At 63.6% G+C, this 56,070-nt stretch carries 57 protein-coding genes (1 of these 57 cut by a window edge); 14 read left to right on the forward strand and 43 right to left on the reverse strand.

Going from position 1 to position 56,070, the window contains the following annotated elements:
- The 4 genes from QCE58_RS28995 to acnA form a co-directional block, all read left to right on the forward strand.
- A partial coding sequence (locus QCE58_RS28995; protein WP_309780518.1) for a citrate/2-methylcitrate synthase occupies positions 1-250 on the forward strand: 250 nt, incomplete at its 5' end.
- A gap of 89 nt (positions 251-339) precedes the next feature.
- Positions 340-852 carry a hypothetical protein gene (locus QCE58_RS29000; RefSeq protein ID WP_008354065.1) on the forward strand — a complete coding sequence of 171 codons (513 nt, stop codon included), beginning with the start codon at positions 340-342 and terminating at the stop codon, positions 850-852.
- 32 nt (positions 853-884) lie between these two features.
- Complete coding sequence (locus QCE58_RS29005; protein ID WP_175982957.1) at positions 885-2,336, forward strand: bifunctional 2-methylcitrate dehydratase/aconitate hydratase; 1,452 nt, start codon at positions 885-887, stop codon at positions 2,334-2,336.
- Between the two features lie 39 nt (positions 2,337-2,375).
- Positions 2,376-5,081 (forward strand): aconitate hydratase AcnA, encoded by a 2,706-nt coding sequence (gene acnA, locus QCE58_RS29010; RefSeq protein ID WP_008354067.1) that lies wholly within the window; start codon positions 2,376-2,378, stop codon positions 5,079-5,081.
- A 96-nt stretch (positions 5,082-5,177) separates the two neighbouring features.
- On the opposite strand, the gene QCE58_RS29015 is transcribed toward acnA, so the two are convergent.
- Positions 5,178-5,501: a DUF2917 domain-containing protein gene (locus QCE58_RS29015; RefSeq protein WP_008354068.1), complete on the reverse strand. Its 324-nt coding sequence runs from the start codon at positions 5,499-5,501 to the stop codon at positions 5,178-5,180.
- Between the two features lie 301 nt (positions 5,502-5,802).
- Here QCE58_RS29015 and QCE58_RS29020 point away from each other — a divergent pair, with 301 nt between their 5' ends.
- Positions 5,803-7,227, forward strand: a complete 1,425-nt coding sequence (locus QCE58_RS29020) for a PLP-dependent aminotransferase family protein (RefSeq protein ID WP_175982956.1) — start codon at positions 5,803-5,805, stop codon at positions 7,225-7,227.
- Here QCE58_RS29020 and QCE58_RS29025 read toward each other — a convergent pair.
- Together QCE58_RS29025 and QCE58_RS29030 are read right to left on the reverse strand one after the other, a co-directional pair.
- Complete coding sequence (locus QCE58_RS29025; protein ID WP_250521493.1) at positions 7,224-8,054, reverse strand: NAD(P)-dependent oxidoreductase; 831 nt, start codon at positions 8,052-8,054, stop codon at positions 7,224-7,226. The genes QCE58_RS29020 and QCE58_RS29025 overlap by 4 nt on opposite strands.
- 127 nt (positions 8,055-8,181) lie before the next feature.
- Positions 8,182-9,633, reverse strand: a complete 1,452-nt coding sequence (locus QCE58_RS29030; protein WP_008354071.1) for an NAD-dependent succinate-semialdehyde dehydrogenase — start codon at positions 9,631-9,633, stop codon at positions 8,182-8,184.
- 153 nt (positions 9,634-9,786) lie between these two features.
- Between QCE58_RS29030 and QCE58_RS29035 the strand changes: the two genes are divergently transcribed.
- Positions 9,787-10,203, forward strand: a complete 417-nt coding sequence (locus QCE58_RS29035; RefSeq protein WP_008354073.1) for a MarR family winged helix-turn-helix transcriptional regulator — start codon at positions 9,787-9,789, stop codon at positions 10,201-10,203.
- 58 nt (positions 10,204-10,261) lie between these two features.
- Here QCE58_RS29035 and QCE58_RS29040 read toward each other — a convergent pair whose 3' ends face one another.
- The 3 genes from QCE58_RS29040 to QCE58_RS29050 are packed head-to-tail and all read right to left on the reverse strand — an operon-like array spanning position 10,262 to position 12,267.
- On the reverse strand, positions 10,262-10,873 hold the full coding sequence (locus QCE58_RS29040) for a hypothetical protein (RefSeq protein ID WP_008354074.1): 612 nt from the start codon (positions 10,871-10,873) through the stop codon (positions 10,262-10,264).
- Between the two features lie 32 nt (positions 10,874-10,905).
- Complete coding sequence (locus tag QCE58_RS29045; protein ID WP_250440360.1) at positions 10,906-11,679, reverse strand: molybdopterin-dependent oxidoreductase; 774 nt, start codon at positions 11,677-11,679, stop codon at positions 10,906-10,908.
- Positions 11,680-11,682: 3 nt separating this feature from the next.
- Positions 11,683-12,267 carry a cytochrome b/b6 domain-containing protein gene (locus QCE58_RS29050; RefSeq protein ID WP_409014178.1) on the reverse strand — a complete coding sequence of 195 codons (585 nt, stop codon included), beginning with the start codon at positions 12,265-12,267 and terminating at the stop codon, positions 11,683-11,685.
- 154 nt (positions 12,268-12,421) lie between these two features.
- Between QCE58_RS29050 and QCE58_RS29055 the strand changes: the two genes are divergently transcribed.
- The gene (locus QCE58_RS29055) at positions 12,422-13,093 is read left to right on the forward strand and encodes a heavy metal response regulator transcription factor (RefSeq protein WP_175982952.1); all 672 of its coding nucleotides are present in this window, start codon (positions 12,422-12,424) and stop codon (positions 13,091-13,093) included.
- Positions 13,090-14,511 (forward strand): heavy metal sensor histidine kinase, encoded by a 1,422-nt coding sequence (locus QCE58_RS29060; protein WP_250521491.1) that lies wholly within the window; start codon positions 13,090-13,092, stop codon positions 14,509-14,511. Before QCE58_RS29055 ends, QCE58_RS29060 begins: the two co-directional genes overlap by 4 nt.
- Here QCE58_RS29060 and QCE58_RS29065 read toward each other — a convergent pair.
- The 21 genes from QCE58_RS29065 to QCE58_RS29165 all read right to left on the reverse strand — a co-directional run bounded on the left by QCE58_RS29065 (position 14,462) and on the right by QCE58_RS29165 (position 34,864).
- Entirely contained in the window at positions 14,462-15,388 is a 927-nt protein-coding gene (locus tag QCE58_RS29065) for a LysR substrate-binding domain-containing protein (protein ID WP_008354080.1), read from the reverse strand. The two genes, QCE58_RS29060 and QCE58_RS29065, sit on opposite strands and share 50 nt — an antisense overlap.
- A gap of 84 nt (positions 15,389-15,472) precedes the next feature.
- Entirely contained in the window at positions 15,473-16,735 is a 1,263-nt protein-coding gene (locus QCE58_RS29070) for a cytosine permease (RefSeq protein ID WP_309780520.1), read from the reverse strand.
- 29 nt (positions 16,736-16,764) lie between these two features.
- Entirely contained in the window at positions 16,765-17,157 is a 393-nt protein-coding gene (locus QCE58_RS29075; RefSeq protein ID WP_008354082.1) for a hypothetical protein, read from the reverse strand.
- Positions 17,158-17,197: 40 nt separating this feature from the next.
- A complete protein-coding gene (gene arcC / locus QCE58_RS29080) occupies positions 17,198-18,160 on the reverse strand; it encodes a carbamate kinase (protein WP_033536053.1) in 963 nt (320 codons plus the stop codon).
- Positions 18,157-19,584 (reverse strand): DUF1116 domain-containing protein, encoded by a 1,428-nt coding sequence (locus tag QCE58_RS29085; protein ID WP_250502706.1) that lies wholly within the window; start codon positions 19,582-19,584, stop codon positions 18,157-18,159. The genes arcC and QCE58_RS29085 overlap by 4 nt, the downstream gene beginning before the upstream one ends.
- Positions 19,585-19,599: 15 nt before the next feature.
- Positions 19,600-21,150, reverse strand: coding sequence for an acyl-CoA synthetase FdrA (fdrA, locus tag QCE58_RS29090; protein WP_250521490.1), 1,551 nt, complete (start codon positions 21,148-21,150; stop codon positions 19,600-19,602).
- A 60-nt stretch (positions 21,151-21,210) separates the two neighbouring features.
- Positions 21,211-22,125, reverse strand: coding sequence for a DUF2877 domain-containing protein (locus tag QCE58_RS29095; protein WP_250521489.1), 915 nt, complete (start codon positions 22,123-22,125; stop codon positions 21,211-21,213).
- An 18-nt stretch (positions 22,126-22,143) separates the two neighbouring features.
- Positions 22,144-22,812: a cysteine hydrolase gene (locus QCE58_RS29100; protein ID WP_250436340.1), complete on the reverse strand. Its 669-nt coding sequence runs from the start codon at positions 22,810-22,812 to the stop codon at positions 22,144-22,146.
- Positions 22,813-23,193: 381 nt separating this feature from the next.
- A complete protein-coding gene (locus QCE58_RS29105) occupies positions 23,194-24,996 on the reverse strand; it encodes an FAD-dependent oxidoreductase (protein WP_008354089.1) in 1,803 nt (600 codons plus the stop codon).
- Positions 24,993-26,105 (reverse strand): DedA family protein/thiosulfate sulfurtransferase GlpE, encoded by a 1,113-nt coding sequence (locus QCE58_RS29110; RefSeq protein WP_250521488.1) that lies wholly within the window; start codon positions 26,103-26,105, stop codon positions 24,993-24,995. Before QCE58_RS29110 ends, QCE58_RS29105 begins: the two co-directional genes overlap by 4 nt.
- Before the next feature lie 266 nt (positions 26,106-26,371).
- Positions 26,372-27,337 (reverse strand): D-erythronate dehydrogenase, encoded by a 966-nt coding sequence (gene denD / locus QCE58_RS29115; protein ID WP_008354091.1) that lies wholly within the window; start codon positions 27,335-27,337, stop codon positions 26,372-26,374.
- A 16-nt stretch (positions 27,338-27,353) separates the two neighbouring features.
- A complete protein-coding gene (otnI, locus tag QCE58_RS29120; protein ID WP_250521487.1) occupies positions 27,354-28,142 on the reverse strand; it encodes a 2-oxo-tetronate isomerase in 789 nt (262 codons plus the stop codon).
- Between the two features lie 335 nt (positions 28,143-28,477).
- Positions 28,478-29,119, reverse strand: coding sequence for an aldolase (locus QCE58_RS29125; RefSeq protein ID WP_008354093.1), 642 nt, complete (start codon positions 29,117-29,119; stop codon positions 28,478-28,480).
- Positions 29,119-30,396 (reverse strand): 3-oxo-tetronate kinase, encoded by a 1,278-nt coding sequence (gene otnK, locus QCE58_RS29130; RefSeq protein ID WP_250521486.1) that lies wholly within the window; start codon positions 30,394-30,396, stop codon positions 29,119-29,121. Before otnK ends, QCE58_RS29125 begins: the two co-directional genes overlap by 1 nt.
- Positions 30,393-31,289 (reverse strand): L-threonate dehydrogenase, encoded by an 897-nt coding sequence (gene ltnD, locus QCE58_RS29135; RefSeq protein ID WP_250521485.1) that lies wholly within the window; start codon positions 31,287-31,289, stop codon positions 30,393-30,395. The genes otnK and ltnD overlap by 4 nt, the downstream gene beginning before the upstream one ends.
- Before the next feature lie 10 nt (positions 31,290-31,299).
- Complete coding sequence (locus tag QCE58_RS29140; RefSeq protein ID WP_008354096.1) at positions 31,300-32,004, reverse strand: FadR/GntR family transcriptional regulator; 705 nt, start codon at positions 32,002-32,004, stop codon at positions 31,300-31,302.
- An 87-nt stretch (positions 32,005-32,091) separates the two neighbouring features.
- The gene (locus tag QCE58_RS29145; RefSeq protein ID WP_008354098.1) at positions 32,092-32,430 is read right to left on the reverse strand and encodes a thioredoxin family protein; all 339 of its coding nucleotides are present in this window, start codon (positions 32,428-32,430) and stop codon (positions 32,092-32,094) included.
- 55 nt (positions 32,431-32,485) lie between these two features.
- Entirely contained in the window at positions 32,486-33,013 is a 528-nt protein-coding gene (locus QCE58_RS29150; RefSeq protein WP_175982943.1) for a chromate transporter, read from the reverse strand.
- Positions 33,010-33,561 carry a chromate transporter gene (locus tag QCE58_RS29155; RefSeq protein ID WP_033536666.1) on the reverse strand — a complete coding sequence of 184 codons (552 nt, stop codon included), beginning with the start codon at positions 33,559-33,561 and terminating at the stop codon, positions 33,010-33,012. Before QCE58_RS29155 ends, QCE58_RS29150 begins: the two co-directional genes overlap by 4 nt.
- Positions 33,562-33,566: 5 nt before the next feature.
- Positions 33,567-34,493 (reverse strand): 2-dehydropantoate 2-reductase, encoded by a 927-nt coding sequence (gene panE / locus QCE58_RS29160; RefSeq protein WP_008354101.1) that lies wholly within the window; start codon positions 34,491-34,493, stop codon positions 33,567-33,569.
- Between the two features lie 29 nt (positions 34,494-34,522).
- Positions 34,523-34,864: a hypothetical protein gene (locus QCE58_RS29165; RefSeq protein ID WP_250521494.1), complete on the reverse strand. Its 342-nt coding sequence runs from the start codon at positions 34,862-34,864 to the stop codon at positions 34,523-34,525.
- A 286-nt stretch (positions 34,865-35,150) separates the two neighbouring features.
- Here QCE58_RS29165 and gndA point away from each other — a divergent pair, with 286 nt between their 5' ends.
- Positions 35,151-36,557: an NADP-dependent phosphogluconate dehydrogenase gene (gndA, locus tag QCE58_RS29170; protein WP_008354103.1), complete on the forward strand. Its 1,407-nt coding sequence runs from the start codon at positions 35,151-35,153 to the stop codon at positions 36,555-36,557.
- Positions 36,558-36,702: 145 nt separating this feature from the next.
- On the opposite strand, the gene QCE58_RS29175 is transcribed toward gndA, so the two are convergent.
- Genes QCE58_RS29175 through QCE58_RS29200 form a run of 6 tightly spaced genes read right to left on the reverse strand, consistent with a single transcriptional unit; the run spans position 36,703 to position 43,434 of the window.
- Positions 36,703-37,827 carry a Gfo/Idh/MocA family protein gene (locus tag QCE58_RS29175; RefSeq protein ID WP_175982941.1) on the reverse strand — a complete coding sequence of 375 codons (1,125 nt, stop codon included), beginning with the start codon at positions 37,825-37,827 and terminating at the stop codon, positions 36,703-36,705.
- Complete coding sequence (locus QCE58_RS29180) at positions 37,824-38,891, reverse strand: sugar phosphate isomerase/epimerase (RefSeq protein WP_250521484.1); 1,068 nt, start codon at positions 38,889-38,891, stop codon at positions 37,824-37,826. The genes QCE58_RS29175 and QCE58_RS29180 overlap by 4 nt, the downstream gene beginning before the upstream one ends.
- Before the next feature lie 45 nt (positions 38,892-38,936).
- Positions 38,937-39,902, reverse strand: coding sequence for a substrate-binding domain-containing protein (locus QCE58_RS29185; RefSeq protein ID WP_008354107.1), 966 nt, complete (start codon positions 39,900-39,902; stop codon positions 38,937-38,939).
- A 25-nt stretch (positions 39,903-39,927) separates the two neighbouring features.
- Positions 39,928-40,944 (reverse strand): ABC transporter permease, encoded by a 1,017-nt coding sequence (locus tag QCE58_RS29190; protein WP_008354108.1) that lies wholly within the window; start codon positions 40,942-40,944, stop codon positions 39,928-39,930.
- On the reverse strand, positions 40,925-42,412 hold the full coding sequence (locus QCE58_RS29195) for a sugar ABC transporter ATP-binding protein (protein WP_175982939.1): 1,488 nt from the start codon (positions 42,410-42,412) through the stop codon (positions 40,925-40,927). The genes QCE58_RS29190 and QCE58_RS29195 overlap by 20 nt, the downstream gene beginning before the upstream one ends.
- 2 nt (positions 42,413-42,414) lie before the next feature.
- Positions 42,415-43,434 carry a LacI family DNA-binding transcriptional regulator gene (locus QCE58_RS29200; protein WP_175982938.1) on the reverse strand — a complete coding sequence of 340 codons (1,020 nt, stop codon included), beginning with the start codon at positions 43,432-43,434 and terminating at the stop codon, positions 42,415-42,417.
- 193 nt (positions 43,435-43,627) lie between these two features.
- Here QCE58_RS29200 and QCE58_RS29205 point away from each other — a divergent pair, with 193 nt between their 5' ends.
- On the forward strand, positions 43,628-44,044 hold the full coding sequence (locus QCE58_RS29205; RefSeq protein WP_250440342.1) for a YciI family protein: 417 nt from the start codon (positions 43,628-43,630) through the stop codon (positions 44,042-44,044).
- A 9-nt stretch (positions 44,045-44,053) separates the two neighbouring features.
- Here QCE58_RS29205 and QCE58_RS29210 read toward each other — a convergent pair whose 3' ends face one another.
- The 4 genes from QCE58_RS29210 to QCE58_RS29225 form a co-directional block, all read right to left on the reverse strand.
- A complete protein-coding gene (locus QCE58_RS29210) occupies positions 44,054-45,229 on the reverse strand; it encodes a thiolase family protein (RefSeq protein WP_250521483.1) in 1,176 nt (391 codons plus the stop codon).
- 33 nt (positions 45,230-45,262) lie between these two features.
- Positions 45,263-45,970 carry an SDR family oxidoreductase gene (locus QCE58_RS29215; RefSeq protein WP_033536683.1) on the reverse strand — a complete coding sequence of 236 codons (708 nt, stop codon included), beginning with the start codon at positions 45,968-45,970 and terminating at the stop codon, positions 45,263-45,265.
- An 81-nt stretch (positions 45,971-46,051) separates the two neighbouring features.
- The gene (locus tag QCE58_RS29220; protein WP_033536665.1) at positions 46,052-46,480 is read right to left on the reverse strand and encodes a MarR family winged helix-turn-helix transcriptional regulator; all 429 of its coding nucleotides are present in this window, start codon (positions 46,478-46,480) and stop codon (positions 46,052-46,054) included.
- Between the two features lie 32 nt (positions 46,481-46,512).
- The gene (locus QCE58_RS29225) at positions 46,513-46,797 is read right to left on the reverse strand and encodes a hypothetical protein (RefSeq protein WP_144403747.1); all 285 of its coding nucleotides are present in this window, start codon (positions 46,795-46,797) and stop codon (positions 46,513-46,515) included.
- Here QCE58_RS29225 and QCE58_RS29230 point away from each other — a divergent pair.
- On the forward strand, positions 46,770-47,924 hold the full coding sequence (locus QCE58_RS29230; RefSeq protein WP_008354116.1) for a branched-chain amino acid ABC transporter substrate-binding protein: 1,155 nt from the start codon (positions 46,770-46,772) through the stop codon (positions 47,922-47,924). The genes QCE58_RS29225 and QCE58_RS29230 overlap by 28 nt on opposite strands.
- Positions 47,925-47,960: 36 nt before the next feature.
- Here the strand turns inward: QCE58_RS29230 and QCE58_RS29235 are convergent, their stop codons facing one another.
- From QCE58_RS29235 to QCE58_RS29255, 5 genes are all read right to left on the reverse strand, one after another.
- Positions 47,961-48,419: a hypothetical protein gene (locus tag QCE58_RS29235; RefSeq protein WP_051079078.1), complete on the reverse strand. Its 459-nt coding sequence runs from the start codon at positions 48,417-48,419 to the stop codon at positions 47,961-47,963.
- Between the two features lie 21 nt (positions 48,420-48,440).
- Positions 48,441-48,656 (reverse strand): hypothetical protein, encoded by a 216-nt coding sequence (locus QCE58_RS29240; RefSeq protein ID WP_008354118.1) that lies wholly within the window; start codon positions 48,654-48,656, stop codon positions 48,441-48,443.
- A gap of 215 nt (positions 48,657-48,871) precedes the next feature.
- Complete coding sequence (locus QCE58_RS29245) at positions 48,872-49,543, reverse strand: response regulator (RefSeq protein ID WP_008354119.1); 672 nt, start codon at positions 49,541-49,543, stop codon at positions 48,872-48,874.
- Entirely contained in the window at positions 49,540-51,024 is a 1,485-nt protein-coding gene (locus tag QCE58_RS29250) for a sensor histidine kinase (RefSeq protein ID WP_250521482.1), read from the reverse strand. The genes QCE58_RS29245 and QCE58_RS29250 overlap by 4 nt, the downstream gene beginning before the upstream one ends.
- A 254-nt stretch (positions 51,025-51,278) precedes the next feature.
- Positions 51,279-52,190, reverse strand: coding sequence for a LysR substrate-binding domain-containing protein (locus QCE58_RS29255; protein ID WP_034473137.1), 912 nt, complete (start codon positions 52,188-52,190; stop codon positions 51,279-51,281).
- Between the two features lie 130 nt (positions 52,191-52,320).
- Between QCE58_RS29255 and QCE58_RS29260 the strand changes: the two genes are divergently transcribed.
- From QCE58_RS29260 to QCE58_RS29270, 3 genes are all read left to right on the forward strand, one after another.
- Positions 52,321-53,475 (forward strand): methionine aminotransferase, encoded by a 1,155-nt coding sequence (locus QCE58_RS29260; protein ID WP_008354122.1) that lies wholly within the window; start codon positions 52,321-52,323, stop codon positions 53,473-53,475.
- A gap of 22 nt (positions 53,476-53,497) precedes the next feature.
- On the forward strand, positions 53,498-54,280 hold the full coding sequence (locus tag QCE58_RS29265) for an ABC transporter substrate-binding protein (RefSeq protein WP_008354124.1): 783 nt from the start codon (positions 53,498-53,500) through the stop codon (positions 54,278-54,280).
- A gap of 94 nt (positions 54,281-54,374) precedes the next feature.
- On the forward strand, positions 54,375-55,964 hold the full coding sequence (locus tag QCE58_RS29270; protein WP_008354125.1) for a DHA2 family efflux MFS transporter permease subunit: 1,590 nt from the start codon (positions 54,375-54,377) through the stop codon (positions 55,962-55,964).
- A gap of 21 nt (positions 55,965-55,985) precedes the next feature.
- Here the strand turns inward: QCE58_RS29270 and QCE58_RS29275 are convergent, their stop codons facing one another.
- A protein-coding gene (locus QCE58_RS29275) for a DUF29 domain-containing protein (protein ID WP_175982964.1) crosses the window boundary here: on the reverse strand, positions 55,986-56,070 show its 3' end. The gene runs 353 nt beyond the window's last position; only the last 85 of its 438 coding nucleotides appear in the window; its start codon lies beyond the right edge, outside the window; its stop codon occupies positions 55,986-55,988.

Below are 56,070 nucleotides of genomic sequence, written 5' to 3' on the forward strand. Positions count from 1 at the left end.
CGAGCGCCTCGAATCGGTGATGTGGGACGCGAAGAAGATGTTCCCGAACCTCGACTGGTTCAGCGCGGTTTCATATCACATGATGGGCGTGCCGACCGCAATGTTCACGCCGCTCTTCGTGATCTCGCGCACGTCGGGATGGAGTGCGCACATCATCGAGCAACGCATCGACAACAAGATCATCCGGCCGAGCGCGAATTACACCGGTCCGGAGAATTTGAAGTTCGTCCCGATAAATAAGCGAAAATAGCGGACTGCGCGATCGGATTTCACGATGAGGAAATCCACCCCGCGCGGCAAACGCCATCCAACCCCAATGTTTTTGAAAGGTTTTTTTCGATGAACAAACTTCTGATCGCTGCAATCGCCGGCACGCTGGCTACGACGAGCGTCTTCGTCAGCGCCGACGCCTTCGCTGCGACCGCGACCGATGCAAGCAAGGCCAAAACCACGGCCAAGCGTCCCGCTCCGGCGCGCCGCCTGATCAAGCGCAGTCCCAAGGCCGAAGCGGCCGCGGCGGCCAAGGTTGATCCGATTCCCGAAGGTGCAGTGAAGTGGTCGTGCAAGGACGGCAACGCTTTCTACCTGAAAGGCGACATGAAGCGTGACGCAATCGTCACCGTGAACTGGGCCAAGAAGGATTACAAGCTGCCGCGTCAGGACACGACGACCGGTGCGGATCGTTTCCACGATTCGGCATCGGGCATGGATCTCGTCGTGATCCCGACCAAAGCAATGCTGTTCTCGGACAAGGACTCGTCGCGCCTCGCCGACGAGTGCATGACGCCCGAAATGGCAGCGGGCGGCGCAGCGCCGACCCAATCGAACGCGCTGATCAAGAACGCGGAGTAAGTTAGCTCGGCACTTAAATCAGGAATCCCTCGATGTCCGCACCGATTTCCAATGTCCGGCCCGAGCCGGACAAGGTACTCGTCGAAATAGTCGACTACGTGCTCGACTACAGTGTCGACAGCACGCTTGCGCTCGAAACGGCGCGCAACTGCCTGATCGACACGCTCGGCTGCGGACTCGAAGCCCTTTCGTACCCCGCCTGCACCAAGCTGCTGGGACCGATCGTGCCGGGCACGATCGTCCCCAACGGTGCGAAGGTGCCAGGCACCCGGTTTCAACTCGACCCCGTTCAGGCCGCCTTCAACATTGGCGCAATGATCCGCTGGCTCGATTTCAACGATACGTGGCTCGCCGCCGAATGGGGTCATCCGTCGGATAACCTCGGCGGCATCCTCGCCACGGCGGACTGGCTTTCGCGCAACGCGATCGCGTCAGGCAAGAAGCCGCTCGTCATGAAAGACGTTTTGATCGCGATGGTCAAGGCGCACGAAATTCAAGGCTGCATCGCGCTCGAGAATTCGTTCAACAAGGTCGGTCTCGATCACGTTTTGCTCGTCAAAGTGGCCTCCACCGCGGTCGTCGGGCAGATGATCGGCCTCACGCGCGACGAACTCGTCAACGCGGTGTCGCTCGCCTTCGTCGATGGTCACGCGTTGCGCACGTATCGCCACGCGCCGAACACGGGCTCGCGCAAGTCGTGGGCAGCGGGCGATGCAACCTCGCGCGCCGTGCGCCTCGCGCTGATCGCGAAGACCGGCGAGATGGGTTATCCGTCGGTTTTGACCGCTGAAACATGGGGCTTTTACGACGTGCTCTTCAAGGGCAACGCGTTCGCGTTCCAGCGTCCGTACGGCTCGTATGTGATGGAGAACGTGCTGTTCAAAATTTCGTTTCCCGCGGAATTCCATGCGCAAACGGCCGTCGAAGCGGCAATGACGCTGCACGGCGAGCTCGAGCAAGCCGGCAAATCCGTCGATGACATCCGCAAGATCACGATTCGCACGCACGAAGCCGCGCTGCGCATCATCGACAAGAAGGGGCCGCTCGACAACCCCGCGGACCGCGATCACTGCATTCAGTACATGGTCGCGGTGCCGCTGATTCACGGCCGCCTCACCGCGGCCGATTACGAAGATTCCGTCGCGCAGGACCCGCGCATCGACGTGCTGCGCGCGAAGATGGAATGCGTGGAAGACCCGCAGTTCACGAAGGACTATTTCGATCCGGACAAGCGCTCGATCCCGAATGCATTGACCGTCGAATTCAACGACGGATCGAAGCTCGCCGAAGTCGAAGTGGACTATCCGATCGGTCACAAGCGTCGTCGCGCGGACGGCATACCGCTGCTCGTCGAGAAGTTCAGGACGAATCTGGCGCGCCGTTTCCCGCAGAAGCAGCAGCAAGCGATCCTCGCGGTATCGCTCGATCAGGCAACGCTCGAAGCGATGCCGGTCAATGAATATGTCGATCTGTACGTGATTTAAGCAGCGCAATTTCCTCGTCTTAGTCCAAGGAAAATAACCATGGCCCACAATCTCCACAACACGCTCAAGGAATTCGACAGCGGTTCCGGCAAAGGCAAGTTCTACTCGCTGCCGCAACTCGGCGACGCGCTGAAGGTCAAGATTCAGCGTCTGCCGGTTTCGATTCGTCTGGTGCTCGAATCGGTGCTGCGCAACTACGATGGCAAGAAGATTTCCGAAGAACACATCGAACAGCTTGCGAACTGGAAGCCGAATGCCGCTCGCGTCGATGAAATTCCGTTCGTCGTCGCGCGTGTCGTGCTGCAGGACTTCACCGGCGTGCCGCTGCTCGCCGACATCGCCGCGATGCGCGGCGTCGCGAAGCGCGCGGGCAAGGATCCGAAAGCGATCGAGCCGCTCGTACCGGTGGATCTCGTCGTCGATCACTCGGTGCAGATCGATCACTTCCGCGAGCCGAACGCGCTCGATCTGAACATGAAGCTGGAATTTCAGCGCAACAACGAGCGCTACCAGTTCATGAAGTGGGGCATGCAGGCGTTCGACACGTTCAAGGTCGTGCCGCCCGGCATCGGTATCGTGCACCAGGTGAACCTCGAATACCTCGCGCGCGGCGTGCATCAGAAGGACGGCGTCTACTATCCGGACACGCTCGTCGGCACCGACTCGCACACGACGATGATCAACGGCATCGGCGTGGTCGGCTGGGGCGTGGGCGGCATCGAAGCGGAAGCGGGCATGCTCGGCCAGCCGGTGTATTTCCTGACGCCGGACGTCGTCGGCGTGGAGCTGAAGGGCAAGCTGCGCGAAGGCTGCACGGCGACCGACCTCGTGCTGACCATCACCGAAATGCTGCGCAAGGAGAAGGTCGTCGGCAAGTTCGTCGAGTTCTTCGGCGAAGGCACGGCGTCGATCGGCGTGCCGGATCGCGCGACCATCGGCAACATGGCGCCCGAGTACGGCGCGACCATGGGCTTCTTCCCCGTCGATGAAAAGACCATCGACTACTTCAAGGGCACGGGCCGCACCGACGCCGAAATCGCCGCGTTCGAGCAGTATTTCAAGGCGCAGAAGCTGTGGGGCGTGCCGAAGGCCGGCGAAATCGACTACACCAAGACGCTCACGCTCGATCTGGGCACGGTCGCGCCGTCGCTGGCTGGTCCGAAGCGTCCGCAAGACCGCATCGAAATCGGCAATGTGAAGAGCACGTTCATCGACCTGTTCTCGAAGCCGGTGGGCGAAAACGGCTTCAACAAGAAGGCCGCCGAGCTCGAAGCGAACTACACGACGGCCGACGGCGTGAATCTCAAGAACGGCGACGTGCTGATCGCCGCGATCACGTCGTGCACGAACACGTCGAACCCGAGCGTGCTGCTCGCCGCCGGCTTGCTGGCGAAGAAGGCCGTCGAAGCGGGTCTGACGGTCGCGCCGCACATCAAGACGTCGCTCGCGCCGGGATCGCGCATCGTCACCGAATATCTGACGAAGACGGGCCTCCTGCCCTATCTCGACAAGCTCGGCTTCACGCTCGCCGCGTACGGTTGCACGACGTGTATCGGCAATGCGGGCGATCTGACGCCCGAACTGAACGATGCCATCACGAAGAACGACGTCGTCGCGGCAGCCGTGCTGTCGGGCAACCGCAACTTCGAGGCGCGCATTCACCCGAACATCCGCGCGAACTTCCTGGCCTCGCCGCCGCTCGTCGTCGCCTACGCGATCGCTGGCAACATCACGCGCGATCTGATGACCGAGCCGGTCGGCAAGGGCACGGACGGCCGCGACATCTATCTCGGCGACATCTGGCCGACGAGCGACGAAGTTCATGCGCTGCTCAAGTTCGCGCTCGACGCGAAGGCGTTCCGCGAGAACTACTCTCAGCTCACGAAGGAAGGCGACCTGTGGAGCAAGATCGCGGGCGAAAGCGGCCAGGTCTATGACTGGCCGAAGTCGACGTACATCGCCGAGCCGCCGTTCTTTGGCAGCGAATTCTCGATGAAGCCAGCCGATTCGATTCCCGCGGTCAAGGGCGCGCGCGCGCTCGGCATCTTCGGCGATTCCGTGACGACCGACCACATCAGCCCGGCGGGTTCGATCAAGGAAACCTCGCCGGCCGGCGTGTGGCTGAAGGCGAACGGCGTGCAGAAGGCCGACTTCAACAGCTACGGCTCGCGTCGCGGCAATCACGACGTGATGATGCGCGGCACCTTCGCGAACGTCCGCATCAAGAATTTGATGATCCCGGCGAAGGCCGACGGCACGCGCGTCGAGGGCGGCCTGACGATTCATCAGCCGAGCGGCGAGCAACTGTCCATCTACGACGCAGCGATGAAGTACATCGCCGCCAATACGCCGACCATCGTGTTCGCGGGCGAAGAGTACGGCACGGGTTCGTCGCGCGACTGGGCGGCGAAAGGCACGCAACTGCTCGGCGTAAAGGCCGTGGTCGCGCGCAGCTTCGAGCGTATCCATCGCTCGAACCTCGTCGGCATGGGCGTGCTGCCGCTGCAGTTCAAGGGCTCGGACAGCGTGCAGTCGCTGAACATCACCGGCGAAGAGACGTACGACATCGAAGGTCTCGGCGACGACTTCAAGCCGCAGCAGGAAGTCACGCTCGTGATCCATCGCAAGGACGGCAAGGACGATCGCGTGCAGGTGCTGCTGCGTATCGATACGCCGATCGAAGTCGACTACTACAAGCACGGCGGAATTCTGCCGTTCGTGCTGCGCTCGCTGCTCGCGGCGTAAAAGGCTCAAGCAGTTTTGCAGGTGACCGCGCTCGAAAGAGCGCGGGAACATTGGACCCGGCCACGGCCGGGTTTTTTTTCGCCCTTCTTTGGCTCCCTACGCTTTGGAGATCGCGATGCGCGGCCACGTCGTCCGGCGGGCGAACAACGCGCGCACCATCTCCCTCAGGCGACGCGCGCCCGCCCGCGTCGAATCGGACGACATCGAGAACCAGCTGGCGTCCGTCGTCCCGCTGACCCAGATCGTCGTGTAAGGCTTCAGTTCGACGGACGCGCCCGCGTCCAGCCAGTAATCGTCGGCGCCGCCTTCGATGGTCAGCCAGATTTGCCCGCGCGTCACGCGCAGCGTTTGGGGCCGATCGATCACCCAGCGCGTAGGCGCATCGCGCCCGTCGAGTTCGAATGTCCGGATTTCACGCATGATGCCGCTCCTTCAGATCGCGTAACTGATAGGCCGCCCGACAGAGATGCAAGAGCAGCCGTTGATCCTATTATTCGACCGATTGCGAACAGCTTGAATGAACACTTGTGAACAGTTTGACCGAAACTGTTAAGCCAAATTGACCGAACAGTTCGCATCGATCTGACACTTTAAAAACACTCTAGCTAGCCATTCGGCCAGTCTTGACGCGGGTTTTCGGATGCGTTCGAATGGCAAGACGACACTGGCGAACAGCGAACTCGAACTGTTCACAGCAAATCACTGAACAGTTTCAGACATCATGAATGCACTTCCGCTTCACATCGACAGCGGCACCGGCGTGCCGCTGACCGAACAGATCGTCAGTCAGATCGAAGCGATGATCCGCTCGCGCCGCGTGCTCGCGGGCGCGAAGCTGCCGTCGATTCGTCAGCTTGCCGCCGAGCAGCGCATCAGCCGCTTTCCGGTGATCGAGGCTTACGACCGTCTCGCGTCGCGCGGGCTCATTCAGCCGAAGCACGGCTCCGGGTTCTATGTGGCGAATCACGTCGATGAACGCGACAGCAACGCGGGCAATTGCGATCCGCGTCTGGCCGAAGAGGAATCGAACCAGATCCTCCAGCAGTTCAACTATCCCGGCGAGACGCTGAAGTTGTCGAGCGGCTTCATTCCCGAGGCATGGCGCGATGTGGACGGCCTGACGCAGGCGATCCGTCAGGCGTCGCGCACCGACGTATCGAGCGTGATCGATTACGCGATTCCCCACGGCGACACCGATTTGCGTCAGCAAGTCACGATGCGGATCAACGCGCTCGGCATCGACGCCGATCTTCCCAACGTGATGATCACGAACGGCGCGAGCCAGGCGCTCGATCTCGTCGTGCGCTACATGCTGAAGCCGGGCGATACGGTCTTCGTCGAGGATCCCGGTTACTACAATCTCTTCGGGCTCCTGAAGCTGCAGGGCGTGCGGCTCGTCGGCGTGCCGCGGCTCGCGAACGGACCCGATATCGACGTCGCGGAAGAACTGCTGAAGCAGCATCAGCCGAAGCTCTTCTTCATCAACACCGTGTTCCAGAATCCGACTGCGACGAACGTCGCGCCGCAAGTCGCGTTCAAGCTGCTGCAACTCGCGACCCAGCACGGCTTTTCCATCGTCGAGGACGATATCTACGCCGACTTCCAGGCCGTGCCGACGCAACGGCTGGCATCGCTCGATCAGCTCGATCGCGTGATCTATGTGGGCGGCTTGTCGAAGACCTTGTCGTCGTCGCTGCGCATCGGCTATCTCGCGGCGAATCGCGAGCTCGTGAAGAATCTCGTCGACGTAAAGGTGCTGACGAGCCTCGGCGGCACGCGCTTCGCCGAAAGCGTCGCGGCGGGCCTGCTGGAGCGCGGCACGTATCGCAAGTATCTGGAGCGCTTGCGCAAGCGCGTGCGCGATTCGCTGTCGAGCGCGGTGCAAACGCTCGAAGGCTATGGATGGGACGTGTTCGACGAGCCGAGCGGCGGCAACTTCGTATGGGCGAAAGTGCCCGGCATCGACGATTCATCCGTGCTCGTCGACGAAGCCGTGAAGTTCGGCGTCACGCTCGCGCCGGGCAGCTATTACCGCCCGAACGGCGAGGCGTGTGCGTGGGTGCGCATCAATTCGGCCTATGCGGGCGACCGGCGCGCGGCGCGCTTCTTCGAGTACATGACGGAAACCGCGGCCGCGCGCGCTTAAGGACGTTCGCTGAAGAAACGTTCGAGCGCGTCCGTCGCGTCCTTGTCTTTCGCAAGCCGCGCGTAAAGTCCGGCCGCGCCTTCGTAGATGCGATGCTCCGCGAACTCGTCGCCGACGAACTCCGCGATCTCTTCCATCTCCGCGACCCAGCGATAGGCCTTCGGCGGCATGCGCGGCACATTGCCCGCGAGCCACGCGGCAAGCGCGGGCTGGCTCGCCGCGAGTTCGCTGAGAAGCGCATCGCCCGCGCCGTTGCGCATCGCGGCGAGCGCCATCGCCGAGCCGAGCGCCGTCAGCCCTTTCGTGATGCCCGCATACGACATCTTGAGCGCGGATGCGGCGCCGTTCGGGCCGTCGAGCACGCGCACGACGAGACCGTGATCGGCGAGTAGCTGAGTGCGCTTTGCATGCGGTCCCGACATGTAGAACTTCGGCGCCGATGGCTGACCGATGATCGATGCATCGACGAACGGCGTGCGCGTCGGTTCGAGCGCGCGCTCGATCTGGCCGACGGTAGCGGGATTGATCGCATTGCAGTCGATGTAGACGGGCTGCGCGCTCGCGCGTTCGAACAGAGGAGCGAGGCGCTGCGCGGTATCGACAGCGACCGAGGGCGGCACGATCGACAGAATGAAGTCGCACGCCACGAGATCGTCGAGGCTTGCATCTTCCATGCTGGCTTCGCGCGCACGCGCTGCGCTCGCCGCGCTGCGTCCTTCGAGCGATGTCAGCACGCGCGCACCGCCTTGCGTCAAGGTACGGCCAATGGCCGATCCCATGCTGCCTGCGCCGAGAATTGCGATCGTCGGTTGTTTCGATTGCGTCACTTGCTGGCTCCTTTAGCTTTGTTCGATGACGATTCATACCGCGCTCATTCGTCATCCGAACTATCGGATCATCAAGGAAAGCGGCCCGTCGAAGGGCCGCCGTCCAACTAACCTACCGACTCGCGAATCAACGATGCTCCGTCACGAACTTCGTGACGAGATACGCTTCCATCGCTTCGCTGCCGCCTTCCGAGCCGTAGCCCGAATCCTTGACCCCGCCGAACGGCGTCTCCGGCAATGCGAGGCCGTGGTGATTGATCGAGAGCATGCCGCTTTCGATATCGTCCGACACCGCCGCTGACGTCGCCGCAGAGCTCGTGTAAGCGTAAGCGGCAAGCCCATAAGGCAGGCGATTGGCCTCGGCGATCACTTCGTCATACGACTTGAACGATGCGATCGGCGCGATCGGGCCAAACGGCTCTTCGGTCATGATGCGCGCGGAGAGCGGCACATCGGTCAGCACGGTCGGCGCGAAGAAGTAGCCTTCGCGGCCGATGCGCTCGCCGCCCGTCAACACCTTCGCGCCGTGCTCGCGCGCATCGGCGACGAGGCGTTCCATCGCTTCGAGGCGGCGGCCGTTCGCGAGCGGACCCATCTGAACGCCATCGTCGAGACCGTTGCCCACTTTCACCGCGCTCGCGGTGGCGACGAAGTGCTGCACGAACTCGTCATACGCGGATTCTTCGACGAGAAAGCGCGTCGGCGAGATGCAGACCTGACCCGCGTTGCGGAATTTCGCCGATGCGAGCATCTTCGCGGCGCGGGGGATGTCGGCGTCCTTGAACACGATGGCCGGCGCGTGGCCACCTAGTTCCATCGTCACGCGCTTCATGTGCTCGCCCGCGAGCGACGCAAGCAGCTTGCCGACCGGCGTCGAACCGGTGAACGAAATCTTGCGGATCGCGGGATGCGCGATCAGATACTTCGAGACATCGGCGGGCACGCCGAAGACGAGATTCAGCACGCCGGCGGGCAGGCCCGCATCGGCATATGCCTGCACGAGCGCCGCGCAGCTTGCGGGCGTTTCCTCGGGGCCTTTGAGCACGACCGAGCATCCCGACGCGAGCGCGGCCGATACCTTGCGCACCGCCTGATTGATAGGGAAATTCCACGGCGTGAACGCGGCGACCGGACCGACCGGCTCACGCGTCACGATCTGGCGCACGGCATCCGTTCGCGACGGAATCACGCGGCCATACGTGCGGCGCCCTTCTTCCGCGAACCATTCGATGATGTCCGCTGCCGACAGCGTTTCGATGCGCGCCTCGCCGAACGGCTTGCCCTGCTCCATCGTCATGATGGCGGCGATCTGTTCCGCACGCTCGCGAATGTTCTGCGCCGCGCGACGCATCAGCTTGCTGCGCTCGTAGGGCGAAACCTTGCGCCATTCCTTGAAACCGCGCGCGGCGGCGTCGGCGGCGAGCGAAAGCTCGGCTTCGCCCGCGAGCGCGAGACGGCCGATCTCCGCTTCGTTCGCCGGATTGATGACGGCCGTGTCGCGCGAACCGTCGCGCCACGCGCCGTCGATATAAAGCCGGGTATTCGGATAAGCGGGAAGGTCGGAACGAGTGTTGCTCATGCATGTCTCCTTGAGAGTGGCGTGGCCAATGTTGCTTGCGCCGGACCATATGACGCAGACGGCCATGGTATCGCGGCCACGTAAAATCTGCTGACGCGCGCTACGTTCAATCGATAGTTGCAGATCGAATTACATGACACGACGGTGACCCGTATGTTCGACCAATGCCTTTATTTCAACACCACCGCACTCGCGCGCGCACTCGAACGCGAATGGGCCAAAGCGTTCAAGCCGTTCGGACTCACGCCGTCGCAGGCGTTCATGTTGCGCGCGGTTGTCGAGCATCCCGGGCAGCTTCAAGGCACGCTTGCCGATGCACTCGCGATCACGCGCCCCACTGCCACGCGCACGCTCGACGGACTGGCGAAACTGGGGCTCGTCGAGCGCTGGTCCACTGAACGCGATGGCCGCGAATCCGCCATTCATCCGACCGATTCCGCGGTCGCGATGATGAAGCGCATCGGCGCGGTCAGCTCTGAGGTCACGCGGCGCATGAAGCGCAAGCTCGGCAACGCGCGTTTCGACGACACGGTGTCGAGCGTGAGGCATATACGCACGACGCTGGAATGACAAACGCCCGCGATCGATGATCGGCGGGCGCGTGCAGGGACTTTGTCGAAGGGGACGCTTACATCGGCGGCGCGACGCCATCCTTCTCCACGACGATGCGTTGCGCCGCGAAGTCCGAACCAGCCGGAGTCGCGACGACGAACACTTTCTTTCCGGGCTTCAGGTCATCGTGCGTCGCGGGGGCGAACGTCACAACGGGCACGTTCTCCGGTACGGTCACCGAGTTCGCGCCGCCCTTGTACGAGAGCTTCAGATCGCGGCCGCTCGTGCCTTGCACGACCTGGTCGACGTTCGCGTTGGTCATCGAGCTCTTCGGTCCGAGATCCCATTCATAGTGGCCTTCGCCTGTGCCGCGCGCGGCTTCCGGGAACACGAGTACCTCGGTCGCGGTGAGCTTGCCGTCGGTGCCGGTGGTCGCAGCCGTGCCGACGAACGAGCCCGGCTTGATGTCCTGCAGCTTGATGTTCTTCAGCGCGGTGACGGGCGTATCTGCCTTGACGGCGATCTTCACGGTGTCGCCGCTGCGTCGATGAACGGTCAGCGTATCGCCTGACAGCGACACGATATCGCCGCGAATGCGCGCGGGTTTCGCGGCGGGCGTCTGAGCAAGAGCCGCGGATGCGAGTGCGAGCGTCACGATGCTGACGCCAAGTTTGAGTCGAATCGACATGCAATCTCCTTCTGGTGATGAAAGCAAAGGCTTCAGGAACCGCCGAACCAGTTGTAGCCCTGGTTCTCCCAATAGCCGCCGGGATAATCGTTCGTCACAGTGATCGCGACGATGTGCTTCGGATTCTTGTAACCGAGCTTGGTCGGCATGCGCAGCTTCATCGGGAAGCCGTACTTCGCCGGCAAAATCTGGCCGTCGTAGGTGAGCGTGAGCAGCGTCTGCGCGTGCAGCGCGGTCGGCATGTCGATGCTCGTCGAGTAGTTGTCGGCGCAATGAAAGGCCACGTATTTCGCGCTCGTATCGGCGCCTGCACGCGCGAGGATTTGCGCGAATCGCACGCCGCCCCACTTGCCGATCGCACTCCAGCCTTCGATACAGATATGCCGTGTCACCTGGCTTTCCTGCGGCATCGCGTGCAGTTCGTCGAGCGTCCACACACGCTTGCCCTTGACGAGGCCGCCTATCTCCAGCTTGTATGTCGATGGATCGACTTCGGGCACTTCATCGATGTCATAGAACGCGTTGAACGGAAACGGCCGCGTGATCATCGAGTCGGGATAAGTCGGCGCGAGCTGGTTCGGGTCGAATAGCAACGCCTGCATGTCGTCGTTGAAGGATGAAATGCGGCGCAGCATCGCGTTGACCGATTTGTCGTCGGTGATGTTGCAGCCCGACAGCATCGCGAGGCCGCCCAGCGAAAGAATGCGCTTGCCGAACAAACGGCGCGCCGGCGCCTTCAGTTCCTTCGCGGCATCCTTGATGATGAGTTCAGCGTCGGGTCTCGATTTGAATAGCTTGAGCGACATGTGTTAGCGACCTCGGATCATCAGCACGAGCGAGCGCGGCACGAGCGCGACCATCGCGACGTGCACGACGAAGAACGCCACGAGAAAACTCATGCCGAAGAAATGCACGATGCGAGCGTTGTCGTAACCGCCCATCAACGTGCGAAGCAAGGGAAACTGCACCGATTTCCACACCGCGAGTCCCGACAGGATCACGATCGCGATGTCCACGATCACCGCGAGATACGCGAACTTCTGCACCGCGTTGTAATGCGTGAGATCGTCGTGACCGAGCTTGCCGCGTAGCGCGGCGAAGGCGTCGGTGAAAATGCTCTTGATGGAGAGCGGAAACATGCGGCGGCGCAGGCGTCCGGTGAAGAGATTCATCGCGATGTACACGATAAAATTCGCGACCAGCAGCCACATCGCCGCGAAATGCCATTGCAGCGCGCCGCCGAGCCAGCCGCCGAGCGTGATCGCGGACGAGAAGGTCAGCGATTTGAAAATCGGCGATGCGTTGTAGATCTGCCAGCCGCTCGTCACCATGATCAACACGGCGAACGCGTTGAGCCAGTGCGTGATGCGCAGCCATAACGGTTGGATTTGCACGTCGTCGAGCCTCGCGAGTCGTTGAGATTTCGAGGGCATGGTAGCGACGCGCCGCTGATCGATCGATGACCTCTCGATGACTTTTTTGTCATCTTTGCGAGCGTCGCGCGCGCTCTGGCTAGAATGTCGGCAATCCATCGAATGCAGTGCGAGCATGACCATCCTCGTTATCGAAGACGACCGCAAGACAGGCGACTACCTGAAGAAAGGGCTCATCGAGTCCGGCTATCAGGTCGAGCTCGTTCGCAACGGCACGGACGGTCTGCACCAGGCGCTCGCGAATTCCTACGAACTGATCGTGCTCGACGTGATGCTGCCGGGCATCGACGGCTGGCAGGTGATGTCGGCCTTGCGCGCGAAACGTGACTTGCCTGTCATTTTTCTCACCGCACGCGATCACGTGACGGACCGCATTCACGGACTCGAACTCGGCGCGGACGATTATCTCGTCAAGCCCTTCTCTTTCACCGAACTCGTCTTGCGCATTCGCACGCTGCTCAGACGCGGCGTGATGCGCGAATCCGATACGTTCCAGATCGCGGATCTTCATGTGGATGTGCTGCGTCGCAAGGTGACGCGCAAGGGCATCGACATCGTGCTCACGAACAAGGAATTCGCGCTGCTGCATCTCTTTTGCAAGCATCAGGGCGAGGCGCTGTCGCGCACCCTGATCGCATCGGAAGTGTGGGACATGAACTTCGACAGCGACACCAATGTCGTCGACGTCGCGGTGAAGCGGCTGCGCGCGAAGATCGACAATCCATTCGATCTGAAGCTCATTCATACGGTGCGCAGCATCGGCTATTCGTTCGGGGAGAATCCTTGAACCGGCCATCGCGCTCGCTTGCGGTACGTATCGCGTTGTCGTTTGCGGTGATCGTGTGCATCGTCGTCGGCATGATCGGCGCATCGCTCTATCACGCGACGAATCGCGCGCTGTCCACGCGCGCGGATTACCAGCTGATCGCGCGCGTCGAGCATTTCCGCTCGCTTCTGCACGATCTCTACACGATCAAGGAAATCGAAGCGCGACCTCGGCTCTTCGAAACGATGCTAGGCGATCGTCAGGACGTCATCCTCTTCCGACGCGCGGGCTCGTGGCCTTTCATCTACGTCAATCCGGAGAAGATGCCGTTGCCGCCGCTCGATGTCGTGCCTGTGACGCGCGCCATTGGACTCGATGACCTGTACGAAGGCTCGCGCGCGGACGGCGTGCGGATGCGCTGGGTCGGCGCGCAGGCGCGCATCGGCGAGAACGGCGAGGTCGTCGAGATCATCGCCGCGCATGTGATGACGCAGGAAGCGATCGTGTTGTCGGCGTATCTGAAGCGCGTATGGATCAACGTGATCGGCGCGGTGCTCGTGACGTTGCTGCTCGCTTACTGGGTCACGAGCCGCGGACTCATGCCGCTCAAACTGATGGCCGATAAAGCCGCCGAAATCACGCCGAACCGATTGTCCGCGCGGCTCGACGTCGCCCATGCGCCCGCCGAATTGCAAAGCCTCGCGGCGTCGTTCAATGCGATGCTCGACCGGCTCGAACACGGCTACGAGCGTCTGGTGCAGTTCTCCGCCGATCTCGCGCATGAACTGCGCACGCCGATCGGCGTGTTGGTCGGTCAAACGCAGGTCACGCTCGCGCACGAGCGCAGCGTCGCGGAGTATCGCAGCGTGCTCGAATCGAATCTGGAAGAACTGGAGCGCCTCGCGCGCATCGCGCAGAACATTCTCTTTCTCGCGCAGGCGGATCATGAGCAGCAACAGATCGAACGGGAGCGGCTCGATATCCGCGAAGCGCTCGAGACGATCGGCGCTTACTTCGAAGGCATCGCCGATGAACGCCGCATCACGTTCGATACCCAGGCCGAAGGCGAAATGCTTGCGAATGCAATCATGTGCCGCAGGGCGATCGGCAATGTCGTCGTGAATGCGGTGCGTTATGCGACGGCGGGCACCGTGGTCCGGCTGCGCGGTTACGCGGATGAACAAGGCGCGAGCATCGTCGTGGGCAATCGCGGCGCGCACATCGAGAAGGAAGAGCTCGCGAAGCTGTTCGACCGCTTTTATCGCGGCGACGCGGCGCGCAGCGAGTTCACGGAATCGAGCGGACTCGGCTTGTCGATCGTTCAGGCGATCATGCGGCTGCATGGCGGCGTCGCATCCGCCGAATCCACGCCGGACGGGTGGATCGAATTCACCTTGCGCTTCCCTGCTGCGGAGCATCGCCGCACAACCACGCCCTGAATTCCGGTCGCATCAGATAGTCGACGCACCATGCCCGCACCTTGCCGACGCCATCCGAACGATGCGCGAGGAAGAGCCGCGTCGCGTGCTTCTGCTCCTGAATCGACTTACTGACGAGCCCGGCGTCGCCGAATGCCGCGCGGATATGCGTGGGCACATAGCCGATCGCGACATTGCGCGCGATGATTCTCACGGCCATCGAAAAGTCGGGAACGAAGATCGGCTTCTGCCCTTCCAGAAGCCACGCATGCATCGGATCGAAATCGATCGACGTGTCCTTGATGCAGACCGCCGGATACTTCCGCAACTCCGCGCTTTGCAGGATATGCGGCGCATCCGCGAGCGGATGATCGGCGCCCACGAGAAAGTCCCACGCGAGATGGCCGAGCGCGACGCTCGTGATGCCGTCGGTCTTCGGCACGAAATGCGGCGCGCCGACGACGATATCCGCCTTGCTTGCATAGAGCGCGTCCCAGCAGCCGTTGTACACCTCCTGCTGGATCGTGACGCGCGTCGTCGGATACGCATCTTCCAGATCGCACAAGAACTGGATGATCGCGTCGCGCGGCACGATGTTGTTGACGGCCACGGTGAGCTCGGGCTCGATGCCCCCCTGAACGATGGCGAGATTGCATTTGAGCGCCTGCAGATCGTCGAGAATCGCCTTGCTGTGCGCGATGAAGTATTCGCCCGCCTCGGTGAGCCGGATATAGCAACCGCGGCGCTCGAACAGCTTCGCGCCGAACGATTCCTCGAGCTTCCTGACGGTGTAACTGATCGCCGACGGAACCTTGTTCAGCCGTTCCGCGGCCGCCGTGATGCTTTGATACTGCGCAACCAACCGGACTATCCGAATGCTTTCGTCCGAAGTGAACATCGAGCCTGCTTCCACATGAGTATTTGTCCTGCCACATGAGCGAAGCGCGCGATGAACACCGTGCGCTTCGCTCACATCGTTGCGTCAGTGCCCGCTGGGCTTGACAGTGCCGCTCGCCTGCGCGAACCGGCTCAGGATCATGTAGCCGATGCACGCAACGAGAATCGAATCGAGTGAGGGAATCGACGTGACCGTGAACATGCCGTTCACCGTCGCGAAACCCGTGAGCGATCCGAGAATCCACGCGACGAAGGTCATGATCTTGATCTGCGGTTCGCGCGCTGGCGCGGCAGCATCATACCCGTTGCGCCGATACATCACGAAGTCCGCGATATAGATGCCCGCGACGGGGGGCGTCGCTATGCCGAGCAACAGCAGCAACGGACTGAACCACGACATGATGTTCAAGCTGCCGACGATCGCCGCCAGCACGCCGAGCGCAACCGTGATCTGCCACTTCGGAAAGCGCGTGATGAGCGTCGATGTGACGAGCGTGCCCTGGAACATGTTGCCCGCGTTGCCCGTGACCGTCGCGAAGATCAGCAGCAAGGCGGCCGGCAAGGTCGCGCCGAACACGGCCATCGCGGTGAGCAGCGAGCTCTTGCCCGTGAGCACGCTCGGCGTCGCGCCCGCCCAGTACAGCAGCGGATAGGCGATCAGGAACGTGAGCAGCGCGCCGCCGACCGCGTGTTTGCGGTTATGCGTGAAGCTGCCGAAGTCGGGCAAGGTCGCGACCAGCACGATGATCGTGCCGACGACCGTCGATACCGCGACGCCCATCGGCATGCCGGCGATCGCATCGACGGCAGGCGCCTGGCCATTGAGCGCGACGCGCACGATATAGCACATCATCAACGCGATGACCGGCACGGCGAACTGCGCCACCTTGCCGAGCACTTCGAAGCCGAACGCGGTGGACGCGACGAAGATCACGCAGCCGATCGCGACGAGCAGCGGCGCGGGCACGTTCACGCCATGTTGCGCGAGCAGGTCGGCGACCGAGTGGCCGAACATGTTGGCCGTCACCGCGATCCATCCGAACAGGCTGACCGCGAGCAGCACGTTGATGGCGATCGCGCCTTTCTCGCCGAACGGATACTTCACGATGCCGTAGGTCGGCAGCCGTGCTTTCTCGCCGACCGAGATCGTGATCGACGCGAGAATCGCGAGGATCAGGCTGCCGATCCCGACGACCTTGATCAGATCGCCGTTCGACATCTGATTGCCGAGACTCGACGACGACAGCAACACCGGCGTGACGGCGATGCCGAGCAGGATCATCGCGATGCGATAGCCCGGCGCAGTGCCGGGCGAAGCGCTGACCCGGCTCTCTTTCGATTGACTCATGACAGTTCCTTTGCTGATGCCGATTTCATTCAGGGCGTGTAGTGGTGGCCGGTGTATTCGCGCCATCCGCCGGATGCCGTGATCTCCTTCTGTCCTTCGACGAGCCACGGTTCGGCGAGGACGCCGAGCACTTCGCTGCCGTCCGCGAGCACGACCTTGCCGATCGAAAGACCCGCCGGTTCGCTGAGCAAGAGCGCGCCGAGATTGGCCATCGGCAATTCCCAGACTTCCAGCGATACGGCCACGCCGCCGCTCTTCACGCGCAACATGCCGGGATGACGATCGTTGATGGTCCAGATGCGATAGCACGCGTCCGTGCGATCCTCGCGCACGAATTCGCCCTTCGCCGCCAGCATGTTGTGGTTCAGCCCGAGGCCGCGCATCAGCGTGCCGTTCACGGCGAGCAGTATCTTGTCGTTCATGTGTGTCCTTCTCCTTGTTGATGTCGGGGGCGTATGCGCGTTACGGCGTGATCCACGTACCCGTGCGCCGTTCGAGCGCGGGCCTGATCGCCGCCGGACTCGTGATGAGCCCTTCGCCCGCGTGGCCGTCCGGTTCGATGTGCGACACGAAGCGCAGAATCGCCTCCACTTTCGGCAGCATGCTGCCCGCGCCGAACTGACCCTGCGCGATCAGCTCGCGCGCTTCGCTCACGCTCATCGTGTCGAGCCAGCGCTGCTCGGGCGTGCCGAAGTTCACCGCGACCTGTTCGACGCCGGTCGGAATCAGCAGCAGATCCGCTTTCAGTTGCTGCGCGAGCAGCGCCGATGCGAGGTCCTTGTCGATGACCGCCTCGACGCCGGACAGCTTGCCGTTCTTGCGCACCACCGGAATGCCGCCGCCGCCGCACGCGATCACCACGCAGCCTTGCGCGAGCAGGCTCGCGATGACATCGCGCTCGATGATTTCAAGCGGCTCCGGCGACGGCACCGTGCGCCGCCAGCCGCGTCCCGCGTCTTCCATCAAGGTCCAGCCGAGCTCTTCCTGACGCTTCTTCGCGGTCGCTTCGTCGAAGAACGCGCCGACCGGCTTGGCCGGCTTCTCGAACGCGGGATCGTCGGCGCTGACGCGCGTCTGCGTCACGAGCGCAACGACGCGCCGTTCGATGCCGCGACGGTGCAGCTCGTTGGTCAGCGCCTTCTGGAACATGTAGCCGATCGCGCCCTGCGTATCGCCCACCGCGTAGTCGAGCGGCACGGGCGCGACTTCCTGAGACGCGAGCTCGGAACGCCGCAAGATGAAGCCGACTTGCGGCCCGTTGCCGTGCGTGAGCACGACGTTCCATCCCGCCGCGATCATGTCGGCGATATGTGTCGCGCTCTCCGTCACCGCTTCGTATTGATCGGGAATGCTCAGATGACGATCGTCGCGAATCAGCGCGTTGCCGCCCACGGCGACGACTGCCAGAGGTTTTCGAACTGTCATGATGCTTGTCCGCTGTGTTGTTTGACGGTCTCGGCGAGCGCGCGAATGGCTTCGACGAAGCACTCCATCGGCGCGGTCGTGATGCCTGCGCCGATCTGCCCGACGCCTGCTTGCTTGTGAGCGATGCCCGTATTGATGACGGGCAGGATGCCGCGGTCGGCCACCTTGCGCGCATCGATGCCCGCGGCGGTCGGCGCGAAGTTGAGCGCGGGCAGCGTGAACGCCGGATTGCCGCCGAGCGTGATGGCCTGCATGCGGCGGCTGTTCGCGGTCGCATCGGCGGGCGTGCCGCCGACGAACTTCACGATCGCGGGCGACGACGCCATCGCGAAACCGCCCACGCCGGCCGTTTCGGTGATCGCGCTGTCGCCGAGATCGGCGGCTGCGTCATCGACGCCATAGCCCGGAAAGAACAGGCCCTCGACCGGATTCGCCTTCGCCTGGAACCAGCGGTCGCCGGTGCCCGACAGACGGATGCCGAAGTTCACGCCGTTGCGCGCCATCACCGAGACCATCGAGCTGAAAGGCACGTTGGCGCACGCGTCCATCATGGCCTTGCACGCGGCCATCGAGATGTTGAGGAAGAAGTGATCGTTGGCGATGATCGCCGCGCTCGCTTCGCGAATCTGCGCGAGCGGCAGTTGCGTGCCGAGCAGCGCGGGCACGATGCGCTTGATGAAGAGGCCCGTCGCCGCGCTGTTGCGGTTGTGGACTTCATCGCCCATATGCAGCGCCTGCGCCATCAGCGGCTTCAGCTCGATCTCGCCGGACACCGCGAGCGCGGCCTTCAGCGCGGGCGCGAGCGTCGCTTTCATCCAGCGCAGACGGTCGAGCACTTCCGTGCTGTTCGCGCCGAAGCGCAGCACCTTGCCGAGACCTTCGTTCAGATTGCTGTACGTGCGATGCCCGTTCGCCTTGTTCTCGACGACGAAAAGCGGCATCGACGGACTGATGATGCCCGCCATCGGACCGACGGCCTGATGGTGGTGACACGGCTCGAGATCGACCTTGCCGTCGAGAATCAGGCGTTCGGCGGCGGCGTGATCGGCTGCCCAGCCTTCGAGCATCACCGCGCCGATGATCGCGCCCTTCACCGGCCCGCACATGTTCTCCCACGCGATCGGCGGACCGGAGTGGAGAATCAGCTTGCGCGCGCCCATAGCGCTGATTGCTTCGGATGCCGTAGCGATGTCTTTCAACACCGGCTGCGCTTCGAGATAACGCGCGAATGCAATGTCGTTCGCCTGCTCGACGAGCGGATGACGCATCAGCCACGCGAGATCGAGGCCCGCGGCGACATCGCCGAGAGCGGGCGGCTGCCAGTTGACGTGACTGACTTCGCCGCCCGCGAGACGCAGGTTGTCGGCGAAGCTCGTGAGCCCGCAGTTCACCACTTTCAGTGGCTGACCAAACAATCGGTTCATTCTTTTTGCTCCTTTTTACGCGTGGCGTCGCGCCTGCAGACGCGCGACGCGGCTCGCCCACAACGCGGCCTCGGCGTTGCATCCGGCGACGAGAACGCCTGCCTCGCGCAATGCGTCGATCTGACGGCTTCTGACTTGCGGATCGGATTCCGTGCCGCACACATGCGCGATCAACAGCGGCGCGTTTTCGCGCGGCAATTGCGCCAGCAATGCGATGAGCCCTTGCGCCGGTTCGTCCGCCGCGCCGTAACCGAGCACGAGATCGAACAGCACGACGGCAGTTGCGGGATCGAGCATCTCGGCGCGCACGCGTTCGTCGCGCAGGGTCGGGTCGATCATCGGATGCGGACGGCCGCGCGTGAAATCGTCGTCGCCCATGTCGACGATCGTGTGGCCCTCGCTCTTCCAGATATCCGCGAGCTTCGCGTTGCCTTTCACCGGCGTGTTCGAACTCGCCATGAAACCTTCCGCCTTGCAGAGCAGTTGGCTCTCGTAGCAGAACGTGCCGCCCGCGAACACGCCGCGAATGAACTTGCGGCCCGCGCCGAGCGTTTCGCTCCGCTTGACGAGCGTCGCTTCGTCGTTGGCTTCCACGCGCGCGACGCTCGCCGGCAGCGGCGCGCCGTTCAGCAACGCGACGGCGAACTGCGCGGCATCGGCGAGCGTGTGCGCGGGCGTGAGGCCCGGTGCGCGCATCTCGTCTTCGGAAGCGCCGAGAAAATTCACGACGACGGGCTTGCCCGCCTTGCGCGCGCTCTCCAGAATGCGCTCCGCGACCGCGCGTGCGGGCGGCTTGGAGATCAGCACGACCACGCGCGTGTCGGGATCTTCGGCGAGCGCGTCGAGGCCGAATTGCATCGAAATGCCGCCGATGTCCTCATGCAGATCGTGTCCGCCCGTGCCGAGCGCCTGCGAAATGCCCGCGCCGAGCTGGTCGATACGGCAGGTAACTTCCTGCAGCCCCGTGCCCGATGCGCCCACGACGCCGATGCCGCCGCGCCGCACCACGTTGGCGAAGCCGAGCAGCATGCCGTTGACGATGGCCGTGCCGCAGTCGGGGCCCATGACGATGAGGCGCTTTTCGCGCGCGAACGTCTTGATGGCCTTTTCGTGCGCCATGCTGACGTTGTCGCTGAAGAGCATGACGTTCATGCCGAGCTGCAGCGCCTTGATGGCTTCGGCGGCCGCGTAATCGCCCGGCACCGAGATGAGCGCGAGGTTCGACGCGGGTTCGTCGTCGCAGACCATCGCGAGACTGGTGGCCTTGAGCGCTTCGCTCGTCTGCGTGTCGGATGTCGACGCGCGCGCGCTCAGGCGTTCGCGAGCGAGACCGAGCGCTTCTTCGCAAGCGGCTTCGTCGCCGCGCACCGCGATGACGAGATCGTTCGGGCTTGCTTTCACGTCGTCGCCGAGTCCGGCGTCGGCGAGCTGCACGAGATTGGCCGGCGTCCCCATGACGACGGACGCCTGCTCGACGCCCGGCAGCTTGCCGATATGCGCCGAAATCTGCATCAGGGAAACCGAATCCTGATACAGATTTTTGAATATTTCGATTTTGATGGCCATTGCACCTCTCCGTTCTTTAAATGCGATTCGCGGTTTCTTGAAAACAGAATCGCAAATGCTTCAAGCCGATTCCGGGAATAATGATTTCGCTTCGCGCATTCGAATCGTTTCTCGCCATGCGCGCATGCCGTGCAAAATGCCGCCGAGACAATCCACGCCGGACGACGCGCCCCAGCGCATCACGGCATCGGCGGCATGTTCGATATCCGCGCTTTCGTCCGCCGCCGATGCAATCGCGATAAATCGATCGACCGGTTCGTTGAAATGTCCGTCGAGCGCGAGTTGCAGGTAATGGCGGCTGATATCGTTCGTGCGATGCAGATTCGCGCGCAGCTCGGTCGACAAGACATGCCGATGCGCGTCGATTTGCGGATCGCCGCGCGCGGCCCAAATCGCCGCGAGATAGCCGAGCAGATAATCGTCGCCGTCGGGCGTGAGACCGCCGCCGAGGCCGACGAGCGCGTGAACCGTGGCAGCGAGCGTGGCGGGGTCATCGTGTGGACTCAGCCTGACGGCGCGCGCGTGCGCTGGCCAGCCCGGCAGCCCCTGCAGCGCGCCTGCCACGGCGTGCCGCGCGCAGTGCGCCGCAAGCCGCGCCGCGACGCGCTCATGCCGCGCCGACAACGCATCCGGCGACATCCGCACGCCGGTTCCGCTTTGCAGCGCGGGCCGCCAGCACGCCGCGCCGGTCAGATCGGCCTGCCACGTCGCGCCGCTCAGACGGCCATTGGAAAACGGGACGCGCTCGCCAGGCCGCGCATGGTCGCGCCAGTCCCAATCCGGCGGCGCGCTCACGCGCGCGCCGCACGACAGGTTCTCGCACGCGGCATCGACGAGCGTGAACCAGTCGCCCGTCTGCGCGACGAGATTGAGCGCGTGCCTGAAACTGCTGTGCACCGCGAAATCCCCGGTGCGCGACAAGCCCGGCCGCGCCAGATAGCCGATGCTCAGGCCGCGTAGCGTGATCGGACTCATGCGCAGGCTCAGCGCGCCTTAGCCGCGCAGCGCTTCGATGACCGCGCCGGCGTCGCTGACCCAGCCGAAGATCGCGCCTTGCGCCTTGATCATCTCGAGCGCGTACTTCTGGAACTCGGGGAAGTACGAACCGACGCAATCCTGCGGCACGATGCATTCGAAGCCGCGATCGTTGGCCTCGCGCACGGTCGTCGTCACGCACACTTCGGTCGTCACGCCGCACACGATCAGCGTGCGGATATCGTGATTCTTCAGGATGAGATGCAGGTCGGTTTCATAGAACGCGCCCTTGCCCGGCTTGTCGATGACCGGCTCGCCCGCGACCGGATACAGTTCCGGAATCAGGTCGTGGCCCTTCTCGCCACGCACGAGGATGCGGCCCATCGGACCGTCGGAGCCGATGAAAGTCTTGCCGCCGCGCGTGAGTTTGGCCGGCGGGCAATCCGTCAGGTCGGCGCGATGGCCTTCCCGCGTATGAATGACGAGCATGCCGGCGTCGCGCGCCGCGGCCAGCACGCGCTTGCACGGTTCGATCGCGGTGCGCACGAACGACACGTCGTTGCCCAGCGCTTCGCCGAATCCGCCGGGTTCGACGAAATCGCGTTGCATGTCGATCATGACGAGCGCCGTGTGTTTCGGCTCGAAAGCCAGATCGAAAGGTTCGGCGCGGAAATGTTTTTGCGTCACGGCATACTCCTCTTCTTCGTTGAATTAAATGGATCGGTTCGATTGGTTTAAACGCACGAACTCATAAGGAATTCGAAATAATTGAATTCTCCGTTCGCGCGATTATTCGATTCTTAATGCCACTGAAAATCAGTGCGGTTCAAATTCGACAGAACTTCGAACTGATTATAGGCAGCGCGAATTGGAACACGATGAAATGATTGAACGCCGAGGATCAAATTTCTCGAAGCTCAATAATGAGCGCCCAGAGCGTCAATACTGGCGCGGCTTTAGACAGTCTTTTGCAACTGAGTCGGAATGTCGCGTGATCGCGTGATATTCGAAAATAAAAACGGCCACTGTCGAGTGGCCGTTTTTATCGTCCGGAGCGTGATGCGCGTTTTACGCCACGGGCACGCTCAAAGCTTCGCGCTTCGCGAGCAAGCCGTGAATCTGCGCGACGACCGCAGCGCCTTCGCCGACCGCCGCCGCGACGCGTTTCGTCGAACTCGAGCGCACGTCGCCGATAGCGAACACGCCCGGCACGCTGGTTTCCAGCGCCATGACGCCTTCCGTGCGCCCTTCGTGGGCCTCCGGTCCAGTCAGCACGAAGCCTTTCCCGTCGACGTTCACGTTGCAGTTGCGCAACCAGTCGGTATTCGGGTCCGCGCCGGTGAAGAGGAACAGATGCCGCGACTCGATCGTGAGCGGCCCATCCGGCGACTTGCAATTGACCGCCGTGAGCGCGCGGCCGTCGCCGTCGAGCGAGGTGATCTGCGTATGCGTTCGCACCGTGACGTTCGGCAGCGAGCCGATGCGCTCGACCAGATAGTGCGACATGCTCGACGACAGCCCCGCGCCGCGAATCAGCACATGGACGTGCTTCGCATGCGTCGCGAGATAGACGACGGCCTGTCCCGCCGAATTGCCGCCGCCGACGAGCACGACTTCCGCGTTCTTGCAGAGCTTCGCCTCGACCGGCGACGCCCAGTAATACGTGCCGTGCCCTTCGTACCGATCCAGCCCCGCGATGTCCGGCCGCCGATACGCCGCACCCGAAGCGATCACGACCGTCTGCGTCGTCACGCGCGTGCCGTTCTGTAGTTCGATCTGGATCGGATTGCAGTCGCAATGCAGCGCCTTGATCTTCGTCGGAATCGCGATATGCGCGCCGAACTTCTGCGCCTGCACGAACGCGCGCCCGGCGAGCGCCTGACCCGAGATGCCGGTCGGAAAGCCGAGATAGTTCTCGATGCGCGAGCTCGCGCCCGCCTGCCCGCCCGGCGCGCGGCAATCGAACACCGCGACCGACAGACCTTCCGACGCCGCGTACACCGCCGTCGCGAGACCGGCCGGACCCGCGCCGACGACGGCGACATCGTAGACATGCGCGGGATCGAACTCCGGCAGCCAGCCGAGCTGCGTCGCGACCTGATTTTCATCGGGCGCGCGCAACACGGTGCCGTCCGGGCAGATGACGAGCGGGAAATCGGCCGTCGATGCCGAAATGCGTTCGAGCAGCGAGATCGCATCGGGGTCGGTGCAGGCGTCGATCACCGTGTGCGGATAACCATTCCGGCGCAGGAAGCCTTGCAGCGACACGAGACGGCCGTCGTCGGACGGGCCGAGCAGCACCGGTCCGCTGCCCTTTTCGATGAGGCCGACGCGCCGCAGGATCAGCGCGCGCATGATGCGCTCGCCCAGTTCCGCTTCGGCGACGAGCAGCGCCCGCAGACGCTCCGGCGGAATCACGATGCCATCCACTTCGCCGACCGCCATGCCGTCGACGAGACACGGCTTGCCCGAGAGTTGCGCCACTTCCGCGAGAAAATGCCCCTCGCCGTGCTCGCGCACGATGTGCTCGATGCCGAGCGCATCGCGCCGCGTCACGCGCACCGCGCCCTTCAGGACGATCACCATGCCGCGCCCGGTTTCGCCGACGCGGAAAATCCACTCGCCCGCGCGATAGTGCGCCGGCGTGCCGAAGCGGCTCATGCGCTCGATCTCGTTATCGGTCAGGCGCGGGAACATCTGGTGCACGCGGCTTTCGAGCGGCGAGAAGGGCGCGTTGTCGTCGCTCGTCGAGGATGCGGCGGCGGGCGTCGGCACCACGTTCGGATTCGGACTCTCCATCGGCTCGCGCGCGCTCCATGCGACGACATTCGGCATGTCCTGAGAGGACTCGTTGAACGGCGTGGTACTCATGCGCGATCTCCGTGTGGAAAACCAGCTTCATGCAGGGATGCGGTGCCCGCGGGCGATGCCGACGCCGATCCCGATACCGACGACTTGACGGGCCACGGGCACATCGCCGCCATTTCCGCGACTTCCTCGGGCGACGACGCCGCGAGCTCGCCGAACTCGGTCAGCGTCGCGACGTGAAAACCGGCGAGCCGCCACGCGTCGAGCCCGCCCGTGAGCGGCACGACGTCGCGAAAACCCGCGTTACGCATGGTCTTCGCCATCCACGCAGCCGACACTTCGTTCGGACACGAGCAATAGATGACGACCTTGCGCGACTTGTCGTAGCTCTCGATGATCTTCGCGAGATCGCGTTCGTCGGCGAACATCGAGCCGGGAATCGCTTCGGGATCGAGCATGCGTTTTTCGGGCGAACGGATGTCGAAGATTACGGGCAGCGGCTCGTCGTTCATGAGCGCATACAGCTCGTCCACGCTGATGCGCGCTTTTTCCAGCGTCGCCATGAGCGCGCGGCGGCGCCACCAGCGGTACGTGACGTAGATCGCGAGCAGCACCGCGACGACCGCCACCGCCTGCCGCCCGAGCTGCGAGATCATCGCGAAGACCATCTCCAACTGCGCCGCGAAGATGACGCCGACCGTCAGCCCGACCGCGCCCCACAGCGCGATGCCCGCGCCGTCGTGCGCGATGAAGCTGCGCAGCTTCACGCCCATCGCGCCCGCGAGCGGCACGGAGACGAGCGAAAGACCGGGGATGAACTTCGCGACGAGCAGGATGCGTACGCCCCAGCGCCCGAAGAAGCGTTCGGTCTTCTTCACGCAGGTATCGCGCGAAAGCGAGAGCTTGCAGATGGTCTTGAGCGTTTTGTCGCCATACTTGCGCCCGCCCTGGAACCAGACGAGATCGCCGAGCACGCCGCCCGCCACCGCGACGCACAGCACGCCCACGAGCGGCAGCCAGAACGCGCCGCCGTCGACCGCCATCAGCGCGATGGATGCGCCGACGACGATCATCGTCGGCATGGCGGGCACGGGCAGCCCGAGCGCCGAGCCCATCACGTTGACGAACACGATCGCCGGGCCGAATCGATCGACTAGCTGATGCAACAACATGGGAATCTCCCGCGCGGGAATGGTCTGTTCACGGGACGCGCGCCGCGAACGGCGCTGCGAAGGCGCACGGAGCACGTTAGGCACGCGAGGCACGAAAGCGAGAGAGATACGAGCGCTTGCGGCCGCTCGTGGTTCAACGCGATACGCGCGGCGCCGGGCCGACGTTCGTCACATTTAAGAGATAAGTGTAGCCCGGAAACGCGATCGTAAGCATGACAGGCGCGCGGGACGCGGGCATCGCGCGCGCGATGCCCGGAGAGTGGGATTCAGGCGAGGTCGTCGGCGATATAGGCGCGGATCACGTCGGCGAAATTTTTATCGCCCGACAGGCCGAGTTGCTCCGCGCGCGCCGTATTCCACGCGCCCGGCCAGCTGCACACGATCTTCTCGATGCGTTCGTCGCGCTGCCAGTCGATGCGCTGCACGACTTCGTCGCCCGCCACTTCGCGCAGCGCCGCGACCATCTCGTTCACGCTGACCGACAGCCCCGGCAGATTGATGACTGGCCGCAAGCCGAGCTTTTCGCGCTCGATTTCGCAGCCGGCGATCAGCGCCTCGACCGCGCTTTTCGGCGACAGCAGCCACAGACGCGTTTCGCCATCGACGGGACACGTCGAACGCTCGCCGTTCAGCGGCTCGCGGATGATGCCGCTCGCGAACGACGACGCCGCCGCGTTGGGCTTGCCGGGGCGCACGCTGATCGTCGGCAGGCGCAGCACGCGGCCATCGACGAAACCGCGCCGCGCGTAATCGGAGAGCAGCAGCTCGGCGATCGCCTTTTGCGTTCCGTACGACGATTGCGGATTCAGCGCGGTGTCGTCCTGCACGACGTCGGGCAGCGCGCCGCCGTACACCGCGACCGAACTCGTGAACACGACGCGCGGCTTGTGGCCCGCCGCGCGGCACACTTCGAGCAGCGCGCGCGACGCGTCGAGGTTGATCTTCATGCCGAGATCGAAATCCGCTTCGGCCTGGCCGCTCACGATCGCAGCGAGATGGAAGATGGCTTCCGTCCCCGTGTCGACGTGGCGTTGCAGCACCGCCGGGTCGGAAATGTCGCCGGTTTCGGCGCGCACGCGTTTGTCGTTCAGCAGGCTGTCGTCTTGCGGACGCGCTACGTCGAGCAGCACCAGTTCCGTGATCGGCTTGCCATTGAGTTCGTTGCGCGCGAGCAGCCGCTTTGCGAGTCGCTGACCGATGAAGCCCGCGCCGCCCGTGATGAGTATCTTCATGTGGTCGCTTCCGTTTTTACAGAGAAGGTTTGAGCCAGCCGAGACCTTCCGACGTGCCGGCCTTCGGTTTGTATTCGCAGCCGATGAAGCCCTCGTAGCCAAGCGAATCGATCAGTTCGAAGAGATACGGATAGTTCAATTCGCCGATGCCCGGTTCGTGGCGCTCCGGCACACCCGCAATCTGGATATGGCCGATGCCCGCATTCGGGCGCTTCATGTCGCGCTTAAGCTTCATCGCGATGTCGCCTTCCACGATCTGGCAGTGATAGATGTCGAATTGCACCTTTAAATTCGGCGCATTGATCTCATCGCAGATTTGCTGTGCTTCGTCTTGGCGGTTCAGGAAGAAACCGGGTATGTCGCGGGTGTTGATCGGCTCGATCACGATCGTTATGCCCGCTTTCTGCGCTTCTTTTGCCGCGTATTCGAGGTTCTTCAGGTACACCGCGCGATGTTGCTCTCTGTTCTGATCTTTTGCGATCAGGCCGGCCATGACGTGCAGTTTCTCGTTGCCCAGCACGGCGGTGTATTCGAGTCCCTTTGCGACGCTCTGCTTGAACTCTTCCTCGCGGCCCGGTAACGAGGCGATGCCGCGTTCGCCCTTTGCCCAGTCGCCCGGCGGGGCGTTGAACAACGCCTGCGTCAAGCCATTGTCCGTTAAGCGCTGCTTGATCTCGTTCGCTTCAAAGTCGTAAGGGAACAGGAATTCCACCGCCTTGAAACCATCCTTCGCCGCTGCGGCGAAGCGGTCCAGGAAAGCGTGCTCGGGGTACATCATCGTCAGGTTTGCTGCGAATCTTGGCATTTGCTTGTGCTCCGTCTGTTCCGGTTTCGAATGCGCTTGCTTCTATGGAATCCTGTGTTCGAGTCGGTCTATTGGCGTTGCCCCTGTGCGGGGCGGCACTTACTTTCTTTGCTGCTGCAAAGAAAGTAAGCAAAGAAAGCAGCTTTTCAGGCCCGCGGTCACACGCAATTTGGGTAGTACTCTCGTCCACCGTGGCACTCGCCTAAAGAGTGCCCCTCATAGGCCCCATCGGGCCTGGCTCGCGCACGGTCCGACCAGCTAGTCCGTTTCGCGCGCTGGTTCAGCACGAAATGGCTCCAGCCCGCTTCGCGGCCGATCGGTCAGTCGGCTCTGTGTTACCAGCGCGCGCCGAACGTCTTCTTCAATTCCTCTATCGCTTCTTCCGCCAACGGCTCCGGACGCGGCATCGTCGATAGATACAGCCGCGCCGTCTCCTCCAACTCCTCCAACGCATAGCTCGCGTGCGACACAGACTTCTCCCACACCACCGGCCCCAACCGCTCCAGCAACACCGCCGTCACCCGCGACGCCAACGCCGCCACTTCCTCCGCCACCGACTCGTCGCCCGGTCGGCGGTACGCTATCAGCGGAACATGGCCCACCTTCATCACGTAGTACGGCGTGATCGGCGGCAATACATCGTCGTTCTTCCACACGCCCGCCAACGTCAGCGCCACCAGATGCGTCGAATGCGTATGCACCACGCCGCGCGCGTTCGCATCGTTTTCGTAGATCCGGCGATGCAGCGCCAACGTCTTCGACGGACGTCCGCCCGATACGTGATTGCCTCGCGCATCCACCTTCGCAATGTCGTTCGGATCGAGGCGGCCCAAGCACGCATCCGTCGGCGTGATCAACCAGCCATCGTCGAGCCGCGCGCTGATGTTGCCCGCGCTGCCCACCGTATATCGGCGCTCGTACAGGCTTCTGCCCGTCACGCAGATCTCTTCGCGAATAGCGTTCTCGTTCGATGCCATCACAGTGCCTTCAACGCCTTTTCAAAGAAATCGGTCGTGCCGAAATTGCCGGACTTGAGCGCCAGGCCCAGCGCCCCGCTTCCATCCGCGCCGATCGATTGCGTCGCCGGCACGCCCGGATCGATCTGCGGCCCGATGCGCAACGAACGCAAGTCCAGCGCCTGCACCACCGCGCCCGACGTTTCGCCGCCCGCCACAACGAATTTGGCGCAGCCGTCATCGCGCAACGTCCGGGCTATCGACGCAAGCGCGTCTTCCACCAGATGCCCCGCCTTCTCGACGCCCAGTTCCTTCTGCACCGCCTTCACTTCTTCCGGCGATGACGTCGCGTAAATCAGCACCGGCTCGTCATGCTGGCGCGCGAATTCGACCGCGCTCTGCACGACCGGCTCGCCGCGCGACAACGCCATCGGATCGACGCGAAACGCCGGCTTCGATTCGCGCCAGTGCGCAACCTGCGCGTTCGTCGCCTTCGATGCACTCCCCGCCAGCACCACCGCTTTGCCCTCGATCGTCGGCAAATCGGCGGCGTGCTCCGCGTGCGCCAGCAGATTCGCCGCGCGGAAATTCTGCGGCAATCCAAGCGCGATGCCCGAGCCGCCCGTAATCAGCTTCAGATCGCGGCATGCGTCGCCGAGCACGTACAAGTCCTCGTCCGAAACGGCATCCGCGATCGCGAGGCGCACGCCGTCCTTCTTCAATTCATCGATGCGCGCGCGGATCGCGTCCGCGCCCTTCGCAATCGTGTCGTAACGAATGAGCCCGACCTTCGATTTCGTCTGACGCTGCAAGACGCGCACGAGGTTCGGGTCGGTCATCGGCGTGAGCGGATGATTCTCCATGCCCGATTCGTTCAGCAACACATCGCCGACGAACAGGTTGCCGCGAAAAATCGTGCGGCCATTCTCGGGAAACGCCGGGCACGCAATCGTGAAATCGTCCTTCAGCGCGTCGAGCAACGCGTCCGCGACCGGGCCGATGTTGCCCTTGTCGGTCGAATCGAACGTCGAGCAATACTTGAAGAAGAACTGGCGGCAGCCCTGCGCACGCAGCCATTCGAGCGCATCGAGCGACTGGCGCACGGCGTCGTCGGCGGGAATCGTGCGCGACTTCAGCGCGACGACGATCGCGTCCGCCTCGATCCGCGCGCTCGCTTCCGGCACGCCGATGGTCTGCACCGTGCGCATGCCGCCGCGCACGAGCATGTTGGCGAGATCGGTCGCGCCGGTGAAATCGTCGGCGATACAGCCGAGCAGTGCCTGCGCCGCTTGCGTCATTGCTTCGCTCCCTTCGGAATGTCGATGCCCGGAAAAATCTTGATGACCGCGGAATCGTCCTCGCCGCCGTGTCCGGCCGTGGACGCCATCATGAACATCTGATGCGCCGCCGCCGACAGCGGCAACGGAAATTTCGACGTGCGCGCCGTGTCGAGCACGAGGCCCAAGTCCTTAACGAAAATATCGACGGCGGAAAGCGGTGTGTAATCGCCCGAAAGAATGTGCGGCACGCGATTCTCGAACATCCACGAATTGCCCGCGCTGTGGGTGATGACGTCGTAAAGCGCATCCGGATCGACGCCTTCGCGCAGGCCGAGCGCCATCGCTTCGGCCGCCGCCGCGATATGCACGCCCGCCAGCAACTGATTGATGATCTTCACCTTCGAGCCCGCGCCGTGGGCGTCGCCGAGCCGATAGACCTTGCCCGCGATCGCGTCGAGTACGTCCTCGCAGGCGGCGTAGGCGTCGGCGGGGCCGGAGGTCATCATCGTCATTTCGCCGGAGCTGGCTTTCGCCGCGCCGCCGGACAAGGGCGCGTCGAGCATGTGCACGCCCTTCTCGCCGATGCGCTTGCCGAGATCGGCGGCGAATTGCGGCGATACCGTCGCGCACGCGAGCACGACGCCGCCGGGTTTCATCGCTTCGACCGCGCCGGTTTCGCCGAACAGCACGGCTTCGGTCTGCGCCGCATTGACGACGACCGTCAGCACGACCTCGCACTTGCCGCCCAACTCGGCCGGCGACGCGCACGCGATGCCGCCTTCGGCCGCGAACGCATCGAGCACCGGCTGGCGCACGTCGCACGCATGCACGGCGAAGCCCGCCCGCAGCAACGAGCGCGCGACGCCCATGCCCATTGCGCCCAAACCGATCACTCCGACGTTTCGTGTCATCGCAGATTCCTTAACAGATGCCCGCTTCCGCCAGTCGGCGCGCGGCGTTGATGAGATGCGTCTGCGCGGCGTGGCGCGCGGCGTCGGGCTCGCGCGCGCGGATCGCCTCGACGATCGCCGCGTGCTCCTCGCGCACCTGACGCATGAAGTCCTCGCGCAGCGCCTCGTTGCCGCGCGTAACGAGCGTGCCCGCTTCCAGGTACTGGTTCAGAAAGGTGAGGGTTTTCAGGAAGTACGGATTGCCGGTCGCGTTGGCGATTTCCCGATGGAACGCGACGTCCTCGGCGACGCCGTCGCGGCCATCGCGCACGGCTTCATCGATGGATGCGAGCGCGTCATCGATGGCGGCGAGTTGTTCGTCGGTACGCCGCTGCGCGGCTTCGGATGCCACTTCGGCCTCGATCGCCCGGCGCAGCGCGAGAATCTGCACGACCGCGCCGGGCTCGACCGCCTGCGCATAATCGATGCGCAACGGCCGAATCCCCGCGCGCTCGACGATGAATACGCCGCTGCCCTGACGCGGCTCGACCATGCCTTCGTTCTTCAGCCGCGAGATGGCTTCGCGAATGACCGTGCGGCTCACGCCGAATTCCTGCGCGAGCACCGCTTCGGTCGGCAGCTTGCCGGTCGCGGCGAAACTGCCCTTCTCGATCAGCTTTTGCAATTGTTGCGCGACGGTGTCGCTCAACGCGCGCGGCGGAATTTTCTCGAACATGCGACTCGATGCGCCTCGTCAGGTCATCGGGTCATCATACAAATTTTTACGATGGAAGTGGACCGAGGAATAACCCTCGGTCGTGGCTTACTGCGCGAGCGGCTCGTCGATGAGCGCGAGCGCGTCACGAATTTCGGAGACGTCGCCGGGGCGCACGAGGCGCGCGACTTCCTTGCCGCCGAGCATGAAGACGAGCGTCGGCCAGAGCTTTACGCGAAACGAACGTCCGAGCGGGCGGCCGCTGCCATCCTCGATCTTGATGTGCTGCACCGCGCGATGATCCTGAAATGCCTGCGCGATCAACGGTTGCGCGGCACGGCAGAAACCGCACCAGTCGGTGCCGAACTCGACGACCGTCGGGCCGGTGAGCGCGTCGATTTCCGTGCGATCCGGTGCGGTCTTCGCGTATTCGATGTTCATGCTCATGGCGTGCTTCCTTGTCTTTTGTTGTCGATGAAGCCAGCAGAAAACTTGCCCGATCTTACTGGCCGAAACCCGTCAGCCCGATGAGCGCGCCGCCCGCGAGCAGCCACAGCGGATGCAGCTTCGTCCGGTACGAGACGAGCGCGACGAGCGCCGTGATGGCCGCGAGCGTCCAGGTTCCATCGGATGCCTCGGCGATCAGCAACGCGCTCGCCGCGACGAGCCCGGCCGTGATCGGCACGAGCCCGAGCTGGATGAAGCGCCGCCACGGGCGATCCTTGAAGCGCTCCCACGCGTGCATCGCGGCGATCGTCACGAGCGACGACGGCCCGAACTTCGCGATCGACGTCACCAGCACGCCGGGCCAGCCGGCGACATGCCAGCCGATCAGCGTGACGACCATCATGTTCGGGCCCGGCGCGGCCTGCGCGAGCGCGAAGAGCGCGGAGAAATCGGCCTTCGACATCCATTCGTGAACCTGCACGACCTGACGCTGCATTTCCGGCAGGATCGAATTGCCGCCGCCGAACGCGAGCAGCGAGAGCTGACTGAAGATCGCCGCGAGCGAAAGCAGATCGTTTTTCATCGGCGGACTTTCCACGCGATCAGCACCGAAATCGGCGTGAAGACGAGCATCGTCGGCAGGAGCGGCGTGCGCAGGATCGCTATCGACGCGAACATCAGAAGCGCGACGATCGCCGCTTCCGGCTTCCGGCGCAGCGGCCACATGATCTTCGCCGCCATCGCGATGAGCAGGCCCGCCGCAGCCGCCGCGAGTCCCGCGAACAGATGCGCGATGCGCGGGTCCTGATGCGTGCGCTGATAGATCACGCCGAGCCCGATCACGATGAGCGACGGTCCGACAAGCAGCCCCAGCAAGCCCGCGAGCGCGCCCGGCACGCCGCGAAAGCGCATGCCGATTGCCACCGACAGATTGATCACGTTGCCGCCCGGCAGGAACTGACAGAGGCCGAGGAGATCGGTGAACGCGTCGGCGTCGAGCCATTTGCGGCGCTCGACGATCTCGCGCCGCGCGAGCGGCAGCGCGCCGCCGAACGCCGTCAGCCCGAGCGTCAGAAAGCCGATGAAGATTTCGGCGACCGTCGGCCGTGGCGCGTGGCCGTCGCCGGACATGACGCTCACGCGCGTGCCCGGCGCGCTTCGTAGGCTTTCAGATGCGCGTATGCGACCGCCAGCGCCGACAGCCCGGCGATTTGCGTGCGCCGCCGCGACAGCAGATCGCCGACGATGTGATCCGCCTCGATCGGCGCGCCGTTCTCGAGATCGCGCAGCATCGATGCGGTCATCGGCGAGCCGCGCTCCGAGAAAAACGCCCGCGCGCGCGTGACGACCGCCTCGCCCGGTGCGTGCGCGTTGTCGCCGGCGATGCCGCAGCATTCGTCGAAGAGCTGGAACAGCAGCGCCTCGCCGCCCGGCGCCGCGAGAATATCGCCGATGGGCGCGCGCATCAGGCAGGTGCCGGTCGCGAGCGTGGCGAGGAACACCCACTTGTCCCACATCGACTGAAGGATGTCTTCGCTCACGTTTAAATCGAAGCCCGCGCCGTCGAGTTGCGCGGCGATTGCGTCGATGCGCGCCGAGCGGCCGCCCGTGCGCTCGCCGATAGTCATCGAATGCATGTTGTTCAGATGCACGATCTCGCCTTCGGCGTCGAGCGTCGCGGCGATCACGCATTGGCCGCCGAGCACGTTCGCGGGATCGAAGCGCGCGTCGAGCGCGTCGAGATGGCCCATGCCGTTCAGGAGCGGCAGGATCGCGGTATCGGGACCGACGGCGGGCGCGAAGGAATCGATCGCGCCTTGCAGGTCGTAGGCCTTGCAGCTCAGGAGCACGAGATCGTAAGGGCCGTCGATGTCTTTCGCGAGCACCATCGGCGGACAGGCGAACGCGAGATCGCCTTCCGGGCTCTTCACTTTCAGGCCGCACTGACGCAGCCGCTCGGCGCGGCGCTCGCGCACGAGAAAGGTCACGTCGCGGCCCGCTTCGAGCAGCCGTGCACCGAAATATCCGCCGATGGCCCCCGCGCCCACTACCAGAATCCGCATGTCTCGCTCCTTTTCGCTGTATGAATCGTTCACGCCTGCCAGACGCCATAGCCCGCTTCGCGCAAGCCGATCGCCAGTTCCACTTCCATGTCGCGCGCGCCGTCGTAGGGCATCGGGTTGTACATCTCATACAGTTGCGGCAGGAGCCGCAGTCCGTATTCGCGGACATAGCGATTCGACTGGATGCCGGCCTTGTGCTTGTCGAAGCGCACGTCGGGATCGATGCCCGTCATGCCCACGTAGACGAACGGCATGCCGATCACGTAATCCGGATTCGCGCGACGGAAACGCGCTTCGTTCCAGACCGTTCCGGACAGTTCGACGAAGTAGACGGAGTAATGATGGCTGCGCGCGCGCCGGGCGGGCGGCATGTTTCGGATGGCCTTCGCGGCGTGCTCGTTGCGGGCGTCCATTCTATGACGGCGATGCTTTTGGCGCTCGATCGGACGGCGCGGCCCCTGCCGGATGCGTCTCAAAGTGGTAAATTCGGGCGGTCTGCGCTCGCGCAAAACGATCGGACATCGGCGCGGCCCATCGCGCCGCCGGTCGGAACCGGAGACGATCTCTCTCGCGCGGGCGCCGCCCCATCGACACGTTTTCATCCCGAAGCCGCGCGCCACGAGCCGCGCGACGCTTCGGTCATTCGGAGATCAAGCAATGAGCAAGCAAGCTATCGGCGTGGTAGGCCTCGCCGTCATGGGCCGCAACCTGGCCTTGAACATCGAGAGCCGCGGCCACGCCGTTTCGGTATTCAACCGCAGCCGCGCCAAAACCGACGAACTGATTGCCGAACATCCCGACAAGAAGCTCGTGCCGACCTACACGCTCGAAGAGTTCGTCGAGTCGCTCGAAAAGCCGCGCCGCATTCTGATGATGGTGAAGGCCGGCGCCGGCACCGACGAGACCATCGCTTCGCTGCGTCCGCTGCTGGAAAAGGGCGACATTCTCATCGACGGCGGCAACACGCATTTCACCGACACGATCCGCCGCAATCAGGATCTCGCGAAGTCGGGGCTGCATTTCATCGGCACGGGCGTGTCGGGCGGCGAGGAAGGCGCGCTCAAAGGCCCGTCGATCATGCCGGGCGGACAGAAGGAAGCGTACGAACTCGTCGCGCCGATCCTCACGGAAATCGCCGCGAAGGCGCCGGACGGCGAGCCGTGCGTCGCGTACATGGGCCCGGACGGCGCGGGCCATTTCGTGAAGATGGTGCACAACGGCATCGAATACGGCGACATGCAGTTGATCGCCGAGAGCTATGACGTGCTCAAGCGCGTCGCCGGTCTGTCGAACGAAGAGCTGGGCAAGGTGTATGTGGAGTGGAATCAGGGCGAACTGGATAGTTACCTGATCGAAATCACGTCGAAGATTTTCTCGAAGAAGGACGAGGAAACCGGCAAGGATCTCGTCGATGTGATTCTCGACCGCGCCGCGCAAAAGGGCACGGGCAAGTGGACGAGCCAGAACGCGCTGGACCTCGGCGCGCCGCTGCCTTTGATTACGGAAGCGGTGTTTGCGCGCGTGCTGTCGTCGCTGAAGACGCAGCGTGTGGCGGCGAGCAAGGTGCTGGCAGGCCCGACGCCGAAGTTCGACGGCGATCGCGCGGCGTTCGTCGAGTCGGTGCGGCGTGCGCTGTATCTGTCGAAGATCGTCTCGTATGCGCAAGGTTTTGCGCAGTTGCGCGCGGCGTCGGAAGAGTACAAGTGGGATCTGCATTACGGCGAGATCGCGAAGATTTTCCGGGCGGGCTGCATCATCCGCGCGCGCTTTTTGCAGAAGATCACCGATGCTTATGCTGCGAAGCCCGACCTCGCGAATCTGTTGCTCGATCCGTATTTCAGCGATATCGCGGCGAAGTATCAGGAAGCGCTGCGCGATGTCGTCGTGGCGGCCGTGAAGGCGGGGATTCCGGTGCCGGCGTTCTCGTCGGCGATTGCTTACTTCGATGCGTATAGGTCGGAGAGGTTGCCCGCGAACCTGGTGCAGGCGCAGCGCGATTTCTTCGGCGCGCATACGTTCGAACGCACGGATAAGGAAGGGAGTTTTCACGCGAATTGGGCGTGAGGATCTGACTGAACAGATCGAGAGCATGAGACGCGGCTTCCTTTGGAAGCCGCGTTTTTTCTTGCAGCCAAGCTGCGAAACCTTCGATTCGCAATCGAGCGTTTGGCGCGCATTTCGGCTGAAGGCGAAGAAAGTGGGTATTCGACTAATTCTTCAGCCCCACCCACTCGCCATTCCGCCCCCCACTCCTCAACACCGCCTCCACGAACCGCAACCCCGCGACCCCATCCTCGACGGTCGTCAGCCAGTCATCCCCCTGCGTCGTCCCGCTCGCGATACACGCCGCCGCATCCGTATAAACCTGCGCGAACGCTTCCAGATACCCTTCCGGATGTCCCGCCGGCACGCGCGTCGCGTGCAGCGCTTCAGGACTTTGCACGCGCCCGCGCGTGATGCGCTCCGACGCGCCGCCTATCGGCGTGAACCACAATTCGTTCGGCTTCTGCTGATCGAACGCAATGCCCGCCTTCGTCCCATACACGCGCAATCGCAACGCGTTCTCCTCGCCGGCCGCGACCTGACTCGCCCACAACATGCCACGCGCGCCGTTCTCGTAGCGCAACATCGCCTGCACATGATCGTCGACACGACGATTCGGCACGAACGTCGTCACATCGGCGGCAAGCTCGGATGGCCGCATCCCCGTCACGTATTCCGCAAGCTGATACGCGTGCGTGCCGATATCGCCGAGACATCCCGCCGGTCCAGCGAGCGCGGGATCGGTGCGCCATACGGCCTGCCGGTTCGCCTGCGTCTCGACAGGAAGAGACAGCCAGTCCTGCGCATACTCGATCTGCACCACGCGAATGTCGCCGAGCAAGCCGCGCTGTACCATTCCGCGCGCATGCCGCACGAGCGGATAACCCGTGTAGGTATAAGTCACCGCGAACACGCGATCCTTCTCGCGCGCGAGCTTCGCCAGCGCCTCGCCTTCATCGAGCGAAACGGCGAGCGGCTTGTCGCAAATCACGTGAATGCCCGCTTCGAGAAAAGCGGTCGCGATCGGCGCATGCAGATGATTCGGCGTGACGATCGCGACCGCCTCGATGCCGTCCGAGCGTCCAGCCTCGATGCGCGCCATCTCGCGAAAATCGTCGTAGCTGCGCGCGAGCCCGATCGCCGCGGCGCTCGATGCCGCGCGCCGCGCATCCGACGACAACGCGCCCGCGACGAGTTCATAGCGATCGTCGAGCCGCGCCGCAATGCGATGCACCGCGCCGATGAACGCGCCCTCGCCGCCGCCGACCATCCCCAACCGCACGCGATTCATCGCTTGTCTCCGGAATCGAAGCCGAGCACGCCGCGCATCTGCTCGCGGCTCGCGCCGCTGCCCGCGAAGTCATCGAAGGCGCGCTCGGCCACGCGGATGATGTGATCGCGGATGAACACCGCGCCTTCGCGCGCGCCGTCTTCCGGATGCTTCAGCGCGCATTCCCATTCGAGCACGGCCCAGCCGCCGAAATCGTATTGCGCCATCTTCGAGAAGATCGCCTTGAAGTCGATCTGGCCATCGCCCAGCGAACGGAAGCGGCCGGCGCGATCGACCCATCCGGAATAGCCGCCGTACACGCCCTGTTTCCCGCTCGGCCGGAACTCGGCGTCCTTTACGTGAAACGCCTTGATGCGCGCGTGATAGATGTCGATGAACGCAAGGTAGTCGAGCTGCTGCAACATGAAGTGGCTCGGATCGAACAGGATGTTCGCGCGCGGATGATCGTCCACCGCCGCGAGAAAACGCTCGAACGTCACGCCGTCATGCAGGTCTTCGCCAGGATGAAGCTCGTAACACACGTCGATGCCCGCGCGATCGAACTCGTCGAGAATCGGACGCCAGCGGTTCGCAAGCTCTTCGAACGCGGCTTCGACGAGACCCGCCGGACGCTGCGGCCACGGATACACATACGGCCACGCGAGCGCGCCCGAAAACGTCACGTGCGCGTTCAAGCCGAGACGCTTCGACGCCGCCGCCGCGAGCTTCATTTGCGCGATCGCCCATTCGGTCCGCGCGGCCGGATCGCCCCGCACATGCGGCGCGGCGAAGCCATCGAACAGCGTGTCGTATGCGGGATGCACGGCGACCAGTTGTCCTTGCAGATGCGTCGACAACTCGGTGATCGCGACGCCCGCATCGTCGACGGTGCGGCGAATCTCATCGCAATACGCATCGCTCGATGCGGCCTTCTCCAGATCGATCAGACGCGGATCGGCAGGCACCTGTATGCCCTTGTAACCGAGGGACGCCGCCCACGACGCGAGATTCGCGAGCGTATCGAACGGCGCCTGATCGCCCATGAACTGTGCGAGAAATATCGCCGGGCCTTTGATGGTTTTCATCTTTCGCCTCTACAAAAAGAAGGCCGGATGAACGGCCTTCGCGCGTCAGAACGGCGAGTTCGGGAAATAGAACTGCTTGGCGTTGTCCTTCGTGATGAGCACCGACGGGATGATCGTCGTCGGCGGCAGCTTGTCGCCCTTCAGGCGCGCTTCGGCGGTCAGCTTGATCGCGTCGTAGATGAACTTCGGCGAATACGAGACATCGGCCGGCACGCGCGCGTCGCCGTCCATGATGCGCTTCACCGCTTCCTTCGATCCCGCGCCGCCGAACACGATCTTGATGTCCGTGCGCTTCGCCTGATCGATCGCCTTCAGCACGCCGACCATCATGTCGTCATCCGCGGCCCACACCGCGTCGATATGCTTGAAGCGCGTGAGATAGTCCTGCATTACCTTGAACGCATCGTCGCGATTCCAGTTGGCGTATTTCGCATCGAGAATCTTGATGTCGGGATATTGCTTCAGCACGCCTTCGAAGGCGTTCCAGCGCTCGTTGTCGAGTGTCGTCGGAATGCCGCGCAGCGCGACGATATCGCCCTTGCCGTTCAACTGCTTCGCGAGAAACTCGGCGGGAATCTTGCCGAAAGCGGTGTTGTCGCCGGCGACGTACGCGTCCTGCGCGCTCGTGTCGGTCAGGCCGCGATCGACCACCGTCACATACACGCCTTTCTTCTTGACCTGCGCGACCGGTTGCGTGAGCGACGCCGATTCCTGCGGGAAGATCACGAGCGCATTGATCTTGTTGACCGTGACCAAATCCTGCAACTGGTTCGCCTGCTCGGGCGCGGTGCTCGCCGTCTTCACGATCACCTTCAGGTCGGGATGCGCCTTTTCCAGTTCCTTCTTCGCTTCGTTGGCCCACCACACGATGCCGCCCGTGAAGCCGTGATCGGCGGTCGGAATGGCGACGCCCAGCACGACCTTGTCGGCGGCGAATGCGGACGACGATGCAGCGGCGAACGCGCTCGCCGTCAACGTGAGCGCGCCGAGCGCGCGAAGCATTTTCTTCATGACGATGTCTCCTGTTTTATGACTATCAACGACGACCGCGCTGCAAGAATGCTACGAGGATGATGACGGCGCCCTGCACCGCCGCATTCAGATACACGCTGATGATGCTCGTGAGATTCAAAATGTTGTTGATGACCGAAAGCAGAATCGCGCCGATGACCGTGCCGATCACGCGCCCTTCGCCGCCCTTCAGCGCCGTGCCGCCGACCACGACGGACGCGATCGCTTCGAGTTCCCACAGGAGGCCCGTCGTCGGCGTGGCGGAGCCTAAGCGCGGCACATACAGAATCGTCGCGACGGCCACGCATAAACCGAGCAGCACATACGTGACGATCTTCACACGATCCACGCGAATCGCCGCATAACGCGCGACCTGTTCGTTCGATCCGATCGCCTGCACATGACGCCCGTACACCGTGCGATTGAGCACGAGCGCACCGCCCGCCGCCACGATCGCGAACACCCAGATCGGCACCGGAACATGCAGCAGACTCGCGTAATAAACCGGCCCGTAAAGATCGACGAGCGAGTTGTCGAGCGTGAGCGCGCCGCCATCCGCGAGCCATGTGAGCAGCGCGCGAAATATGCCGAGCGTGCCGAGCGTGACGATGAACGGCTCGATGCGACCTTTCGTCACGAGCACGCCATGCGCGAAGCCGAACAGCGCGCCGAGCACGAGCGCGAGCACGATGCCGAGCGCGATGATCAGAAGCGGCGGCACCGCGTGGCCGTGAAAGCCCTGCATCAGCGCGTTCATCATGTAGATCATGCTGCCCGCGATGAGCGCGGCCATCGAACCGACCGACAGATCGATGCCGCCCGAGATGATGACGAAGGTCATCCCCACCGCGATGATGCCAATGAACGACGTGCGCGTGAGCACGTTCATCGCGTTGTCGACGGTGGCGAAATCGCCGTTGAGCAAGGTGCCGCCGATACACAGCGCGATCAGCCCGATGAGCGGCCCGACGCCGAACATGAAGCGCGCGACGGTGGAGAGACGGCTCTCGCTTTCGGTGTCTTCAGTGTGTGCCGGTCGCATGCGCGATCAACCTCTCTTCGGTCAAAAGATCCATGCCGAGTGTCGCGACGAGTTCGCCCGCGCGCATCACCGCGACGCGATGACACAAGCCGATCAGCTCGATCAGTTCGGACGAGATCACGATCACCGCGCGGCCTTCCGCGGCCAGCCGATGAATCAGGAAATAGATATCGCGTTTCGCGCCGACATCGACGCCGCGCGTGGGTTCGTCGAGCACGATCACGCGCGGATCGGGATTCAGGAACTTCGCGAGCGCGAGCTTCTGCTGATTGCCGCCCGACAGCATGCGCGCGCGTATCGACGCGTTGCCGGTGCGTATGCCGAAGTCCTTCACCGCCGCGTTCAGGGCTTCGCGTTCCGCGCGCGTATCGATGAGCGGATGCGCGTAGCGCTCCAGCGTCATCATCGTGAGATTGTCTTTCAGCGCCATGTCGACGTGGAGGCCGCGCCCCTTTCTGTCTTCGCTCAGATAAGTGAGGCCTTGCTGCATCGCTTCGCGCGGGCCTTTGAGCTTGACCGTTTTTCCGTCGATGACGACGCGCCCCGCACAGAGCGGACGCAGGCCGACGAGCGCTTCGAACAGCTCCGTGCGCCCCGCGCCGACGAGTCCCGCGAAGCCGAACACTTCGCCCTTGCGCACTGAAAAGCCGATGCCGTCGGCCCAGCCCGGCACCGATGCGCCTTCGACTTCGAACGCGACCGGCGCGTCGTCGGACAACGGCGGCTTGTCGGGGAACATGTCGGAGACTTCGCGGCCGACCATCAGATTGGCCATCTGCTGACGCGTCAGCTCGTCGGTCGGCGCGCGCGCGACGAAGCGGCCATCGCGCATCACGATCACTTCGTCGGTCACGCGTTCCACTTCGTCGAGCTTGTGCGAGATATAGACGATGGTCGTGCCCGCTTCCTTCAGACGCGCCATCAGGCCGAAGAGACGCTGCGTCTCCGATGGCGTCAACGTCGCGGTCGGTTCGTCCATGATGAGCAGGCGCGCGCTGCGCAACATCGCCTTCGCGATCTCGACGAGCTGCTTCTCCGCGACGATCAGATCGCGCACCTTCGTATCGGGATTCTTGTGCAGGCCGACGTCGTTCAACGCGGCGCGGGCATCGTCGCGCATCGCGGCTTCATCGAGGAAGAAGCCTTTCTTCAGCTCGTGCCCGAGGAACATGTTCTGCGTGATGCTCAAATGATCCGCGAGATTCAATTCCTGATGGATCAGCACGATGCCGGCATGTTCGGCATCGCGCGAACTCGCGAAGTCGCGCGCGCGTTCATCGACGAAAAGCTCGCCCGCGTTCGCACGCTCGTAGCCCGCGAGAATCTTCATCAGCGTGGACTTGCCCGCGCCGTTCTCGCCGAGCAATCCGTAGATGCGGCCCGGCGCGAGATCGAAGCTGACGCCGTGCAGCACGCGCACCGGCCCGAACTGCTTTTCGATGCCCTGAAAGCGCACGGCGAGGCTCATCGTCACGCGCTCCTTCTTCGAATCAGCCGATGCGGCAGCAGCACGCCCGGCACATCCGCGCGCGGGTCGCGCAGGCGCTTGAGCAGCAGGTCGGCTGCGGTTTCGCCGAGCAGTTGCATCGGCTGCGAAACGGTCGTGAGCGGCGGATCGACATGCGCGGCAACGGCGATATCGTCGAAGCCGACGACAGCGACATCGTCGGGCACTGAAAAGCCCGCGCCGCGAAAGCCGTTCATCACGCCGATGGCGAGCGTGTCCGACACGGCGAAGGCGGCCGTCGGACGCGCATCGCCCAACGATGCGAGTTGCGCGGCCGCGCGCTCGCCCGCGTCGTAATCGAGGCTGTCGAGTTCGATCAGCCACTCCGCGCGCGGCTCGATGCCGGCTTCGATCAACGCATCGCGATAGCCCGCGAGCCGCTGTCGTCCATACAGATAACCCTGACCCGAGTTGATGAGCGCAATGCGCCGATGCCCCTTCGCCGTCAGATAACGCACGACATCGCCCGCGGCGAGATGATTGTCGATGCCGACGTACGGCACGCCCGCCGCCGGATCGAACTCGCAGCACGCGACCCACGGCAGCGTCGACGCTTCTTCGGCGAGCGCTTTTTGCACGGCGGCGGGATCGAGACAGATGGCGCCATCGGCGCGGCGGCCGCGCAGCAGATCGAAATAGCTTCGCTCGCGCAACGGGTCCGCGCCGGTATCGCACAGCAGCATGAAGTAGCCGTTCTGACGCGCGACGCTGTCGATGCCGCGCACGATCGCCGCATAGAACGGATTGCCGAAGTCGGGGACCATCGTGAGGAGCAGGCGGCTTTCGGCCGTGCGCAGATTGCGCGCCAGCTCGTTGATGCGATAGCCGCTCGTCGCGACCGCTTCGAGCACTTTTTCGCGCGTCGTCTCGCGAACGTTCGTGTGTCCGTTGAGCACGCGCGATACGGTCGCGACCGACACGCCCGCGCGTTCAGCGACGTCGGCAATCGATACTTCTTCGCGTGGTCGAACCGTATCTGACATCGCTTTGCCGCGCGTCGCGATCGAGATGTAATGGATTACATTATTTGATCTTACGGGTCGCGAAGGCAACAGCAATCGACTAGGGAAAAACGCTTAAGGGCGGGCATGTCGATCTCGTGTCATGTTGCTCGTCGTTAGGTGTGAGCGTACCGAAGACGCTCGATAAATACACCAACTTCAAGGAGCGATCCACATGCGATTCATGATGCTGATGATTCCGCGCGGCTACGAAAGCGCCGAACCGGGCACGATGCCGAGCGCCGAAGCCGTCGCCGCGATGATGAAATACAACGAGGAATTGCAGAGGGCCGGCGTGCTGCTCGCGCTCGACGGACTGCATCCGCCGTCGATGGGCGCGCGCGTCACGTTCGAAGGCGGCAAGCCGCGCGTCACCGACGGACCGTTCGCCGAAGCGAAGGAAGTGCTCGGCGGCTACTGGATGGTCCAGGTGAAGTCGCGCGAGGAAGCGATCGAATGGGCGAAGCGTTGCCCCGGATCGGATACGGAGATGATCGAAGTGCGGCAGGTCATGGAGATGGACGATTTCCCGCCGGACGTGCAGCAAGCCGCGGCGGGTTTCGATGACATGCAGAAGAACGCGAAGCGCTGACGCGAACGCCTACGCGATCGCTTCCAGCGCGAGCGCGATGCCCTGCCCGCCGCCGATGCACAGCGTCACGATCGCGCGCTTCACGCCGTCGCGGCGCATCGCGTGGGCGAGGCGCGTCGTCAGCACGGCGCCCGTCGCGCCGATCGGATGACCGTGCGCGATCGCGCCGCCTTCGACGTTGACGATGTCGTCGGGCACGCCGAGCGTTTGCGCCACCGCGATCGGCACCGCCGCGAACGCTTCGTTGATCTCGAAGCGCTCGACATCGCCGAGCGTCCATCCCGCGCGCTGCAACGCCTGCTGCACGGCGGGCACCGGACTGAGCCCGAACATCCCCGGCTCGACCGCCGCAACGCCGAACGCCGCCAGGCGCACGAACGGTTCGATGCCGCGCGCGTCCGCTTCGTTGCGGCTCGTCACGATCATCGCCGATGCGCCGCTGTTCAGCCCCGGCGCATTGCCGGCCGTAATCGTGCCGTTGGGACGGAATGCCGGACGCAATTTCGCCAGCGCCGCGAAATTCGTGTCGGGACGCGGCTGCTCATCGCGCGCAAACGCAACGGTTTCCTTGCCCGCCTTCACATCGACGCCGACGATTTCCGCATCGAACGCGCCGTCCTTCTGCGCCGCCGCAAACGACTGCTGCGAGCGCTCGGCCCAGCGATCCTGCGCCTCGCGCGTGATATCGAACTTCGACACGAGATCTTCCGTATGCCAGCCCGAATGCTCGCCCGAGAACGCATCGACGAGACCGTCGCGCAGCAGGCTGTCGTAGATCTGCGCGTTGCCCATGCGATAACCGCGACGACCGCCATCGAGCAGATACGGCGCGCGGTCCATGTTCTCCATGCCGCCCGCGATGGCAAGCCGCGAGACGCCCGCCGCGATTTCCGTCGCCGCCGTCACCACGGCCTGCGCGCCGGAGCCGCACACGCGATTGACCGTCAGCGCGGGCACGGAAACCGGCACGCCGCCGCCGACCGACGCCTGTCGCGCCGGATTCATGCGGTTGCCCGCCTGAATGACGTTGCCGAACACGACCGAATCCACCGATGACGGATCGAGCGCCGAACCCGCGCGCCGCAACGTTTCCGCGATGACGGCCGCGCCCAGATCGACGGCGGGCGTGTCCTTCAGCGAGCCGCCGAACCCGCCGATCGCCGTACGCACCGGATGACACAACACGATGTCCTGCGCAAAAACATGGCGAGCCTCCGATCAGCGCGGAATTCCGGTGAGGTAGATGGGGGCGTCGGTCGACAGCGATTGCTTGACCGCGCGCCCGGTGTCATCGACGAGCACTTCTTCCTGATTCTTCTCCACCGCCGCGAGCACTTCGCGCACGACATGTTCCGGCGTCGATTTCGGCGCGGTGACTTGCGCGGTCATGTCGGTATCGATGTAACCGGGATGCGCCGCCACGACGAGCGTGCCCTGCTCGCGCAATTCCTCGCGCAGGGCGTTCGTGGCCGCCCACGCCGCCGCCTTCGAGATGTGATACGCGCCGCCCGCCGGCAACGAGACCCAGCTCAGCACCGAAAGAACGTTGATGACCGCACCGCCGCCGTTCTTCTTCAGCACGGGCGCGAATGCCTGCGTGAGCGCAATGGGGCCGAACGTGTTGATTTCGAGCAGATCGCGAATGCCTTGCGTCGATGCCGGATCGACGAGCAAGCCGCGCGTCGTCACGCCCGCGTTGTTGACGATCACTTGGACGTCGGTGTAGGTCGCCGCTGCTTCCGCGATGTCCGCGGCGTTCGTCACGTCGAGGCGGATCGCTTCGACGCCCGGAATGTCGACGCTCTTCGGATCGCGCGCGGCCGCATAAACCTTCGCCGCGCCCGCTTCGATCAACGACTTCGCAAATTGCTTGCCGAGCCCGCGATTGGCGCCGGTGACGAGTACCACTTTTCCTTTGACCTGCATGATCTGCTCCGCTTGATTGTGCATATGCACTAATGCCGATGAATAAAAGGCTCGCACGCGGCGAGCCAGCGCTTGATCAACTCACTCCATCGTCGTCAATTCGAACAGCGACTGGCGCAATGCCTTCGCGCGTTTCTCGCCGAACTTCGTTTCGAATTCCGCCTGCGCCGCGCGCCATTGCGCCGCTGCCTTCACGAGCGTTTCCTTGCCGGTTGCCGTGAGACGCAAGCCGACGGCGCGCGAACTCGCCGATTCCTGCGCCGCTTCGACGAGACCGTCGCGCTGCAAGGGCTTGAGCGCACGCACGAGCGTCGTGCGGTCCATCACCATCGAATCGGCGAGTTCGAGCATCTGCACGCCGGGCTTGCGCCCGATCGCCGCGAGAATCGTGAACTGCGCCGCCGTGATGCCCGCTACGCTCAAATGCCGCTCGTACATTTGCGACACATAACGCGCCGCCTGACGGATCGCAAAACAGTTGCAGTCGAGAGGAGAAGAGTTGGAAGTCATGCCACGCAGAATATTTGTGCATATGCACTTTGTCAAGCGGCGGGATTCAATCGGCCCGATAGCAGCGTCTCGCGGATGGTCGGGAATCGTCGCGCGCGGCGCATCGGCGAAACGCCCGAAGCCGCCATGGGGTTGAGATCGCGGCGTATCGGGCCTATGCCGAAATCCGCATCGGACGCGCGACTAAACACCAAGACGCGCCGAAATTGGCTCCCTACATTTCGCTTGTCCGATGCCAGGGCGTTCCATTCGATTTCGATTTGCCAGATCAAAAAGGAGAGGGAAAACCATGCGCTTCCGTACCAGACCTTTGGCATGGCTCGTGGCGTGCGCCGCGGCCACGCTCGGCGCCGTGCCTTTTGCCGCGAGCGCCGACGAACTTCCGGTGAAAGTGGGTTTCGCGGCGCCGCTGACCGGCGCGAACGCGGGTTACGGGAAGGATCTCCAGAACGGCGTGCAGCTCGCGCTCGATGAAGCCAACGCGAAAAAGATCACGATCGGTGGCAAGACGGCCAAGTTCGAGATCCGCGCGGAAGACGATCAGGCCGATCCGCGCGTCGGCGTGCAGGCGGCGCAGAAGCTCGTCGACGATGGCGTGGTCGTCGTCGTCGGACACTTCAATTCGGGCACGACGCTGCCCGCATCGCCGATCTACAACAACGCCGGCATCCCGACGATCGATCCCGCCGCGACCAATCCCACCATCACGACGCGCGGCCTCGCGAACATGTTCACGGTGATTTCCAGCGACGCGCAGAACGCGGGCAACGCCGGCGTCTACGCGGTGACGACGACGAAGGCGAAGCGCATCGCGATCATCGACGATCGCACGGCCTTCGGTCAGGGCGAGGCCGACGAGTTCGAGAAGGCGGTGAAGGCGAAAGGCGGCACGATCGTCACGCGCGAATACAGCGACAATCAGACCGTCGATTTCAGCGCGCAACTGACGCGCATCAAGTCGACCAACGCGGATCTGATCTTCTTCGGCGGCCTCGACCGGCAGGCGGCGGCGGTCGTCAAGCGGATGAAGCAGCTCGGCATGAACGCGCAGTTCGTGGGCGGCGGCGGCGTGATGGACGCGGATTTCCTCAAGCTCGCCGGCGACGCCGCCGAGGGCGCGCAGGCGTGGGAATACGGCAGCCCGCTCGACAAGCTGCCCGAAGGCAAGGCATTCAGCGAGAAGTTCCAGAAGCGCTTCGGCGTCGCGATCCTGTCGTATGCGCCGTTCGGCTACGACGCCGCGTGGGCCGCGATCAACGCGATGCAGAAAGCCAATTCCATCGATCCGAACGTGTACCGGCCGGTGCTGAAGACCAACAAGTTCGACGGCATCACGGGGCCGATCGCGTTCGACGACAACGGCGCGTTGAAGAACGCATCGTCGACGCTGTATCAGGTGAAGAACGGGCAGTGGGAATCGGTCGTGACGAAGCACGGCATGTGATCGAAACGCTTCGCGCGGCCGCCCGCGCGAAGCGTTTCAATGCGTGGGCGAATCGCTCGGGCGCGGCAACGTCGCGATGAAACGTTCGAGATGCTCGTTGCATTCGATGACCGCTGAAAGACGCACTTCTCTCATCTGCCGGTCGTGCTCGTTGATCACCGCAGTGAGCCGCGGCACCGCAGTCGCGGGAAGGCGCCAGTCGCCGACCGTCAGGCCGCGGTCGAGCAACGCGAGCACGTCGCCCTGCACTTCATCGAGCGTCGCGCGGTCCAGAATGCCGAAGCCCGCCTCGGTCAAGAGTCCCGACAGCAGCACGGCCTGCGCGATGCACTGCGCCTCGATCAGACTCGCCCGGCCACGCTTGACCGATTCGAGTGCGATCCGGCATTGAAGGATGACTTTGTCCGCCTCGACGCGCGGCATCGGCAGCCAGTAGATTCTGGCGTTCCGGTCTCGCGACGGTTTCGGGAGCCTTCGTATTTTCGTGTTCGACATCGTCTCGACTCCTCGTGGCGTTCAATCGACAAGCAGAAGACAAGCCAGCGAAACGAAACACAGAAGCGCGCTGAGACAGAAGAACCGGTCGGATTTCGCCAGCGGTCCACGCGGCGTCTGCGGCAAGGGCGCGTCGTCCCGGATGATTCTCAAGACCGCGACGTACTCCACGATCGAACAGCACAGCATGACCGCCGCTGCGAGCAGGAAAGCAACAACCAGAATGTTGATCGACATAACTTCATGCACCCCCGATAGTGGTCGCAATGGTCCGGCGCGCCATGTCAAGAAGTGAAACGCGATTCACGCGCACATGACGTCCGACTGTTCCGGTCAGCGCATCATTCGTGCTTGTCGCGGAACATGAAACGCATCCTAGCCGCTCGAATCTTTCACGGCGCTATCGCGCGTGCTACGCATATCTAAGTATTGTCACCGAGCGCACACATCGATCATTCTTCGCGTGCGCGCAGGATATAGCCGAGACCGCGCAACGTCATGATCTGCGCGTTCGTTTCGGCCAGCCGCTTGCGCAAGCGATGAATATAGATGTCGATGGCATCGGCGCTGGCGACATCGTCGAGACTGAAGATGCATTCCATCAGCATCGACTTCGACACGGTCTTGTCCTGCCGCAGGATCAGCGCTTCGAGAATCGCGTGCTCGCGACGTCGCAGCGAAATGGGCGCGCCCCGATAGCTGAACTCGCGCGTGGCGAATGCATACCGGAGATCGCCGCACATCAGCGCGACGGCTTTCTGCGCGCTCTGACGACGCACCAGAGCCTTGATGCGGGCCACCAGTTCGCGCGCATCGAAAGGCTTGACGACGAAATCGTCCGCGCCCGCTGCGAAGCATTCCACCTTGTCCTCGATCGATCCGTGCGCGGTCAGCATCAGTACGGGCACGGTGTCGCCGCGGCGCCGCAGCCGTCCGAGCAGTTCCTTGCCGCTCATCGCGGGCAGGCGCATGTCCAGCAATACGACATCGTAGGTGCATTGATTGAGGATCGACGTGGCGCATTCCGCGTTCGGCACATGATCGACGATGAAAGAATCCGCCTTCAACAGACTCACGATCCAGTGCGCCAGCTCGGCGTTGTCTTCGACGAGCAGCAGCTTCATCGGATGTCCCCGCCGGACCATGCGGGCAGCCTGACCGACACGGACAATCCTGCACGCGCGTAGCCCGCCCCGAGCGTGACGGTGCCGCCGTGGCGCAGCGCGATCTCCCGCACGATCGGCAGCCCGAGCCCGGTGCCATCGGTAAAAGCAGACGCGCGATAGAAGCGCTCGAACACATGCGCGCGTGCCTCGGCGGAAAGCCCCGGACCGTTGTCGACCACCTGCAACAGAACCTGCTCGTGCGAACGCTTGACGATCACGGTGACGCGCCCGCCCGGCTGCGTGTAGCGAATGGCGTTGTCGACGAGGTTCGACACGAGCGCGGACAGCAGCGCCGCGTTGCCCGCCACCATCGTGCCCGGTTCGGTTTCTGCGCCAAGGTCGATATCACGCCGCTGCGCCAGCACGATCAGTTCTTCGAGCACGGACTCGACGACATCCGTCATGTCCGTCATCGTTCGTATGGGTTCGGGCGTGGACTCTGCCTGCGCGAGCGTCAGCAGTTGCTTCGTTACGGCTTTCATCTTTTTCATGCTCCGGCCCGCGCTCTTGAGCGCGATCTCGCATGCGCGCTCGCCGCCGCAGTTCAGGCAAGCGTATTGGATCTGAGTGTCGAGAAGCGTGAGCGGCGTGCTGAGCTGATGCGCCGCATCGGACACGAAATCGCGCTGTGTCCGCGCGTGATGCCTGACTTGCGCGATGCATTGATTGAGGGCGTCGACGATCGGCCGGAGTTCGCGTGGCAAAGCTTGCGCGCGCATCGGATCGATTTCCAGCGGCGAGCGCCCGGCGAGGTCGTCCTTGAGGCGCATCAGCGGACGGAGCGCGGCCGCGAGACCGAGCGGAACGAGCGCGGCGACCAGCGCGAGCATCACGCATGCGCGCAGCAACTGCGGGCGCCATAGCTGATCGCGCATGGCATGCCGCGAAGCCCGCGTCTTGGCGACGATGACCCGCGCCGCCACCACCTTGCCGTCATCGAACAGAAAACGCGGATAAGAGATGGCGCGAACCTTCGTACCCTCGAACTCGGCGTCGAAATAAACGGGATGTGAGCTTTCGCGCTCGGGCATCGGAAGCTCCGGCCTGCCGCCGAGCAATCGGCCGCGTTCGGCGACGACCTTGTAATACACGCGATCCCGATATGGCGACTCGAACATTTCGAGGGCCGCTGGCACGATCTTGACGGTGAGTTCGCGATCGGACCACTCGATGCCATCGCCGATGGTCCGTGCGGAGGCAAGGAGCGCCGCGTCCTCCATCATGTCCGCCGTGCGGCACGCGGAATCGTACGAAGCGATCGATGTAATCAGCACGAAAAGGGCGAGCGGCGCGAGCAGCCAAAGAAGCAGGCGTATGCGCAGGCTCGTCCGTCCGCATCTCGCGAACCGCGCGCACGCCGGCCGCAGCGGACGTTTCAGATTTTCGGCAGACGTGGCTTCGCCGGATTGCCGGTGTCCGTTGATTTCACGCTCGGGCATAGGCACTCGCGCTCGGGCCGTATGAAGCGAAGGATCTGAGTCGCACCCAGGCATCTCCGTCTGTTCGCAGGCGGCGGCTGTCGCAGCCTGTCATCTTTTGTGTGCGGATTGTAGTGGGTCGAATCCTTCGCAGTTCTTTCGCAGATTCCTATTCTTAATACGGAGTTTCCATGAGTCGAAGAAACTCAAACATCGGCCGTTTAGGAATAGTTCTACGCTCTGCAGGATGTGCTTAACCCATAACCCGCAGCGGATCAAAGATTGCGACGAAGATTTTCACGCGTGTGCGCCGCCTCATCGGCAAGCCATTGCGCGAACTGCTGCAACGCGGGCGACGGCGCGGGCCGCTCCGGATACACGAGGTAGTACGCCGCGCCGCTCGGCACGCACAGCGAAAACGGCGCGATGACGCGCCTGGCGCGCAGGTCTTCTTCGATCAGCGAGAGGTCGCCGATCGTCACGCCCAAACCCTGCATCGCCGACGAAATCGCCAGATCGAGCGTGTCGAAATGCTGCGCTTTCGTCGACGGCAGGCCGGCGTAACCGTAAGCGCCGAGCCACAGTAGCCAGTCGCGGCGGTCGCGCGTGGGATGCAGCAGCGTTTTCCCGGCGAGATCGTCGGGTGTTGGCGAGGCGTTCTTCTTAGGCTTCCACAATTCAGGCGCGCAAACCGGCGTCAGCACTTCATCGAAAAGATGATGCACGCTCGCGCCCTTCCCCGACGGCGCCGCGCCGAAGACGATCGCTGCGTCGAACTGCTCCGCGCTGAATTCGACGCCATGCGCCACCGACGCCGTCACTTCCACGACCAGTTCGGGCCGCTCGTTCTGCAGGCGGATCACGCGCGGCAGCACCCAGCGCATCGCGCAGGTCGGGCACTTCACGCGCAGAATGCCGGATTGCGCGCCGCCTTTCGCGAGGGCATCGTCGATCTGTCCGAACGCCTGCTGCAACGGCGCGACCAGCAACGCGCCGTGATGCGTGAGCGCGAGCCCGCGCGCCTGCCGCGTGAAAAGCGCATAACCGAGATGCGCCTCCAGCCCGGCGATCTGACGGCTGACCGCGCCCTGCGTCACGTTCAGCACCTCGGCCGCGCGCGTGAAATTCAGTTTCTGCGCCACCACCAGAAAGGTTTTGAGCACGTCGAGGGAAGGCAGGGGTTTCATCGGGTTTTTGACATATAGCCATGATCTGCAAGCATGGCTAGTATGACAAAGTTTCGATTGTCCGCGCTTTATTGCTGCGGTTGAATCGACGGCAGATTTTCGTCGAACCGCAATTCCGGAGACATCCGCCGTGCAAAGCGCCTGCATTCCCGAGTCGAAGCTGCCGAACGTCGGCACGACCATTTTTACCGTCATCGGCCAGTTGGCCGACGAGCATCACGCGCTCAACCTGTCGCAAGGCGCGCCGAACTTCGCGTGCGATTCGAAGCTCATCGAAGGCGTCGAGCGAGCCATGCGGGCAGGACATAACCAGTACTCGCCGATGTCCGGCGTGCTCGCGCTTCGCGAAGCCATCGCCGTGAAAACGCAGAAGCTCTACGGCGCAACCTACGATCCGGGCACGGAAGTCACCGTCGTCGCGAGCGCGAGCGAAGGCCTGTACGCGACGATCAGCGCGCTCGTGCATCCCGGCGACGAAGTGATTTACTTCGAACCATCGTTCGACAGTTACGCGCCGATCGTGCAGTTGCAGGGCGCGAAGCCCGTCGCGATCAAGCTCTCGCCGCAGGATTTCCGCATCGACTGGGACGAGGTCGCCGCCGCGATCACGCCTAAGACGCGCATGATCCTCGTCAACACGCCGCACAACCCGACGGGCAGCGCGTTCACATCCGCCGACGTCGAGCGGCTCGCGGCGCTCACGCGCGACACGAAGATCATCGTGCTGTCGGACGAAGTCTACGAGCACGTCGTATTCGACGGCGCGCTGCATCACGGCATGGCGCGTTATCCGGCGCTGGCCGAGCGCAGCGTCATCGTGTCGTCGTTCGGCAAGTCGTATCACGTAACGGGGTGGCGGGTCGGCTACTGTCTCGCGCCCGCCGCGCTGACGGCGGAAATCCGCAAGATTCACCAGTTCATGACCTTCTCCGCCGATACGCCGATGCAAATGGCCTTCGCCGAAGCGCTCGCGGATGAATCGAGCTATCTGAATCTCGGGCCGTTCTATCAGCACAAGCGCGATCTGCTCGCGGAATCGCTGAAAGCATCGCGCTTCGAGTTGTTGCCGAGTGCGGGCAGTTTCTTCATGCTGGCGCGTTACGACGCGATTTCCGATCAAGGCGACAGCGATTTCGTGCTGCGCCTGATTCGCGAGGCGCGCGTCGCGACGATTCCGCTGTCGGCGTTCTATACCGACGGCACCGACAACCGCGTGATCCGTCTTTCGTTCGCGAAGGACGACGACACGCTCATCGAAGGCGCGCGCCGCCTTTGCTCGATCTGACGATTTCCTGGAGACCAACACGATGAAACTGAACCACATCGCCAGCGCGCTGTTCCTCGCATGCACGTTCACGAGCGGCGCCGCGCTTGCCGCCGATACGCTGCGCTTCGGCCTCGAAGCGCAATATCCGCCGTTCGAATCGAAATCGTCGACGGGCGAGCTGCAAGGGCTCGACATCGACGTCGGCAATGCCGTGTGCGCCGCCGCGAAAATGCAGTGCAAATGGGTCGAGACCTCGTTCGACGGCCTGATCCCCGCGCTGCAGGGCCGCAAGTTCGACGCGATCAACTCGGCGATGAACGCGACCGAGCAGCGCCGCCAGGCGATCGATTTCACGACGGTCGTGTATCGCGTGCCGACGCAGCTCATCGCGAAGAAGGGCAGCGGCATCGAGCCGACGTCGGCATCGCTGAAGGGCAAGAGCGTCGGCGTGCTGCAAGGCTCGATTCAGGAGACGTTCGCGAAGGCGCACTGGGAAAACGACGGCGTGAAGGTCGTGCCGTATCAGGATCAGAACCAGGTCTACGCCGATCTGAAGTCCGGCCGTCTCGACGCGACGCTCGTGCTCGCGCCCGCGGGACAGAGCGGCTTCCTGTCGAAGCCGGACGGCGAAGGCTTCGCGTTCGCCGGTGCGCCCGTGCGCGACGACAAAATTCTCGGCAGCGGCATCGCCTATGGCATCCGCAAGGGCGACGATGCGCTCAAGACCAAGCTCAACGCGGCGATCGAGAAGGTCAAGGCGGACGGCACCATCGACAAGTACGCAAAGAAGTATCTGGGCGATATCGATATTTCGGCGAAGTAAGCAGCTTTTTTTGAGCGCAGGCACACTGGCGGCTTGATCTTTTCCGGCCGCCAGCCGCGTCTTGCAAGCTGGCGGCCTCAAGCATGGAAGCCGCATGAGCACGCCGACGACGCCCAAACCCGCCGCCGCACCGTCACCCTCACCGTCCGCGCCGCCGCCGCTCGAAGGCGGCAAGCTCGTTCTCGCCACCTTCGCGGTGGCGCTCGCGACGTTCATGAACGTGCTGGATTCGTCGATCGCCAATGTCGCGATCCCGACGATCTCCGGCAATCTCGGCGTGTCCGTCAACGAGGGCACGTGGGTCATCACCGTGTTCGCGGCGTCGAACGCCGTCTCCATTCCGCTGACCGGCTGGCTCACGCAGCGGCTCGGGCAGGTGCGTCTTTTCGTCGGCGCGATCCTGATGTTCGTGCTGTCGTCGTGGCTGTGCGGGCTCGCGCCGAATCTGCCGGTGCTGCTCTTCGCGCGCGTGTTGCAGGGCGCGGTGGCCGGGCCGCTGATTCCGCTGTCGCAGGCGATCCTGCTCGGCTCGTATCCGAAAGAGAAGGCGTCGATGGCGCTCTCGCTGTGGGCGATGACCGCGACCGTCGGCCCGATCGCCGGTCCCGCGCTCGGCGGCTGGATCACGGACAGCTATTCGTGGTCGTGGATCTTCTATATCAACATTCCGGTGGGCATCTTCGCGGCGGGCGTGACGTGGATCATCTACCGCGACCGCGAATCGCCGACGCGCAAGGCGCCGATCGACGTGATCGGTCTCCTGCTGCTCGTCTCGTGGGTCGCTTCGCTGCAGATCATGCTCGACAAGGGCCGCGATCTCGACTGGTTCTCGTCGCCGCTGATCGTCGTGCTGGCGATCGTCGCGGTGATCGCGTTCGCGTTCTTCGTCGTGTGGGAGCTGACGGACAAGAATCCCGTCGTCGATTTGCGGCTTTTTGCCGGGCGCAATTTCTTCGGCGGCACGGTGGCGATTTCGGTCGCGTATGGCGTGTTCTTCGGCAATCTCGTGTTGCTGCCGCAATGGATGCAGCAGTATCTGAATTACCGGTCGATCGACGCCGGGCTCGTCACCGCGCCGCTCGGCATTTTCGCCGTAATCCTCGCGCCGATCATGGGCAAGGTGCTGCCGCGCAGCGACGCGCGCATCATCGCGACGGCGGCGTTCGTCGGCTTCGCGTTCGTGTTCTGGCTGCGCTCGAAGTACGTGATCGAGATCGATACGTGGCATCTCGTCTTGCCGACGCTGCTGCAAGGCATTCCGATGGCGATGTTCTTCGTGCCGCTCACGGCGATCGTGCTATCGGGCTTGCCGCCGTCGAAGATTCCCGCGGCGGCGGGGCTGTCGAATTTCGCGCGGGTGTTTTGCGGCGCGGTAGGAACGTCGCTCGCGGGCAATGCGTGGGACAACCGCATCGCGCTGCATCACGAGCGGCTCACCGAGCAGGCGAATGTCTACAATCCGGCGTTTTTGCAGTCGCTCGGGCTATCGCAATCGACGCTCGACGTGAGTGAAGCGCAGGCGCGCGGCATGTTCAATTTCACCGTCAACTCGCAAGCCGCGATGATGGGACTCAACGATATCTTTCTGATCTCGGCGGTGATCTTCATTCTGATCATTCCGCTGATCTGGATTACGAAGGTGGCGAAGGGCGGGGGTGGCGGGGCGGCGTCGGGGGCGCATTGAATGATGCTCGCGCCCCGGGTGCTATTCGGGCAGAAAGCCCTCCTCCAGCACTGACGACATCGGCCATGGACAGCTTGCGGGGAACGTATCGACTTCGATACGGGTT

This window comes from Caballeronia sp. LZ028 (genome assembly GCF_031451415.1).
Taxonomy (GTDB): Bacteria; Pseudomonadota; Gammaproteobacteria; order Burkholderiales; family Burkholderiaceae; genus Caballeronia; species Caballeronia zhejiangensis.

What these genes read in the sequence shown, in the direction of transcription:
- QCE58_RS29250 (WP_250521482.1), bottom strand. Translation starts at nt 51,024, where the DNA reads ATGCCCGAGCGTGAAATCAACGGACACCGGCAATCCGGCGAAGCCACG.
- QCE58_RS29075 (WP_008354082.1), bottom strand. Translation starts at nt 17,157, where the DNA reads ATGAACGACAAGATACTGCTCGCCGTGAACGGCACGCTGATGCGCGGC.
- QCE58_RS29140 (WP_008354096.1), bottom strand. Translation starts at nt 32,004, where the DNA reads ATGTTCGAGAAAATTCCGCCGCGCGCGTTGAGCGACACCGTCGCGCAA.
- QCE58_RS29055 (WP_175982952.1), top strand. Translation starts at nt 12,422, where the DNA reads ATGACCATCCTCGTTATCGAAGACGACCGCAAGACAGGCGACTACCTG.
- QCE58_RS29200 (WP_175982938.1), bottom strand. Translation starts at nt 43,434, where the DNA reads ATGTCAGATACGGTTCGACCACGCGAAGAAGTATCGATTGCCGACGTC.
- QCE58_RS29000 (WP_008354065.1), top strand. Translation starts at nt 340, where the DNA reads ATGAACAAACTTCTGATCGCTGCAATCGCCGGCACGCTGGCTACGACG.
- ltnD (WP_250521485.1), bottom strand. Translation starts at nt 31,289, where the DNA reads ATGACACGAAACGTCGGAGTGATCGGTTTGGGCGCAATGGGCATGGGC.
- QCE58_RS29095 (WP_250521489.1), bottom strand. Translation starts at nt 22,125, where the DNA reads ATGAGTCCGATCACGCTACGCGGCCTGAGCATCGGCTATCTGGCGCGG.
- QCE58_RS29035 (WP_008354073.1), top strand. Translation starts at nt 9,787, where the DNA reads ATGTTCGACCAATGCCTTTATTTCAACACCACCGCACTCGCGCGCGCA.
- QCE58_RS29070 (WP_309780520.1), bottom strand. Translation starts at nt 16,735, where the DNA reads ATGAGTCAATCGAAAGAGAGCCGGGTCAGCGCTTCGCCCGGCACTGCG.
- QCE58_RS29040 (WP_008354074.1), bottom strand. Translation starts at nt 10,873, where the DNA reads ATGTCGATTCGACTCAAACTTGGCGTCAGCATCGTGACGCTCGCACTC.
- QCE58_RS29225 (WP_144403747.1), bottom strand. Translation starts at nt 46,797, where the DNA reads ATGCCAAAGGTCTGGTACGGAAGCGCATGGTTTTCCCTCTCCTTTTTG.
- arcC (WP_033536053.1), bottom strand. Translation starts at nt 18,160, where the DNA reads ATGACAGTTCGAAAACCTCTGGCAGTCGTCGCCGTGGGCGGCAACGCG.
- QCE58_RS29165 (WP_250521494.1), bottom strand. Translation starts at nt 34,864, where the DNA reads ATGCCGCCCGCCCGGCGCGCGCGCAGCCATCATTACTCCGTCTACTTC.
- QCE58_RS29085 (WP_250502706.1), bottom strand. Translation starts at nt 19,584, where the DNA reads ATGAACCGATTGTTTGGTCAGCCACTGAAAGTGGTGAACTGCGGGCTC.
- acnA (WP_008354067.1), top strand. Translation starts at nt 2,376, where the DNA reads ATGGCCCACAATCTCCACAACACGCTCAAGGAATTCGACAGCGGTTCC.
- QCE58_RS29180 (WP_250521484.1), bottom strand. Translation starts at nt 38,891, where the DNA reads ATGAAAACCATCAAAGGCCCGGCGATATTTCTCGCACAGTTCATGGGC.
- QCE58_RS29230 (WP_008354116.1), top strand. Translation starts at nt 46,770, where the DNA reads ATGCGCTTCCGTACCAGACCTTTGGCATGGCTCGTGGCGTGCGCCGCG.
- QCE58_RS29150 (WP_175982943.1), bottom strand. Translation starts at nt 33,013, where the DNA reads ATGAAAAACGATCTGCTTTCGCTCGCGGCGATCTTCAGTCAGCTCTCG.
- QCE58_RS29105 (WP_008354089.1), bottom strand. Translation starts at nt 24,996, where the DNA reads ATGAGTACCACGCCGTTCAACGAGTCCTCTCAGGACATGCCGAATGTC.
- otnK (WP_250521486.1), bottom strand. Translation starts at nt 30,396, where the DNA reads ATGACGCAAGCGGCGCAGGCACTGCTCGGCTGTATCGCCGACGATTTC.
- QCE58_RS29175 (WP_175982941.1), bottom strand. Translation starts at nt 37,827, where the DNA reads ATGAATCGCGTGCGGTTGGGGATGGTCGGCGGCGGCGAGGGCGCGTTC.
- QCE58_RS29215 (WP_033536683.1), bottom strand. Translation starts at nt 45,970, where the DNA reads ATGCAGGTCAAAGGAAAAGTGGTACTCGTCACCGGCGCCAATCGCGGG.
- QCE58_RS29015 (WP_008354068.1), bottom strand. Translation starts at nt 5,501, where the DNA reads ATGCGTGAAATCCGGACATTCGAACTCGACGGGCGCGATGCGCCTACG.
- QCE58_RS29265 (WP_008354124.1), top strand. Translation starts at nt 53,498, where the DNA reads ATGAAACTGAACCACATCGCCAGCGCGCTGTTCCTCGCATGCACGTTC.
- QCE58_RS29155 (WP_033536666.1), bottom strand. Translation starts at nt 33,561, where the DNA reads ATGTCCGGCGACGGCCACGCGCCACGGCCGACGGTCGCCGAAATCTTC.
- gndA (WP_008354103.1), top strand. Translation starts at nt 35,151, where the DNA reads ATGAGCAAGCAAGCTATCGGCGTGGTAGGCCTCGCCGTCATGGGCCGC.
- QCE58_RS29190 (WP_008354108.1), bottom strand. Translation starts at nt 40,944, where the DNA reads ATGCGACCGGCACACACTGAAGACACCGAAAGCGAGAGCCGTCTCTCC.
- QCE58_RS29125 (WP_008354093.1), bottom strand. Translation starts at nt 29,119, where the DNA reads ATGGCATCGAACGAGAACGCTATTCGCGAAGAGATCTGCGTGACGGGC.
- QCE58_RS29145 (WP_008354098.1), bottom strand. Translation starts at nt 32,430, where the DNA reads ATGAGCATGAACATCGAATACGCGAAGACCGCACCGGATCGCACGGAA.
- QCE58_RS29110 (WP_250521488.1), bottom strand. Translation starts at nt 26,105, where the DNA reads ATGTTGTTGCATCAGCTAGTCGATCGATTCGGCCCGGCGATCGTGTTC.
- fdrA (WP_250521490.1), bottom strand. Translation starts at nt 21,150, where the DNA reads ATGGCCATCAAAATCGAAATATTCAAAAATCTGTATCAGGATTCGGTT.
- QCE58_RS29245 (WP_008354119.1), bottom strand. Translation starts at nt 49,543, where the DNA reads ATGAAGCTGCTGCTCGTCGAAGACAACGCCGAGCTGGCGCACTGGATC.
- QCE58_RS29220 (WP_033536665.1), bottom strand. Translation starts at nt 46,480, where the DNA reads ATGACTTCCAACTCTTCTCCTCTCGACTGCAACTGTTTTGCGATCCGT.
- denD (WP_008354091.1), bottom strand. Translation starts at nt 27,337, where the DNA reads ATGAAGATACTCATCACGGGCGGCGCGGGCTTCATCGGTCAGCGACTC.
- QCE58_RS29065 (WP_008354080.1), bottom strand. Translation starts at nt 15,388, where the DNA reads ATGTTCACTTCGGACGAAAGCATTCGGATAGTCCGGTTGGTTGCGCAG.
- QCE58_RS29185 (WP_008354107.1), bottom strand. Translation starts at nt 39,902, where the DNA reads ATGAAGAAAATGCTTCGCGCGCTCGGCGCGCTCACGTTGACGGCGAGC.
- QCE58_RS29045 (WP_250440360.1), bottom strand. Translation starts at nt 11,679, where the DNA reads ATGTCGCTCAAGCTATTCAAATCGAGACCCGACGCTGAACTCATCATC.
- QCE58_RS29195 (WP_175982939.1), bottom strand. Translation starts at nt 42,412, where the DNA reads ATGAGCCTCGCCGTGCGCTTTCAGGGCATCGAAAAGCAGTTCGGGCCG.
- QCE58_RS29005 (WP_175982957.1), top strand. Translation starts at nt 885, where the DNA reads ATGTCCGCACCGATTTCCAATGTCCGGCCCGAGCCGGACAAGGTACTC.
- otnI (WP_250521487.1), bottom strand. Translation starts at nt 28,142, where the DNA reads ATGCCAAGATTCGCAGCAAACCTGACGATGATGTACCCCGAGCACGCT.
- QCE58_RS29255 (WP_034473137.1), bottom strand. Translation starts at nt 52,190, where the DNA reads ATGAAACCCCTGCCTTCCCTCGACGTGCTCAAAACCTTTCTGGTGGTG.
- QCE58_RS29030 (WP_008354071.1), bottom strand. Translation starts at nt 9,633, where the DNA reads ATGAGCAACACTCGTTCCGACCTTCCCGCTTATCCGAATACCCGGCTT.
- panE (WP_008354101.1), bottom strand. Translation starts at nt 34,493, where the DNA reads ATGCGGATTCTGGTAGTGGGCGCGGGGGCCATCGGCGGATATTTCGGT.
- QCE58_RS29270 (WP_008354125.1), top strand. Translation starts at nt 54,375, where the DNA reads ATGAGCACGCCGACGACGCCCAAACCCGCCGCCGCACCGTCACCCTCA.
- QCE58_RS29235 (WP_051079078.1), bottom strand. Translation starts at nt 48,419, where the DNA reads ATGTCGAACACGAAAATACGAAGGCTCCCGAAACCGTCGCGAGACCGG.
- QCE58_RS29205 (WP_250440342.1), top strand. Translation starts at nt 43,628, where the DNA reads ATGCGATTCATGATGCTGATGATTCCGCGCGGCTACGAAAGCGCCGAA.
- QCE58_RS29240 (WP_008354118.1), bottom strand. Translation starts at nt 48,656, where the DNA reads ATGTCGATCAACATTCTGGTTGTTGCTTTCCTGCTCGCAGCGGCGGTC.
- QCE58_RS29020 (WP_175982956.1), top strand. Translation starts at nt 5,803, where the DNA reads ATGAATGCACTTCCGCTTCACATCGACAGCGGCACCGGCGTGCCGCTG.